This window comes from Kribbella sp. NPDC051620, assembly GCF_044453825.1.
Lineage (GTDB): Bacteria > Actinomycetota > Actinomycetes > Propionibacteriales > Kribbellaceae > Kribbella.
In genome coordinates, this window is sequence record NZ_JBITDB010000002.1 from 1 (window position 1) to 57,671 (window position 57,671).

Here is a 57,671-nt window from a genome sequence, read left to right on the forward strand (position 1 = left end):
CCCCCCCCCCCCCCCCCCCCCCCCCCCCCCCCCCCCCCCCCCCCCCCCCCCCCCCCCCCCCCCCCCCCCCCCCCCCCCCCCCCCCCCCCCCCCCCACGACCAGGGAAGGACGCAGCTGTCCCGGAGCCGCTGGGAAGTACGGCAACGATCGACAGGTTCACCGCCAACGCCTGGCGCTCTCGCATGGCGGGAGTCGCCGGACTCGTCTTGGGGGGCCGGCGGAACCCGACTTGCGGGAGCCGGCGGATCCGACTTGCCGGAGCCTGCGCCAGGGCGGACCGTCTGGCGGTCCGGAGGACGACCCCAAATGCATCGCCCGGACCGCCCTGCACGCACAACCCCCGCGAACCACCCCGACACGCCGCAGGTAACCGCATACCCGGCAAGTTAGGCATGCACCGACGACCACCCGCACCCCCGCTCGCCTCCTCGACACCGGACGACAAGACCGCGACCATCCTTCCGGTCCACGCGACAGCACCATCTCCCGCCCGGGCACCTGTCGCACAGCGACCAACAGCCCCTGCCGGGTCGCTACCACACACCAACCCCTCCAAACCACCCCGACACACCGAGGCAAACGCTCCCCCACCGGGTCGGCGTGCGGCAGCCAACCCGAACCGGACCGCCAGCCCATCAATCACCCCCACCCACCCGCCCCCGGCAGCCTCGGCAACCGGTGCGCCGAGGGCGATTGATGTACTGGAGGTCCGGACCAGTTGCCTAGGGCACCTTGTGCTCCACCTGAGCATTCCCCGGCCGGTGAATTCAACTGGTGAGTGCAATGCCGGTTGTATCGGTCGGGTTTGAGAGTAGTTGGTCGAGGCGTTCGGCGGGGGTTTGGTATTCGTGGCGTTTGCGGGGGCGGTTGTTGAGTTGGGCTGCGACGTAGTCGAGGTAGTCGGGGTGGTAGCCGGACAGGTCGGTGGCTTTGGGGAAGTACTGGCGCAGGAGCCCGTTGGTGTTTTCGTTGGTACCGCGTTGCCAGGGTGAGTGGGGATCGCAGAAGTAGATGTCCAGGCCGGTCGCGGCGGCGATCTGGGCGTGGTTGGCCATCTCGATGCCGCGGTCCCAGGTCAGGGTCCGCAGCAAGATCTCCGGCAGCTGCGCCATCTTGTGGATCATCGCTTCCTGCACCGCGATAGCGCCGTGATCGTGGGGCAGGTGCAAGAGGATGACGAATCCGGTGGTGCGCTCGACGAGGGTCCCGATCGCGGACTTGTTCTGGGTGCCACAGATCAGGTCGCCTTCCCAGTGGCCGGGCACGGCCCGGTCCTCGACGTCGGCGGGCCGCTCGCTGATCGACACGATCCCGGTGATCCGGGTCTGGGCCCGGCGCTCGTCAGCGCGCCGGTGGGGTTTGCGGATCGCCCGGCCGGTCCGCAGGCACATGGTCAGTTCACGTTTCAGCGCACCGCGGCCCTGCACATACAGCGATTGGTAGATCGTCTCGTGGCTCACACGCATCTCCGGATCGTCAGGAAAGTCCAGCACCAGCCGGCCGGCGATCTGCTGCGGACTGTCCTTGAGTTTCAGCCGCGCCTGGACCTCGTCACGCAGCAGCTGGTTCGCAGCCAGTTTCGCGGTCTTCGGGCGTCGCGCCAGCCTCTCAGCGCGCCGAATCGCCGCACTGGGCGAGTACTTCGTCTCGCCCGGCCGCCCGATCCAGACATGTCCGGGCCGAAACGCAGCCCGGTACCGAGCGTTGTGCCGGCTGCCCTTGTTGCGGTCCAGTTCCCGTTTCACACTCGATGCCGCGAACCCGATCCGCCGACCGATCTCATTGATCGAGACCTTCTCCGCCACACCCCGCGCGATCTCTTCACGATCCTCGATCGTCAACCGGCGCCCGGTCGAACGCGCCGGCACAACCGGCGGACACAACACCACACCAGGAGACACCCCACCAGTCTCAGCCATCCACCGCCGCCCGGTACTCCCCGCCACCCCCACAGCCACCCCAGCACGAGCAGGCGGCCAGCCAGCCCGGACCAAAACCCAGAACTCCCGACGAACCACACCCAGACGCACCCACCAAAACCACCCCAAACTCCAAGGCATTGCACTCACCCCTTGAACCCAGGGCCACGGATCCACTCACGTCGAGCACAAAGTCGTCCAAGAGCCGGCCACCAGGGTCGTCGCAGCCCGCTGCGGCTCAGCTGAGGTTGGCGGAGGTTAGCGGGCACTGGCGGCGCCAGCGGGCGCTGGCGGGCGCTGGCGGGCGCTGGCGGGCGCTGGCGCGTTGAGTCTGGCCGTGGTGTCAACGCATCGCGTCAGCGGCACCAAAGGCAGTCACCGTCCGTCGCACCCGCACCCGTACCAGAGGCCCCGGCCGCGGCCGCGGGGTCGTCGGATGGGCCGGGCGGTGGATCAGGGTCGGTGGGGGCGGGGCGGATCAGCGGCACTACGAGCGGGATGGCCAGGGGGCGGCGCGGCGCGGTGGGTCAGCGGCACAACGAGCGGGAGGGCCAGGGCGGCCCGGGCGGAGTGGATCGGGGCGGTACGGGCGGGATGGTCAAGAGCGGTCGGGTGGGTTGGTCGAGCGGTGGATCAGGGGCGGTAAGGGCGGAAGGTGTTGCGGAGGTCGGTGGTCCATTGGGTGGGGAGTTCCCAGGGGATGAAGTGGCCGCCGGTGGGGTGGGCGGTGAGGTTGACGTGGTTGTACCAAGGGGCTCGGTCGCTGTCGAGGAAGTGCTGGACGCGGCGGTCGGTGGTGATGCCGGGTGGGTTCTCGTGGGCGACGAAGGTGATGCCGGTGGGGGCCTCGATCGCGGGGTGGCGGTCGTGGGAGGGCGTCCAGGGGTAGCGGTTGTTGTTGGAGTAGGTGCGGATCGACGTGCCGATCGCGTTGTTGACCCAGAAGATCATCGCGTGGGTGAGCAGGTCGTCCTTGGAGAAGACCGTCTCCAGGTCGCCGCCGTTGTCGCTCCAGCTCCGCCAGCGCTGGAGGATCCAGGCGAGCATGCCCGTGGGCGAGTCGGACAGGCCGTACGAGAGGGTGCTCGGGTCGAGGACGTGCACGGCGAGATGGGTGGCGAAGCGCTTCTCCAGCTCGACGATGCGTGCGTGGACGGCGGGCGGCAGGCCTTCGGGGATGGGGTGGCCGCCGCTCAGGTCCCAGCCGCGGTCGCCGCTGAACAGGTCGAGCTTCTGGCCTGAGCCGATGTGGATCGCGTAGAGCTCATCGGCGTACTTGTGACCGAGCTGCCCGGTCACCATCGCGCCGACATCGCAGCCGGCCGCGGCGTACTTCGCGTAGCCGAGCGTCTGAGTCATCAGCTCGTGCCAGAGGTCGGCGACCTTCCAGTAGTTCATGTCCGGGTTGTCCGGCAACGGCGTGGAGAACCCGAAGCCGGGGAACGACGGCACGATCACGTCGAACGCGTCGGCCGGATCGCCGCCGAACGACGCCGGGTCGGCCAGCGGGTCGATCACCTTCGACCAGTGCCAGAAGGTCCACGGCCAGCCGTGCGTGAGGATCAGCGGAACCGGATTCGGCCCCACGCCAGGTTTGCGCAGGAAGTGCACCGGTACGCCATCGACCTCGACGCGGTAGTGCTCGTACGCGTTGATCGCCGCTTCGGCCTTCCGCCAGTCGTACTCGGTGCGCCAGTACTCGACCAGCTCCTCCAAGTAGTCGCGCCGCACCCCGTAGTACCAGTCCTCGTTGCCGACATCCTGCGGCCACCGGGTCAGGGCCAGTCGCTGGCGAAGATCGTCCAGTACTTCGTCCGAGACGTGGATCTGCGTTGCTTCCAACGGAAAGTCGCTCATTCCTCACCCGATGCTCGATGGAGCTCGACCAGGCGCGTCAGCGCGGGCAGCGCGGCCTGGATCCTGGATCGTTCCGCGGGCGTGAGCCGCTCGGCGAGCTCGGTCAACCGCACCATCCGCTCCTCCTGCCGCCCGCGCACGACCGCCGCTCCCGCCGCGGTGAGGTGCACGAGCACCGCCCGCCCGTCCGACGGATCCGCACGCCGCTCGACCAGCCCTTCCCGCTCCAGCCTGGTGACGATCTGCGTAACCGCCGGCTGTGTGACCTGCTCACTGGCGGTCAACTCGCCCAGCCGCTGAGGCCCGACGGTCGCCAACGTGTGCAGCACGGACAGAGTGGTGAAGCTCAACCGCTGGGTGGCAGGCAACCGGATGTTCATCCGGGTGAACTCCCCCATCACCTCAACCAACTCACTGATGCTCAGCTCCCGGCTCACCCGGCCAACTATATAAGCAACTTAGATAAATAGCTCATCTAATTTCCCGCACCGCCCGTACTAAGCTTCGCTGGATGTTTCCAACGGGACTTTCGATGTTGTGGGAATCGGCCGAGCCGCGGGCGGCGCTGCGGGAGCGGTTCGGGCTGGCCGGCTTTGAGGATGCGGCGAGTTGGCTCTCCAAGGTGCTTGCCGAGAGTTGGGGGCTCGAGGTGGAGGCCTGCCAACGGATTCTGATCAGCGACCAGAACGCGATCGCCTGGGTCAGTACGGACCATGGTGCGTTGGTGGTGAAGTGGTCCCGGGCGCAGGAGCTGTTCGAGAAGTTCACCGCGATCGCGAACTTGCTGGACAAACTGCACCAGCAAGGCGTGCCTGTGGCGGCTCCGGTTGCGGGCATCGATCGGCGGTACCGAGTGATCGTTCACTCGGGATCGTTGCCGCTGTCGATGACGGTGCAACCGCAGGTCGTCGGTGACCTGCTGGAGATCAGCGACGAGCCCGCGGTCCGCAACGCCGGCGCTTGCCTGGCCGAACTGCACAGCGCCTTGGCCAAGTACGAGGACAGCTCGCTGCGCGCGAAGGCGCAGGACTTGGATCTGCACCGGCGCATCGAGAGCTGGCTGGAGCATCAGGACGGCGGGCTGGCGCCGGCCGCATCGGAGGAATTGCGCGCCCAGTTGGTGTCGCTGGCGCCGATCGACGCCGAGCCGCAGCTGATCCACAACGACTATCGGGCCGCCAACATCCTGATGGCCGAGTCGGAGGTTGTCGCGGTCATCGACTTCGACGAGGTCGCCTGGGACTACCGCGTCCGCGACCTGGCGAACTCGTTCGTGGTGCTCGGCACCCACTTCACCAAGTGGCAGCCGACGCCCGCGACGGTCCGCAAGGCCTTCCTCGACGGGTATGAATCGGTCCGGCCGCTCAGCGACCTCGAACACCAGTGGCTGAGAACTCTGACGTTGTGGCGCGCCATCACGGCCATCCCCGCCGGAGACGACCCGGCCAACTGGGCGGCTGCCCTCTAGGAAATTCCGGTGACGTCGCTGAGCGTGTCCACGAGAATGGCCAGCGTGAACGAGGTCGAGGTCGTCGTTGCCCACAGCGAGCGCGTGACGCTGCGGGTCGGAGACGTGTTCCTGAAGATCGACTCGAATCAGACGAACCTCGATGTCGAGGTCGAGGCGGTCACGCTGGCGCCGGTACCGACCCCGCAGATCCTCTGGCACAAGCCGCCCGTACTCGCGATCGCCGCCGTACCCGGGAAGGCGCTCGGCGTACTCGGTGAACCGTCGGCCGCCTCACCGGCAGCCTGGGCCGCAGCCGGCGCCGCCATCCGGCAGCTGCACGAAGCTCCGCTGCCGCCATGGCCGAGCAAGAAGAGCCCTGACGGGATCGCGGCAGACCTCGAGAAGGAGTGCGACTGGCTCATCACCAGCGGCGTCCTTCCCGCCGACCTGGTCATCCGCAACCGCGAGGTCGCCCAGGCCGTGTTCCGGCCGTGGACGCCGGCCTTCGTCCACGGCGACCTGCAGATCACCCATGTCTTCGTCGACGGCGACAAGGTCACCGGCATCATCGACTGGTCCGAGGCGAGCCAGGGCGACGCGATGTTCGACCTGGCCAGCTTGACGCTCGGTCACGAGGAGCGCCTCGACCAGGTACTCGCCGGCTACGGGACCGACGTCGACCTCGAGGCGATTCGGGCGTGGTGGTCGCTGCGAAGCCTGCTGGCTTCCCGCTGGCTGATCGAGCACGGCTTCGACCCGAACACACCGGGCTGCGAGTTCGACGTACTCAGAGCCCGGATGTAGCGCCGACCACTAGGCTCTACGATTCCACCCCATTCAACGACGGGAGGTCTTGTGAAGCTCCTGCTCACATCCGGCGGCATCACGAACGAGAGCATCCGCGCTGCGCTGGTCGAGCTGCTGGGCAAACCGATCTCCGAGTGCCGTGCGCTCTGCATCCCCACCGCGCAGTGGGGCCACCCGATGCTCGGACCCGCCTCGGTGCGCAACTTCGTCGCCGGCGTGCCTCCGTGGCACTCGATGACCAGCCTGGACTGGGCATCCTTGGGCGTCCTCGAACTCACCGCGCTGCCCAGCATCGGCGAGGAGCGGTGGGTGCCGTGGGTCCGGGAGGCCGACGTGCTGCTGGTGGACGGCGGCGAAGCGACGTACCTGTACCACTGGATGCGACAGTCAGGGCTGGCGGACGTCATCTCGTCGCTCCCCGAGACGGTCTGGGTGGGACTCAGCGCCGGCAGCATGGTGATGACACCGCGGATCGGGCCTGACTTCGTCAAGTGGCCGTCCGCGCCGGACGACCGCACGCTCGGGGTCGTCGATTTCGCGATCTACCCCCATCTTGACCACCCGGACATGCCGGGCAACACGATGGCTGACGCGGAGGACTGGGCCGCCGGCATCGCGGTCCCGGCCTACGCCATCGACGACCAGACCGCCATCAAGGTGACCGGCGGCACCGTCGAGGTCATCTCCGAGGGGCACTGGAAAGCCTTCCCCTGAAACGCCCCGAACACCTGTTCGAAAATGATGTAGAGTGGAGGCATGGCTGGGCGGAGTGAGGCGGGGCCCACCGCGTTGCGAATCATGCTGGGAGCGCATCTGCGGCGGTTGCGCGAGCGTGCCGGAGTGACGCGGCCGGAGGCCGGCTGGGCGATCCGGGCGTCGGAGTCGAAGATCAGCCGGATGGAGCTCGGGCGGGTCGGGTTCAAGGTGCGCGACATCGAGGATCTCCTCACCCTGTACTCCGTGAGCGAGCCCGGCGAGCGGGAGCGGCTGGTCCAGCTCGCCCGGGATGCGAACAACCGCGGCTGGTGGCAGCGGTACCACGATGTCACCCCGGACTGGTTCGACGCATACCTCGGGCTCGAGGCGGCCGCGGACCTCATCCGGACATACGAGGTGCAGTTCGTGCCGGGCCTGCTGCAGACCCCGGAGTACACGCGGGCTGTCGCGGCACTCACGTCCGGGACTGCGCGATCGATCGAGGAGCTCGACCGGGTCGTCGCCCTGCGCAAGACCCGCCAAGCGGTGCTCGACCGCGATCCCCCACTGCGTCTGTGGGCAGTGATCGAGGAGTCCGTACTACGACGCCCGATCGGCGGGCCGGCCGTCCTGCGGGAGCAACTGGCCGCGCTGATCGAGGCCATCCACCGGCCGAACGTTACCGTGCAGGTCATCCCACTCGGCAGCCCCGGGCACGCGGCGACCGCCGGTGCGTTCAGCGTGCTGCGCTTCCCCGAGGCGGACCTGCCCGACGTCGTCTACCTGGAGCATCTGACCAGCGCGCTCTATCTCGACAAACGCGACGACCTCGACGCCTACACCCAAGTCCTCGACAGCCTCACCGTCTCCGCTCCCCCACCTCAGGAGGCAGAGCAACAGATCGCGGCAATCCTCGCCGAACTCGGTTAGATTTCCAGGAAGCTGGATGTCCGTCTGCGCCGTTGCCGTTCGTCGGTCGGGTATGAGGAGGATCGTGTGAAGTACCTACTGATGATCTGCGGCGACGAAACTGCCGCCGAGCACGCCAACGACGGCTGTGGTGGCTGGTCCGAGGAGATGGAACGCCGAGGGGTCGTCCGCGGTGGCGCCGGGCTCGCCCCGGCCACCGACGCCACGACCGTGCGGGTGCGCAACGCCGAGGTGCTGCTCACCGACGGCCCGTTCGCCGAGACCAAGGAAGTGGTCGGCGGCTTCGTCCTGATCGAGTGCGCCGACCTCGACGAGGCCATCGAGATCGCCGCCCAGCACCCAGCGGCCGGCTACGGCACCATCGAGATCCGCCCGGTCCTGGACGGAACCACGCCCACCATCCAGTGACCCCACAACACCGCAAGCCGGTCGACCGAATGCCCGGGACCGGCGACCTGGTCGGCTGCAGCGACGAGCTGGTCGGCGGAGGTGGCGAGCCGGCCGATGGCGTCGAGGCGGTTGTTGCGCGGGTTTTTCGGGAGGAGTGGGGGCAGGTTGTTGCGACGTTGATTCGGGTTACCGGCGACTGGGAGCTTGCGGAGGAGTGTGCGCAGGAGGCATTCGCGGCGGCGCTGGAGCGATGGCCGCGGGATGGGGTTCCGCGGAAGCCGGGGGCCTGGCTGACTACGACGGCCCGTCATCGGGCTGTCGATCGGATCCGCCGGGAGGCGGTGGGGGCTGCCAAGTTGCGGGAGGTGGCCGTCATGGCCGAGGACGTGGTGCCGGCGCCTTTCGAGGAGCAGGACGATGTTGTGCCGGATGATCTGCTGCGGCTGATGTTCACCTGTTGCCATCCGGCGTTGGGGCTGGAGGCACGGGTGGCGCTGACGCTTCGGACGCTGGCGGGGCTCAGTACAGCCGAGATCGCGCGGGCGTTCCTCGTGCCTGAGCAGACCATGCAGAAGCGGATCGGGCGGGCCAAGCAGAAGATCAAGAACGCGGCGATCCCCTACCGCGTACCGCCGGCGCAGTTGCTCCCCGACCGCACGCCCGCAGTGCTCGCCGTGCTCTACCTACTCTTCAACGAGGGCTACACCGCCAGTACCGGCGCAGACCTCGTACGCCGAAATCTCACCGCCGAAGCAATCCGCCTGACCCAAGTGCTCGCCAGCCTGATGCCCGACGAACCCGAAGTCAGCGGGATGCTCGCGCTGATGCTCCTCCACGACGCCCGAAAGGCCGGCCGGCAAGACGGCTCCGGACAACTGATCCCCTTGGAAGAGCAGGACCGGGGCCGCTGGGACGCCGAGCTGATCTCCCTGGGCACCGAGATCCTGGAGCGGGCCCTCCGTCGACGCGAGCCAGGTCCGTACCAGATCCAGGCCGCCATCGCCGCCTGCCACGCGACCGCGCACACCGCGGACGACACCGACTGGCCGCAGATCGCCGGCCTGTATGCGCAGCTGGCCGGCTTCTCCCCCACGCCAGTGGCCAGACTCAACCAGGCGGTCGCGATCGGTATGGCCGAAGGCCCCGAAGCCGGGCTGCTCCTCGTCGACGAGTTGGTTGCCTCAGGCACCCTGTCGGACTACCACCTGCTCCAGGCCACCCGAGCGGATCTACTGCGCCGGGCCGGCCGTCTCGACGAGGCCGCCACCGCCTACCGCGAAGCCCTCACCAAGGCGACCACCGAAGCCGAGCGATCCTTCCTGCGCAGAAGAATCGAAGAGACAGCCCTCTGACCTGTCCGTCCGAGCCCGTCCCGTTCGTCGGTGAAGTGACCGACGGACGAGAGGACGCGACGAATGACCGACATCAGGCAACTCATCGCCGCAGAACGCCACGAGCTGGCCACCCTGCTCAAGGAACTGCCCACCGACCAATGGGACGCTCCCAGTCTCTGTGCAGGCTGGCGAACCCGCGAAGTCGTCGCCCACCTGACGATGCCCTACCGCTACTCGACGTCCCGCTTCCTGTTCGAGCTGGCCAAATCGGGCGGCAGGTTCAACCCGATGTCCGACCGCCTCGCCCGCCGCGACGCCGCCGAACTCAGCACGGCCGAACTCACCGACTGCCTGGCGGCCAACGTCGACCACCCCTGGAAGCCACCGGGCGGTGGGTTCGAGGGAGCGCTCTCTCACGACGTGATCCACGGCCTCGACATCACCGTTGCCCTAGGCATCGACCGTACGGTCCCACCCGAACGGATGCGCGTCGTCCTGGCCGGTCTGTCTCCCAAACACCTCAAGTACTTCGGCGTGGACCTCACCGGCATCCAACTCAAAGCCACCGACCTCGACTGGACCTACGGCACCGGCAAACCCTTCGAAGCCCCCGCCCAGCACCTCCTCCTCAAAATCTGCGGCCGAGAGCTCGAACCAAGCGGCTAGCCCGCTCAGGTGACGATCAGTCCCACTCCCAGTCGATCCCGACCACACCCCGATCAGCAGCCGGTACGACGACGTGCACCCGGCCGTCCGGGGCCATCATCAACTCCCGGCGGAGCACGTCGGGGCCACCCGAGTGATGGCGACGGAACTCGGTGACCCGCACCGGCATCGCCGACCGATGGAACTGGATCTCCAGCACGTGATGCGTACCGGCCCATTCGTGGAACCGGAAGTACTGCGTCGACGGGATCCCGTTCTGGTCCGCGATCTCGTAGTGCACGACAGCCGTGTCCCCCACGAGCAACGTCCGATCCAGCAGCAACTCACCAAGCACGGCGCCGTCCTCCGGATCGCGAGCCACTCGCCCGGTACGGCAGCCCGCCAGCCCGCGCGGCACGATCTCGCGCGCGTCGCAGCCCGGTTCGCCCTGGTGAACGACGATCAGCCGATCCACGTCCCTGACCGCGACCAGCGCCTGGATCACCCGCTTCGAGACCATGCTCCGGTCCGCGCCCATCTCGATCTCCTCGACGACAGTGAGGCTGCGCAGCCGGCCATGGGCATCGCGGCGTACTTCGTCCAGCAGCCGGATGAGCGTCGACCCGTTCGCCACCACGGCGTACGGGCGGCTGGGGGCCTCGATGGCGGGCACCCGGACGGCGAGCCAGCCGGCCGGCAGGTCGAGCAGCTCCTCGAGCGCCGTGACGACGGCGAGCGAACCGGACCGTGGATGGCGGCTGCCGCTCTGCCAGGTGCTGAGGGTGGCGACTCCGACGTGCAGTCCACGATCGGCGAGCCTGGCCTGGATCCGGTTCAGGGCCAGGCCACGGTTCGCGATCGCTGCCCGGAGCGCATCGGCGAACGGCGCCTCCGGGCCGACGTCGGGGATGTGGGTCCGCGCTTGCGTCATCGTCCACTCCCTTGCCGAGGCCGGGTCGGCGTCAGTGTAAACGTTCACAACCCTGCCGGGCAGTTACCGGTCCCCTGCCGTTCACCCGGTGTCTGCCGTTCACACCGCCGTGCGAGGCCCGCGTTGGCGCTTGTCCGGACGTGATCGGGTGATCACGATGAGTGCCCTCACCGCCCCAGTGAAGGAGGCCCCCTATGAGGAGGGTCAGCACACCCCGTCCGAGGTCGTGGCTCGCGGCAACGATCGTCGGCCTGGCGGCCCTGTTGCCGCTCGCCCCCGCCGCGTCCGCCGCCCCTGACACCGCCGCCCCCGACACCACCGCCTCTGGCACCGTCGCGCCGGTCGCCCCCGCCGCCTCGACGGTGCTGGCCAGCCGGTACCTGAACGTCACCGGCCAGGCCCAGCAGAAGTCCAACTGGTGCTGGGCCGCCACCGGCAACAGCATCGCGGCGTACTACGGCCGCAGCTACTCGCAGAACCAGTTCTGCAACATGGCCTTCGGCTACAACCAGAACGGCACCTGCCCGAACGACCAGGCCACCCTGGCCAACGACCAGCGCGCGTTCCGCACGATCGGGATCAGCCAGGGCAGCTACATCAGCGGCACCCTGAGCTTCGCCACCCTGCAGACCGAGATCAACGCCAACCGCCCGGTGATGACCCGGATCGGCTGGAAGACCGGCGGCGGTCACATGATGGACATCATCGGTTACGACTCCTCCGACTCCACGATCGAGTACTACAACCCGTGGGGCAGCGATCCCCGGTACAACTACTCCACCTACAACTGGTACCTGAACAACTCCCAGTTCCAGTGGACGCACTCGCTCTACCGGATCGGAGCCTGAGCCATGATGCCTGTGAAGAAGCTCGTACTACGGACAGCGGCCGGCCTCGTCGGCACCCTCCTCGCCTTCTCCTTCGCCACCACCGCCTCGGCCGGCGGTCCCGGCCCCGACCTCGCCGCGGCCGCCGCTGCCGCGCACTCGACGGAAGCCACCAAACTGCTGGGCAAAGCCGCCCAGCGACCCGGCTCCGCCGCTGCCAAGTCGACCGCGAAGCTGGCCATCCAGCAGGACGTCATCCCGGTCTACGCGTTGAGCGCCGACTTCGTCCGCACCGGCGCCGGTGACGTCGGCACGCTCTGGTACATCGCCACGCCGGCCACCAAGGGCACCGACAAGCTCACCGTCTTCACCGCCCCTGACCAGGCCGGCGCCTGGCACCCGGTGAACGTCGCCACCGGCAACACCGAGGCGACGATGGCCGCGGCCGCCCGAGGCGCCAAGCTACTCATCGAGCCGCAACTCGGCGCCTGGTACGCCGTCAACGGCACCACCCTGCGAGCCCTCAACCCCGAGGCCACCAAGGCGATTGGGAGCGCACCCATCGCGCTGTCGGCGTACCGGCAGCAGGTCAGCAACCGCTACCAGGACAAGCAAGCCGGCAGCACCTACGCCAAAAACGGCACCGCCGGTGGGTACGACGTAGCCGCACAGCAGACCCAGAAGGACACCCCCGGCGCCTGGCTGATCCTGGCCGCCGGTACCGCAGTGGCGCTCGCCCTCGGCGCGGTCACCCTGATCACCCGCCGCAGGCGCACCGCCTAAGCCCGACTCGCTTGTGTCCGGGACTCCTGCCCCCGGACACAAGCGAGTCGTTTGGGATCGCGAGGTTATGGTTAGTAGCATTAACCTGGTTAATGCTACTAACCTTGAGGAGCCCCACGATGACCGCCTTCCGGTTTCACCACATCAGCATTTCGGTTGCCGACCTGAGCAAGCAGGAGACCTGGTACCGCGACGCGCTCGGGCTCACGACAGTGGACGAGCGGCTGGAACTGCCGGAGGCGGGGGTGCGGACGGCGGTACTGAGTGATGGCGCCGGCCTCCGGGTGGAGTTCACCGAGCGGGCAGGGTCCGAGGCCGTCGTCCACGCCGATCCGTTCGCCGCGACAGCCAGCCAGACCTTCGCTCACCTCGCGCTGCAGGTGGCCGACCTCGACGCGGCCTTCGAGCGGTTGACCGGAGAACACGGCGCCGGCGCCGTCTCCTCTCCCGCGGCCGGGGTCACGGCCGGGATGAGGTACGCGTATGTGCACGATCCCGAGGGCAATCTGCTCGAATTGATCGAGACTTCTGCCTCCTGAAATATCCAGGCGACCTGTCTGCGGCTAAGCTTGGCTCAGCACCGAACGTCGGCGGCGCTTGTGGCGACGCCGATCATCTCGTGACAGCTGCGTTCGCTGACTGGGACCGACCATCGACGGCCGGTTCCACTCGGTGGCCAGCTCCGCCGGAATCCGACAGCTCGACCGCCCGACGACCGGGCGGTGGGGTGGGGAAGGTACTCAGCAGCGGCGCGCCCGGGCCGCCTCGGCGATCAGCCGGCCCGGAGCACTGGCTGCGACGTCGGCTCGGCCTGCGAGGGCGTGCGGTGCGACGTACCGCCACGGCGAACGCCGGGGCAGTTCAGAGGAGGAATCGTTTGGCCCGACGAGGCCAGCGCCAGCCCGGCGCTCGGCGTACTGCTGCTGCCCCCCGCCGACGGCGTCCCGCCCGCGACGCCGAGGGCCTGATCCCGGTGCTCGCCCGCGCCGTCCGTGAGATCGAGGCGGCCGTCGAGCGATCCAACGTCCAGCCGTCGGTCCGGACCAAGTTCCAGGTCGTGGCGCTGCTGGTGCGCGAGGAACGCGCCCGGGTGAACGGCGACGCGAAGGCGACCGAGGCCTACCGCGCCACCCAGTTGCGCCGCCTCGACGGTCTCGCGACGATCCTCGCCAAGAGCGCCGCGCTCGAGCCGTCGTTGCTCGCGCTGCTGGCCGAGGACGCGGTCATCTCCGAGGCCGCCGCCGCGCTCAAGCGCGAGATGATGCTCGCGGCCGGCGAGGAGCCACCGGAGCCGGTCGAGCCCACTGTCATCGAGCCGCAGGCAGCCGCTGCTCCCCCGCCACGTCAGGTGGTGCCGCAGTCGGTCGTCTCCCGCCAGCTCGCCAACCCCTTCCTCGCGCCCGACTTCAGTGCGGCCGCGGCCATCCCGAAGCCTCAGGCGCGACGCCTGTCGGGCTGGGAGCTGATCAACCCGCTCCTCAAGTCGTTCGAGTACGCCGCCGCCTCGGCGAGCAAGACATTGCCCGAGCCGGCCTCTCTGCACCTCCCGGGTGGCCAGGAGTTGATGCCTCACCAGGCACAACTGGTGGCCGCCGCGGCAGCGGGTCATCGCACCTTCCTGCTTGCCGACGAGCCCGGTCTGGGCAAGACGGCCCAGGCACTGCTGGCTGCTCAGGCGGCCAACGCCTACCCGTTGCTGGTCGTAGTACCGAGCGTCGTGAAGACGAACTGGGCGCGCGAGGCCGGGATCTGGACGCCGAAGCGGGTCGCCACCGTGATCCAGGGCGACGGTGACACGATCGACGGGTTCGCCGACATCGTGATCGTCAACTACGAGGTGCTCGACCGGCACGTCGGCTGGCTCGGCGATCTCGGCATGCGCGGCATGGTGGTCGACGAGGCGCACTTCATCAAGAACAAGAAGTCCCAGCGATCCCGCAACGTGCTGCAGCTGGCCGAGCGGATCCAGTCCCGGACCGTCCGCCCGCTGCTGATGGCCCTCACCGGTACGCCGCTGATCAACGACATCGACGACTTCCGGGCCATCTGGCAGTACCTGGGCTGGATCGACGACAAGGCGCCGAAGGCCGAGCTGATGGCCAAGCTCGACGACACCGATCTGACGCCGGCCGACCCCGGCTTCTACGCGGCGGCCCGGTCCTGCGTGATCGACATGGGCATCGTCCGTCGCCGCAAGGTCGACGTCGCGGCCGACATCCCGGCCCGCCGGATCGCCGACCTGCCGGTCGAGCTCGACGGCGCCGCCGGCCGCTCCATCCGGGCCGCCGAGCGCGAGCTCGCCGAGCGCCTGGTCGCACGGTACGAGACCGCCCTGCAGACCCGCACGTCCGGCGTCACCGTCGAGGGCATCGACCACGACCTGGTCCGCGCGGTGGCCGGCTGGGAACGAACCGAGCAGGCGAAGGCCAAGAACGGCGACAACATCTTCAGCCTGGTCCGCCGGATCGGCGAGGCGAAGGCCGGCCTGGCCGCCGACTACGCGGCCCAGCTCGCGCACAACGTCGGCAAGGTGGTGTTCTTCGCTCGGCACATCGAGGTGATGGACACCGCCGAGGCGCTGTTCGCCGAGCGTGGCATCCGGTACGCCTCGATCCGCGGCGACCAGACCCCGAAGAAGCGGCAGGCCAACATCGACGCCTTCGTGAACGACCCCGAGGTCGAGATCGCGGTCTGCTCGCTGCTGACCGCAGGCGTCGGCCTGAACCTCCAGGTCTCCTCCAACGTCGTCCTGGCCGAACTGTCCTGGACCAACGCCGAGCAGACCCAGGCGATCGACCGGGTCCACCGGATCGGCCAGGAAGAGCCCGTCACGGCCTGGCGGATCATCGCCGCCCAGACCATCGACACCCGGATCGCCGACCTGATCGACGCCAAGGCCGGCCTGGCCGCCCGAGCCCTCGACGGCTCCGACGAAGAGGTCACCTCGTCGGCCGACCTCCAACTCGAGGCCCTGGTCACCCTCCTGACCAACGCCCTGGAGTCCTGACCGACGGGGACCTCACTGGTGCTCTCAGGTGGTGCGAGGGGTTCGTAACAACTGGGGACCGTCGGCGTCACGGAGGTGTAACCGCGTCCACATAGCTTCGGCTGGGTGGGCGAACAGGTGCGTACCGTGTGCACGTACTGCGGCGTCGGCTGCGGTGTGCTGCTGGACATCGCGCCGGGCGTCGGCGGTGCCAGGCCCGTGGTCAAGGCGTCAGGTGACAAAGATCACCCGGCAAACGCAGGGCGATTGTGTACGAAGGGTGCCACCAGCGGCGAGCTGTTCTCCGCTCCGGGGCGGCTGGATCGGGCGCTCGTCCGCTCCGAGCGTGGCGCGGAGCCGGTTGCGCGGCCGGTCGACGAAGTGATCGCCGAGACCGGCCGGCGGTTGCGGGCGATCGTCGATGAGCACGGACCGGACGCGGTGGCTCTGTACGTCTCGGGCCAGATGACGCTCGAGGCGCAGTACCTGGCGAACAAGCTCGCCAAGGGGTTCATCCGGACCAACCAGATCGAGTCGAACTCGCGGCTCTGCATGGCCAGCGCGGGCACCGGCTACAAACTGTCGCTCGGCTCGGACGGCCCGCCCGGGTCGTACGAGGACTTCGACCACGCCGACGTGTTCTTCGTCAGCGGCGCCAACATGGCCGACTGCCACCCGATCCTGTACCTGCGGATGATGGACCGGGTCCGGGCCGGCGCGAAGCTGATCGTCGTCGATCCGCGGCGCACCACGACCGCCGACAAGGCCGATCTGTTCCTGCAGATCAAGCCCGGTACCGACCTTGCCCTGCTCAACGGCCTGCTGCATCTCCTGGTCGAGGGCGGCTACGTCGATGAGCAGTTCATCGCCGAGTCCACCGAGGGCTGGGAGGACATGCCGGCGTTCCTCGCCGACTACCCGCCGGCCGTCGTCGCTGGGATCACCGGTCTGCCGGAGGAGTCGTTGCGGCAGGCGGCCGAGTGGATCGGCGCATCGGGCAACTGGATGAGCTGCTGGACGATGGGCCTCAACCAGAGCACGCACGGCACCTGGAACACCAACGCACTCATCAACCTGCATCTCGCCACCGGCGCGATCTGCCGCCCGGGCAGCGGACCGTTCTCCCTGACCGGGCAGCCCAACGCGATGGGCGGGCGCGAGATGGGCTACATGGGCCCGGGCCTTCCCGGGCAGCGGTCGGTACTCGTGCCGGAGGACCGCGCGTTCATCGAGAACCTATGGCAACTGCCGCCGGACACGCTGCGCACCGAGGTCGGGCGCGGCACGGTCGAGATGTTCTCGCAGCTCGCCGAGGGCAAGATCAAGGCCTGCTGGATCATCTGCACGAATCCGGTCGCGTCGGTCTCCAACCGCAAGACCGTGCTGGCCGGGCTGGAGGCGGCCGAACTGGTGATCACCCAGGACGTCTTCACCGACACCGAGACGAACGCGTACGCCGATGTTGTGCTGCCCGCGACGATGTGGGCGGAGTCCGAAGGCATCATGATCAACTCCGAGCGGAACCTCACGCTGGTACCGGCCGCCGTACCGCCGCCGGGCGAGGCGATGCCGGACTGGCAGCTGATCGCGCGGATCGCTTGTGCGATGGGCTACTCGGAAGCCTTCACGTATGCCAGTGCCGAGGAGGTGTTCGAAGAGATCCGGCAGTGCTGGAACCCTCAGACCGGGTACGACCTGCGCGGTGTCAGCTACGCACGGTTGCGGTCGGAGCCGGTCCAATGGCCGGCGGCTCCGGACGGACCGTCCCGCAACCCGGTCCGCTATGTTGCCGACGGCAAGCTTCGGTTCGCGACTGCCAGCGGCCGCGCTGTCTTCTATCCGCGGCCGCATGTGCCGGCGGCCGAGATGCCGGATGACGACTATCCGTTCCTGCTGAACACCGGCCGGGTCCAGCACCAGTGGCACACGCTGACCAAGACCGGAACCGTGGCCAAGCTCAACAAGCTCGCGCCTGGTCCGTTCGTCGAGATCCATCCGGCCGACGCCGCCAGACTGATGGTTGCCGAAGGCGACGAACTGGAGGTCGCGTCACGTCGGGGACGGGCGGTGATGCCGGCGGTGATCACGGATCGGGTGCGGGAAGGAAACCTCTTCGCTCCGTTTCACTGGAACGACCTGTACGGCGAGTACCTGGCGATCAATGCGGTCACCAACGATGCTGTCGATCCGCTGTCGTTCCAGCCCGAGTTCAAGGTGTGCGCGGTCACGGTGACCGTGGTGAGCAAGCAGCCGGAACCCTCGGACGTCTTCGGGTTGCCTGCTACGCGACCCGAGCTGACCGATGACGAGAAGCGTTATCTTGCCGGGTTTCTCCAAGGGGTGGGAGCGCGCTCTCTCGACGGAGCGGTTCCAGTGCTGCCCGCAGGCGCGCCGTTCGCCGCGGATCGCGCGCTGTGGGTCAACGGCGTACTGGCGGGGATGTTCTCGCGTCTCCCGGCCGTTCCCGCTCCGGCTCCGACCGGCCGCCCGTTGTATGTCCTGTGGGCATCGCAGACCGGTACTGCGGAGGAGTTCGCCGTCGACACCACGACGCCGAGACTCGTCGCCGCCGGGCTTGCCCCGGTCGCGCACTGCATGGCTGATCTCTCCCTCGACGCGATCCCGCGCGAGGCCGACCTCGTCCTCATCACGAGCACCTTCGGCGACGGTGATGCGCCGGACAACGGCACGACGTTCTGGGATTCGTTGGAGAGCGCTCCCCCGGGCTCGCTCGCCGGCATCCGGTACGCCGTCCTCGCGTTCGGCGACTCGAGCTACGACAACTTCTGCGGCCACGGCCGGCGCCTCGACACGCGTCTTGCCGAGTTGGGCGCGGTACAGCTGCTGCCGAGGGTCGACTGCGAGGGTGACGACTCCGGCAGCGCCTGGCTCGAACAGCTTGTCGACGAGCTGAAGCCGGCCCCGGTCGCAAGTGCTGCATCACGCCGCAAGCCCGCGCAACTCGCCCGCTTGGTGGAGAACCGGTTGCTCAGCCGGCCGGGCGCTGGCAAGGAGGTCCGGCAGTTCACCTTCGACACGACAGGGACCGGCCTGACCTATCAGGTCGGCGATTCGCTCAGTGTCATGCCGCGCAACTGCCCCGACCTGGTCAAGGAATGGCTGACGACCACCGGGATCGACCCCGCGACGGAGGTGGAGCTCGGCGGTACCGCAGTACCGGTTGCGACCGCGCTGCGCGATCATCTCGACATCACCCGCATCACGCCGGACCTGCTGCGTTTCGTCGCTGACCAGACCGGCGATGTCGAGCTCAAGACGCTGCTCCGGGCCGACAACAAGGGCGAGCTCGCCAAGTGGTTGTGGGGTCAGCAGGCGGTCGATCTTGTCTCCTGCTACAGCATTGCGTTCACCGCACAGGGATTGGCCGACCTGCTGCCGAAGCTCAAGCCCCGGCAGTACTCGATCTCGTCCAGCCCGCTGACCAGCCCGGACCGCATCAGCCTGACCGTGTCCGTCATCCGGTACGCCGGTCCGCTGGGTGTCGGTCGCAAGGGCGTGTGCTCGACCTACCTCGCCGACGCCCCGCTGGACCACCCGGTCGCGGTGACCGTCCAGCCCGCGCCGCATTTCCAGCCGCCGGCCGATCCCGGCGTACCGATGGTGATGATCGGACCCGGAACCGGCGTCGCGCCGTTCCTCGGGTTCCTGGACGAGCGGCGCGCGCGTGGGGATCGTGCACCCAACTGGCTGTTCTTCGGTGAGCAGCACGAGGCCACCGACTTCTACTACCAGGAAGAGCTGACCGCGTTGCAGCGCGACGGTGTACTGACGTCGATCGATCTCGCGTTCTCACGTGATCAGCGCAACAAGATCTATGTCCAGGACCGGATGCGCGAGCACGGCGCCAAGCTCTGGGCCTGGCTCGAAGACGGCGCCCACGTCTACGTCTGCGGCGACGCGACCCGAATGGCCAAGGACGTCGACCAAAGCCTCCGCGACATCATCACCCACCACGGCCACCTCAGCCCCGACGAGGCCGACGCGTACGTGAAGAGCCTGGCCTCGACGAAACGCTACGTACGAGACATCTACTAGTACCTCAGCGCGTCGACCCGTACCGTCAGCACGTGCAGTTCGACCGCTACACCGTCATCCTGCTGACGTTGCGTCCCGCCGCCCCCGTGATGACGGACGAGGAAGCCACCGACCTCCAGAACCGGCACCTGGCCCACGGCGCCGGCCTCCGCGACCGCGGCCTGATCCTGGTCCGCGGCCCCTTGACCGACCAGGACGACGAGCGCTACCGCGGCTTCTCGATCTGGTCCGTCGACCAGGAAACTGCCCGCCACCACGCCGAAGCCGACCCCGCCGTCCAAGCCGGCCGCCTCGCCGTCGAGGTGATGACCTGGATGATGCCGGCCGGCAACCTCCTCTTCGCCGACGTGCCTTCGCCCAGGTCGATCACCGAGGCCGCAGCCGACTGACGCCCGTGCAACGCAGTGCGGTCAAGGGCGAAGCTGGCGGCGGGAGGTGATTCCCAGTTTTTGGAAGACCTTGCGGAGGTGCCAGTCGACGGTGTGTTGGCTGAGGAAGAGCTGGGCGCCGATCTCGGCGTTGGTGAGGCCGGTGCCGGCGAGTTCGGCGATGTGGGCTTCTTGGGGCGTGAGGGTGTCGGTGACGCGGCTGGTGCGGGTGCCGACTGTTTCGCCGGTGGCGGCGAGCTCGCGGCCGGCGCGGTCTGCGAAGGCGTCGGCTCCGGCGGTGGAGAACAGCTTGTACGCCGTCCGCAGTTCGACCCTCGCGTCTTGGCGCCGGCTCTGCCCGCCCAGCCACTCGCCGTAGAGGAGGTGTGCCCGGGCGAGGTCCATCCGCATCCGTGATCGCCCGAGACGCTCGATGGCTTCCTGGTACGCCGACTCCGCCGCCGCTCGCGCACTGGTCAACAGAGCCGCCGATCGCGCGAGCACGCCAAGACCCCAGTCGGTACCGCAGGCCTGCGTCATCTCCCTCAGCCGGTCGAAACCGTCGGCGGCCAGCTCCGGGCGGCCACTGCGCACCGCCGACTCGATCAGCTCCGGCAGCGCCCAGCTGAAGACGCCGAGCTCAGGCGGAAAACCGGTCGCCGCCTGAGCCGCCACCAGCGCTTCCTCATGCCTGGCAAGACCGTTCAGGAGTAGAGCGTTCGCGAAGTGAGCAGTCGTGATCCCGCCCCCTTCACCTCGCGCCGTCGCCTCTTCCCGGCAGGCGGCGATCACCGGCCCGGCCTCCTCCGGCCGCCCCCGCCACGCGGCCAGACAGAGCGCGCCGTACGACGTCAGTCCGACCCCGGTCGCGTCGTTGACCGTCTTGACCTCCGCAACCAGGGACTCGGCCGTCGAGATCTCCGCCGCGAACAGATTCAGCAACACCCGGTGGCTCAACACCAGCGGAAGTTGGTTGAGGTCCCCGAGCTCGCGGGCGATCCGCACATGCCGCGCCGTCAGCACCTGCCATCCGTCGTCGTCCCACAGATTGACGGCCAGCAGCGATGCCAGCCACAACCACCGCAGATCATCGTGGTCCGGCGCCCCGGCATCCACGGAGAACGCCTCGATCGCCTTCCGAGCCGGCGCGACCGCGGCCGGATACCCATCGGTGAACAGCGTCGCGGCGCCTTCCAGCACCAGATCCCGCTTGCGAGTCACCTCCGGCTTCGGAAGCGCCAGGGCCGCTCGCGCGGTCTCGGCCAGCCCGATCTCGCCGGCCAGCCGCCCGGCGAACTGCGCGGCCGTCATCGCGTCGAGGCAGGTGTCCCGGGCAAGGTCGAGATCGAGCGGTTCCAGCTGGTGAGCCACGTCGAGCAGCAGCGGCGCCGCCGTCAAGCCGTGCCCGGCCGCGAAGGCCAACTGCGCGCGCACCAGGCCGACCCGCGCCGAGTGCAGAGCGTTCAGCGGTACCTGACCAGCGATCGCCAGGAGCCGAGAAGCGTTCTCGAAAGCGCCCGCCCGCATCGTGACCATGGCCGCGCTCAGCGCCCGGACAGCGCGCTGGGCCGGGTCCGGAGTGAGCTCCGTCGCCCGCTGCAAGAATGCCGCCTCGGCCGCGACCCCACCACGCCGCTGCGCCCGGCTCGCCGAGCTCATCAGCTCGGCCGCGACAGCCTCATCCGGCCCGTCCGCCCCGCTCGCCTGATGCCACGCCCGGCGATCCGGATCGAGCTCGGGATCGATCACCCCCGCCAGCGCTTGATGAGCGCGCCGTCGATCCACCGGATCCGCCGACCGGTACGCCGCCGAGCGCACCAACGGATGCCGGAACCGGACCCGCGCCCCGAGCTCCACCAAGCCGGCCGCCTCGGCGGGCGCCGCCGCGCTGATCGGCACGTCCTGCGCCGCCAACGCGAGCATCAGCAGCGGTACGTCGCCAACCGGCTCGGCGGCAGCCGTCAACAGCAACTGCTGGGTGTCCGCCGGCAACGCCTGCACCCGGCGAGCGAAGTTCTGCTCGATCTGACTCGCCATCGGCCGCGCGTCCGGACGCTCGAACCCACCCGCCAGCTCCCCCGCCGTCAACCCTCGTGGCAGTTCGAGCAGCGCCAGCGGATTGCCCCTGGTCTCCGCCACGATCCGGTCCCGGACGCGTTCGTCCAGCCGGCCGGGGACGACCGCATCAAGCAGCGCCCCGGCATGCGCGTGGGCCAGGCCGCCGACCACCAACGAGTCGAACCCATGCCACTCCGGCGCGGTCACGGGTTCACGGACTGCGAACACCAGGCCGATGTGGTCAGCGAACAGCCGCCGTGCGACGAAGGTCAGCGTCTGGGCCGACGCCTGGTCCAGCCACTGCGCGTCGTCGATCACACACACCAACGGCCGTCCGTCGGCGGCCGCCGACAACAGACTCAGCGCCGCCGCGCCGATCAGGAACCGATCCGGCGGATCACCGAACTCCAGCCCGAAGGCGACCGCCAACGCGTCCCGCTGGGGAGGCGGCAGCCGATCGCCGAGACGCCACATGGGAGCGAACAGTTGGTGCAGGCCGGCGAACGGAAGTTCCATCTCTGACTCGACCCCGGCTGCCCGGGCGATCTGGCACTCGTCGCTCCGACCGACCAGGTACTCGAGCAGAGCCGACTTACCGATCCCCGCCTCGCCACGGACGATCAGCACCTGACCGTCCCCGGAGCGCACGCCGGACACCAACTGGTCCAGCCGAGCACACTCCGTACGCCGCCCGCGAAGGCCGGACCCACCAACCGCCATGGCTCCACCACCCCTCACCAGAGGCTAAATCGCCACGCCTGCTCCGCGATAGCGCTATCTCGCGCACGCGATGTCACAGCGCGGCGGCGTACCCGGTCATAGCCAGTGCCGACCCGGACCAGCCGGTCCTTCAGCCGCGGAGCGTGAGATGAACCCGACCATCGAGACCGAACGACTACTGCTCAGGCCTTGGCGGGACGCCGACGCCGACGATGCGCTGGTCATCTACGGCGACGAGGAGGTGACTCGTTGGCTCACTCCCGCGATGGCCTGGGTTCCGAATGTGCAGACGATGCGGGACGTACTGCGCCGCTGGCAGACCGAGGACGTCGTACCGGCCAGTCACTGGGCCGTCGAAAGGCGCGACACCGGGCAGCTCGTCGGCGGCGCGGCGCTCGTCCACCTGCCGCCGTGGAAGGACCTCGAGATCGCCTGGCACCTCGGCCGTCCGAATTGGGGACACGGCTACGCCGCCGAGGCCGGTAGCGCCCTGACCCGGTGGGCGATGCACCGCGGCGGTGTCGACGAGGTCTTCGCGCTGATCGGACCGGACAACACCCGTGCCGCCGCGACGGCGCAGCGGATCGGCATGGAGTGGCTGGGCGAGACGGACGACTACCACCACCAGCGGCTCGAGCTGTATCGCGTACGGCACCAAGACCTCACGTACTGCGACTACGACCACGAAGTATCGGCAACCGAACAGGAGCTTCGATGAGTACCGACGAACAGCAGATCGCCACCTCCGTCCTGGTGATCGGCACCGGGGGCGGCGGGCTACGGGCGGCGATCGAGCTGGCCGAACAAGGGGTCGAAGTACTTGCCCTGGGCAAGCGTCCACGGGCCGACGCGCACACCTCGCTCGCGGCCGGCGGGATCAACGCGGCGCTCGCCACGATGGACCCGGAGGACACCTGGCAGCAGCACGCCGCCGACACACTGCAGGAGAGCTACCTGCTGGCGAACCCGATCACGGTGCAGATCGTCACCGAGAACGCGGCCCGCGGGATCGCCGACCTGGAGAGCTACGGGATGCCGTTCGCCCGCGAGGCCGACGGGCGGATCTCGCAGCGGTTCTTCGGCGCGCACACGTACCGGCGGACCGCGTTCGCCGGCGACTACACCGGCCTGGAGATCCAGCGGACGCTGATCAACCGGGCCGTCCAGCTCGGCGTGCCGATCCTCGACACCGTGTACGTGACCCGCATCCTGGTCCGCGACAACGCCGTCTTCGGCGCGTACGGGTTCGACCTGACAACCGGCCGGCGCTATGTCATCCACGCCGACGCAGTGATCCTCGCCGCGGGCGGTCATACCCGGATCTGGCGCCGCACGTCGTCCCGCCGCGACGAGAACACCGGCGACTCCTTCCGCCTCGCGCTGCTCGCGGGCGGTCGGATCCGCGACCCCGAGCTGGTCCAGTTCCACCCGTCCGGCCTGATCGAGCCCGAGAACGCCGCCGGGACTCTCGTCTCCGAAGCAGCCCGCGGCGAGGGCGGGCAGCTGCGGAACGCGCTCGGTGAGCGGTTCATGACGCGGTACGACCCCGAGCGGATGGAGCTGTCCACCCGGGACAGGGTCGCGCTCGCGGCGTACACCGAGATCAAGGAAGGCCGCGGTACTCCGAACGGCGGCGTCTGGCTCGATGTGTCGCACCTGCCCCGCGAGACGATCATGCGCCGGCTCCCCCGCGTCTACCAGACACTGCTCGAACTCCAGATGCTCGACGTCACCAAGCAGCCGATCGAGATCGCACCGACCGCGCACTACTCGATGGGCGGCGTGTGGGTGCGGCCCGAAGACCACGGCACCGGCGTCGACGGCCTGTACGCGATCGGTGAGGCGGCCAGTGGCCTGCACGGCGCGAACCGGCTCGGCGGCAACTCCCTGATCGAGTTGCTGGTCTTCGGCCGGATCGTCGGCGAGGAGGCAGCGAAGTACTCGATCGACCGGCAGTCGCAGCAACGGTCCGCGGAGGTCGTCGCCGAGGCACGGGCCGAGGTCGACGCGCTGCTGGCAGGCAACGGCCAGGAGAACGTCCGGGCGCTGCAGCGGGCACTGCGCGACACGATGACGTCGCGCGCGGGCGTCGTACGAGACGAGGCCGGCCTGCAGGCGGGGTTGGCCGAGCTGACCGAGATCGAGGAGCGGATGACGCGACTCGGCGTCCATCCCGACATCGCCGGCTTCCAGGACCTCGCCCACGCCTTCGACCTCGAGGCCTCCGCCCTGGCCGCCCGGGCGACGCTCGACGCTGCCCTGGTACGCCGGGAAACCCGCGGCTGCCACAACCGCTCGGACTATCCGGAGCTGGACGAGTCCCTCCGGGTGAACCTCGTCTGGTCAGCCCCCGGCGAGGTCGAACGCGAGGAGATCCCCCCGATCCCCGAAGAGTTCAGCACCCTCATGCGGCACGTCTCCAGCGACGGCAAACTGGTCGAGTGAGCTGTCACAGCGCGGAATCCCGTCCGGACTAATGAGGGACACCCCACCCCGGATCCGGAAGGACGGAATCCCTCATGAACAGGCATTTTCTCGAGCCGGCCGCGCAGGAGTTCGCGGATGCGACGGCCAAGCCGCCGTTCCTGTACGAGCTCGGGCCGGACGGCGCGCGCAAGGTCCTCGACGACGTCCAGGCGGCGCCGATCGCCAAGCTCGACGTGGCCGAGAAATGGATCACCGTCCCGGCGGAGGCCGGCGACGTGCAGGTCCGCATCGTGAAGCCGGTGGACGCGGCCGGCACCCTGCCGGTCGTCTTGTACATGCATGGCGGCGGGTGGGTTCTGGGCAACGCCGGCACCCATGACCGGCTCGTTCGCGAACTGGCGGTCGGGACGAATGCCGCGATCGCTTTCGTCGAGTACGACCGCTCCCCCGAGGCCCAGTACCCGGTCGCGATCGAGCAGGGCTATGCGGCGGCGCAGTGGCTCACCCAGCACGGTTCGACCGAGAACCTCGACGCGACGCGGATGGCGGTGGCCGGTGATTCGGTCGGCGGCAACATGACCGCGGCGCTGGCGCTGCTCGCCGACGAGCGCGGGGACGTCACCTTCGTCCACCAGTCGATGTACTACCCGGTGACCGACGCCGGACAGGACACCGACAGCTACGGCGAGTTCGCCGACGGCCCCTTCCTCACGGCCAAGGGGATGGCCTGGTTCTGGGACTGCTACCTGCCCGACGTGACCAAGCGAGCCGAGATCACCGCCTCCCCGCTGCGCGCCAGCCTCGAGCGGCTCTCCGGGCTGCCGGAGGCGTTCCTGATCGTCGACGAGAACGACGTACTGCGTGACGAGGGCGAAGCGTACGCACGCAGGCTGACCGAGGCCGGCGTACGAACCACCTCGCTGCGGTACAACGGGATCATCCACGACTTCATGATGCTCAACCCGCTCCGTGAGACGGCCGCTACCACGGGCGCTGTCGAGCAGGCGATCCACGTACTCCGCAAGGCGCTCGGCACCGACTGAGCCGTCCCGGCCACGTGGTCCGGGCGGTACGTGGTGGACCGCAACCACGCGTTCACCACGTGCTTCCCGGGACGCGGCCCACGCGGTCGGCGTCGCACTGTGAAAGCAGAAGCACAGCCGATGCGACCAGGAGGCCGGGATCATGAACCTCGACGGGGCGGAACAGAGCTGGGACGACGAGGCCGTCGCGACCTTCGTCCGGGTCCGGCCCCGGCTGCTGGCGATCGCGCACCGCTACCTCTCCGGGACGAACGAGGCCGAGGACATCGTCCAGGAGACCTGGCTCCGCTGGCAGCACACGGACCGTACGGCGGTTCTCGACCCGCAGGCGCTGCTGGCGACGATGACCACCCGGCTCGCCATCAACGTCACCCAGTCGGCCCGGCGCCGCCGCGAGTGCCCGAGGCCCTCACTGGCGGCCGAGCAGACCGACCCGGGCGACGACCCGGCGACGAGCGCCGAACACCGCGATGCGCTCGAGCACGCCGTGCTGATAATCCTGCAGAGCCTGACGCCGCGGGAGCGCGCAGCCTTCGTCCTGCGGGAGGCATTCGACTACCAGTACCCGGAGCTGTCGGAGTTCCTCCACCTCGGCGCGGCCAACACCAGGCAGCTGGTCTGCCGGTCCCGTCAGCGAATCGGCGCCGACCGGCGGGCGGCCGTGAGCACGCCCGCCCTGGAGCGTTTCCTGCAAGGGTTCCTCAACGCGGCCCGGGCCGGCGACCTCGGCGATCTCGAAGAGTTGCTGGCCGCGGATCTTGCTGCTTGAGCCATTTCGTTGCCGCGGGCGCTGACCATGATTAGGCTCTTGGGTTGGACGGTGGGCGATGAAGATCCGGGACCAGGGCCTGCAACTGGAAGGCCGGCGGCGCGAGTGTGAGGCTCTCGATCGGCTGGTAGCCGATCTGGGGGCCGGGCGCAGCGCTGCCCTGGTACTCCGCGGCGAAGCCGGCATCGGGAAGACCGCCCTGCTGGACTACCTCGAGGCGAACGCGCCGTCCTGCCGGATCGCGCGCGCAGCGGGCGTCGAATCCGAGATGGAGTTGGTCTTCGGGGGCTTGCACCAACTGTGTGGGCGGCTGCGGGACCGGCTCTCCGATCCACGGCACGAGGCCTTGAGTACTGCGTTCGGCCTGACCGCCGGGACGCCACCGGACCGGTTCCAGGTCGGGCTGGCGATGCTCAATCTGCTCACCGAGGCCGCCGAGGACGCGCCGCTGATCTGCCTGATCGACGACGCCCAGTGGCTCGACCGGATGTCCGCCCAGACCCTCGCCTTCGTCGCCCGCCGGCTGCTGGCCGAGCGGGTCGCGCTCGTGTTCGCGATCCGTGAGCATGGTGACGCCAACGAGCTGACCGGTCTGCCTGAACTCGTCGTGACGGGGCTGAGTTATGACGATGCCCGCGCGTTGCTGGACACCACTGTCACAGGGGTCGTGGACGAACGCGTGCGGGACAGGTTCGTGGCGGAGACGCGCGGCAATCCGCTGGCGCTGATCGAGTTGCCCCGCAGCCTCTCGGCGGGACAGCTGGCGTCCGGCTTCGGCCCGGCGGACTCGGACCAGCTGGCGAGCAAGCTCGAGGAGGGCTTCCTCCGGCGCCTCCAGGCTCTGCCTGGTGAGACCCGGCTCCTCTTGCTGATGGCCGCGGCCGAGCCGGTCGGCGATCCTGTCCTGCTCTGGCGAGCCGCCGATCGGCTGGGGATCAGCTCCGGCGCCGCCGCCATTGCGGAGTCGGCCGGCCTGATCGACATCGGATCGAGAGTCCGGTTCCGCCATCCGCTCATCCGTTCGGCGGCGTACGGGTCGGGCTCACCAGCAGATCGGCGCGCTGTGCACCGTGCCCTGGCGGACGCCACCGACGCGGCCCTGGACCCTGACCGCCGGGCCTGGCATCGTGCCAATGCGACCATGGGCCTCGACGAGAAGGTGGCCGCCGAGCTGGAGGGTGCAGCGGCTCGGGCCCAAGCCCGTGGCGGTGTCGGGACGGCGGCAGCATTCCTCCAGCGATCCACTGAGCTGACTCCCGACCCCAGCCGTCGCGCCAAGCGAGCGCTCACCGCCGCCGGAGCCAAGTTCGGCGCCGGCGAACCGGACGCCGCGTACGACCTCCTCTCCGCCGCCGAGATCGGTCCGGTCGACGACCTTCACCGGGCGAACCTCGCCCGGCTGCGAGCCCAGATCAACTTCGCCCACCGACGCGGCAAGGAGGCCGGGACGTCGCTGCTCGACGCGGCCAACCGGCTCGAGGCCCTCCACGACCCGTCGGCGCGCGACGCGTACCTGGAAGCGCTCGGCGCCGCTGTGTTCGCGGGCCGGCTCGGCAGCCATCGAAATGTCGAGAAAGCAGCCGAGGCGGCTCGGGCGGCCCAGCCCCCGGCCAAGCACCCGGCCCAGGCAACCAGCGCGATGGATCTGCTCCTGGACGGGGTCGCGGCACGGTTCACGGACGGGTACCAGGTCGCCGTTCCCTCGCTGCGAAAAGCACTTCAGGCCTTCCGTCAGGCGGCAGCTCGCGGCGACGACAAGGTCGTGCAGTGGCTTTGGCGTGGCTGCCCGGTCGCACCTGAGCTCTGGGACGACGAGGCATGGCACGAGCTGACCGACCGCGGCGTCGAACTGGCCCGCGGACAGGGAGCACTCGGCGTGCTGCCCGGAGCACTCACCTATCGCGCTGTCGTCCACCTGCACGCAGGCGAATTCGCCACCGCGGCCATGCTGGTCACCGAATCGGACGCCATCGCTGCGGCCACCGGCACCACGCCACTGCGAGACGGTCGGCTGATGCTCGCCGCGTGGCGCGGTGAGGAGAGCCTGGCGGCCAACCTGATCGAGGCCGCCGTACAGGATGCGATCGCCCGCGGCGAGGGCCGGGCGCTTGGGTTGGCCATGCACGCGACCGCCGTTCTCTACAACGGACTCTGCCGCTATGACGTCGCACACGAAGCGGCCCGGAAGGCCTGTGAGCATGAGGATCTCGGCTTCTTCGCCTGGTCGCTCGTAGAGTCCATCGAAGCCGCCGCACACAGCAACGCCGCGGCAGCGGCAACCGATGCCTTGCGTCAACTCGAGGAGCGCGCCCGCGCGGCCGGTACCGACTGGGCGTTGGGTCTCTTGGCGCGGTCTGCCGCACTGGTTGCCGAGGGCAATGATGCCGATGCGCAGTACCAGGAGGCGGTCGAGCGACTCGGGCGCACCAGAATGGTCGTCCACCTCGCCCGCGCACGCCTGCTGTACGGCGAGTGGTTACGTCGCGAGAACCGCCGACACGACGCACGGCTCCAGCTTCGCCTGGCTCACGACAGCTTGAACGAGATGGGCGCCAAGGCCTTCGCCGCGAGGGCCCGCCAGGAGCTGGCGGCCACAGGCGCGGCGCCCCGGAGACAGGAGGACACCAACCGCGAGATCCTCACCGCGAGGGAAGCGCAGATCGCCCGCCTGGCTGCGGACGGGCTCACCAATCACGAGATCGGCAGCCAGCTGTTCCTCAGCCCGCATACCGTGGACTGGCACCTCCGCAAGGTGTTCAGCAAACTGGCCGTCACCTCGCGCCGGCAACTCGACCCGACCTTGATCGACGCCATCAGCCCGGTCACGGCCGGATGAGCCACTGTCCGCCAACAGTCCCAGGATTCCTACGAAACGCTCACCCGCAGGAGGAGCAGATCGCCACGCCGGCCGGTGACGGGCTGACGAACCCCGAGATCGGCTCCCGGTTGTTCATCAGCCCGCACACGGTCTAGTGGACCGATCGGGCGGCCTTCTCGATCACCTGCGTCGTGGTCTTGGAGTCCGAGATCAGGCCGAGGTGTCCCTCGTCGAACTCGGTCACGTTGGAACCGGCCCGCTTGGCCATCGTGCGCTGGACCGTCGGCGGGATGATCTTGTCACCGGTGCCGATCAGGTACCAGGACGGGATGGTGCGCCAGGCCGGGGTGGCGGACTGGTCGGCCAGACCTCCGAAGGCGCCGGGTCGCTGGGTCGCGTAGACCATCGCCTTCTCGTCGTTGTCCAGGCCGGTGGCGAAGGACGTGAAGACAGTCGACCTCTTGAGGAACAGGTCAGTGGCGGGCGTGGGCGGACCGGCCGGTACGAAATCGAACACCGTCGTCGGATCCGCCACCGAGAGCGCGGAGTCCGGCCCGGCCATCTGCAGCGCGGACTCGCCCTCGTCGAGCGCGAACGCGTCGACGTAGACGAGCGCCTTGACGTTCGGGAGCCCGGTGGCCGCATTGGTCACCACAGCCCCGCCGTACGAGTGCCCGACGAGGACGACCGGTCCCGGGATCGTCTGTACGAACGCCCGCACCGATGCGGCGTCGCCCGAGAGTGAGCGCAACGGGTTCGGGATGGCCCGCACCGTGTATCCGTCGTCCAGCAACTGTTCGATGACACGCTGCCAGCTCGACGCATCCGCCCACGCACCGTGCACCAGCACGATGGTCGGCTTCGGCGCGTGACTGCCCTGGGCATCGGCACTCAGCGACGGCGTCAAACTCGCGAAAGCAAGCGCGGCAACCAGCACGGCAGCCGTCGAAAGCCGCCTCCCGGCCCGGCCGGCTACCTGTTCGAGGGGACTGGTCATCATCTGTCCTATTCCGTGCGAAGGACGACTCCCCGGAGGAGCCGGAGCCGGCCACTTCCCGACCGACCCAGCTCTAAGTCCGAACACCATCCCCTGCTGTGACACCTAGGGCGATTGCTTCTTCGAGAGCTTTGACGATGTAAGTGGGGATCTGCAGGCCTTGGTGCCGGGCCCAGAGGAGTTCGCGTTCTACGAGGCTTGTCTGGCGGGCTACGCCGTACAGGTCGCGATCGAATTCCAGGGCTCGGGCGAAGTGGCCGGGAGTAGGCGATGACCGCCGACTTCTCGGTGGCCGCGCCTGTCAAGTAGTAGAGAAGCATGATCACCCCGAGCATGCCGGGCAGATGCGAGAGCGCTCCGATCAGCCGGATCCCGGGTCGTACGTTCGTCAGGTCAGCCGGTGCCGGCGCCATCCCGAACCATCGGCCACCGAGTCACCACCGTCACGACGTACCGGAGACAGACCCTCGCGAAATACGCGACCCGCATCTTCGACCAGGCCGCGCCAGGCCGCCTGGTGCTGATCACCTGCGAGGACTGGAACGGCAAGGTCTACCTCAGCAACGCAGTCGCCATCGCCCAGCGAATCACTCGACCCAACGGCCTGCTGCCTACTACCTCCGCACGAAGAGAGCAAGGGCTGGGCCGCACCATTCACAGCTCGAATTACTTGCCCTGGGCAACCTTCAAATAGGTGTGGCACAGGGGTAAGCGATTGCTGGACGTTTTCGAGACGAATAGGTCCGTTTGGCCAGTTTCGGCGGGTTGGGGTGGGGGTAGTCGTGAGAGGTCTAAGCATTCGCAGGACTCGGGGACAGGATTGGGAGGGAACCCTTGTCAGCACAGTCGGCACGCGCCACCGACGAACGGTTGTCGTACGGAATGCCCAGCGATGGGTGGTCCGGATCTCTCGAGGAGCTGCCTTTCCGAGCCGGATAACGAATCCCTGTGGACGCCTATGCCCTGCAACGCAGCTGGGACCTGGTCACCGAGCACGGCGAACAGGTGCCGCTGTACTTCTACTCGCACCTGTTCGTGGCTCATCCCGAGGTCAGGTCGATGTTCCCGCTCTCGATGGCGAACCAACGGGACAAGTTCGTCGGCGCGCTCGGCCGGATCGTCAGCCATGCCGACCAACTGGACAAGGATGCGAACTTCCTGCAGCACCTCGGCCGCGACCACCGCAAGTACGCCGTCGTCGCGGAGCACTACAACGCGGTCGGCGCCTCGCTGTGCGCGACCCTGATGCATTTCCTCGGCCCGGAATGGGACGAGGAGCTGGCCGCACACTGGACGGCCGCCTACCAGGTGGTCGCTCGGATCATGGTCGAGGCGGCGGAGACCTCCTCGGAAACCACGCCTGACTGGTGGGACGCCGACGTGATCTCGGCCGAGCGCCGCACCATGGACCTCACCTTGCTGACGGTCCGTCCCAGGCGTGCGTTCCAGTTCCTGCCCGGTCAGTCGGTGTCGATGGAGATCCCCCAGCGCCCCCGGCAGTGGCGATACTTCAGCCCGGCCAACGCCCCGCGCCCGGACGGCTCCATCGACCTGCAGGTACAGCAGATCGACGGCGGCCAGGTGAGTCCGACGGTCGTACGGTCCCTGAAAGCCGGCGACGTGGTGAAACTGGGTGCACCGATCGGTGAGCGGCTCACCCGGCGCGAAGGCGACCCTCGGGACTTGCTGCTGGTCGCCGGCGGGACCGGGTTGGCTCCTCTGCTGGCGGTGCTGGAGCAGATCGATCTCGAGTGGCAACGATTTCATATTGGACCAACTGTCCATCTGCTGCACGGCGTCCGGATGCCCTGGCATCTGTACGACCGTCCGCGACTCCGGGACCTGGCCGAGAACCGGCCGTGGTTCGAGTACACGGAGGTCGTCTCCGACGACCCGTCCTATCCCGGAACGCGCGGCAAGGTCGGCACGATCGCGGCGCGGCAGTCGCTGATCGGGCGGACGGCGATGGTGTGCGGTGGTCCGCAGATGGTCGCGCACACCTTGGAGCAGCTGGCCGCGGCCGGCCTGCGTCCCGAGCACATCAAGTACGAGCACTTCTACTACGCAGCCGCGGGCGAACACGCAGCCGGCCCGGCGCTATCAGGTCAGGAGACAGCAAGTGACGATCACCAACCGCCGACACCGCTCTCCACATCAGACACCGCGCTCCATCCGGGAAGAGACGTTCCAGCGGCGGATCCGCGGCCTCGACGCGGACAAGGTCTACGGCTACCTCGACCAGCTCGCTGACCAGGTACAGGCCACCGAACTCGAGCTGCGCGAGGCCAAGGCCAAGAACGAGCGCCTGCAGGCCGAGCTGCAGCGTGGAAAGGCGGAGCTGCAGCGGATGCGGGCCGAGCTGGACGAGCACGAGCAGGCGGGCGACCGGGTGAACGAGCAGGTGATCCAGATGTTCAGCCAAGCCCAGCTGGTGGTCGAGGAGATGGTCCAGGACGTCAGCCGGGACGCCCGCGAGCGGATCGGCCAGGCCCGCGCCGAGGAACGCAAGATCGTCGCGGCGGCGATGGACACGGCCGGCGAGCAGGTACGTTCGTACGCCCGGACGGCGCACGCGCACATGCAGGAGATCGTGGACTCCTTCGCCACCGAGGTCGACCAGATCCGCCCGGTGCCACCGGCCGCGGAACCAGGTCAGACGTTGGCCGATCGCACCAAGGGCTGGCCGCCCGAGTTCGGTAGCGGTCTGGGTCCGGCCTGACATGACGGCGTGGCGCAGAACCTCCCCGACCGGCCGGCGCGCGTCACCAGGGCCCGGGCGGGTTCGGGCACGGGTCGACCGCATGGTGGGCGGCGGGCCCGTGCACGAACGACGTACCGGCAATGCCGAGGCCGAGCTGCTTCGGGCCGCGGCCGAGGAGTTCCTCACGCTCTTCCACGCCGAGAATCCGCAGGCCGGCCCGATCGGGCCACGGCTCGCCGCGGTCGGACGCGAGATCGACCGTACCGGGACCTACTGGCACACCACCGAGGAGCTGACCTTCGGCGCGCGGGTCGCCTGGCGCAACAACGCGCGCTGCATCGGCCGGCTGTACTGGCACAGCCTGCAGGTACGCGATCTGCGGACCGTCACCAGCGCCGGCGAGGTCGCCGAGCACTGCTTCGACCATCTGCGAATAGCCCACAACGGCGGCAAGATCCGGCCGATGATCAGCGTGTTCGCCCCCGAGACGCCGACCAGGGCAGCCCCCAGGATCTGGAACGAGCAACTCATCAGGTACGCCGGATACGAGCAGCCGGACGGCCGACTCCTCGGCGATCCCCGCTACCGCGCTTTCACCAGCGAGCTCGTCCGGCGCGGGTGGCAGCCGCCCGAGCTTCCCGGAGCCTTCGACGTACTCCCCCTCGTGGTGGAGACCTTCGAGGAGGGCCCGCGGATGTTCGAGCTCCCCGACGAGGCGATCAACGAGGTACCGCTCGAACACCCCGAGCTCCCCTGGTTCGCCGACCTGGGCCTGCGCTGGCACGCCGTCCCGGTGATCAGCAACAACCGCCTCGACATCGGCGGCGTCTCCTATCCGGCCGCGCCCTTCAACGGTTGGTACATGGGCACGGAGATCGGCGCCCGCAACCTGGGCGACACCGATCGCTATGCCCTGGTACCCGAGGTCGCCGAGCGGATGGGCCTGGACACCACGTCAGAAGCAACCCTCTGGCGAGACCGCGCCCTGATCGAACTGAACCGCGCGGTCCTGCACTCCTTCACCACGAACGGCGTCAGCATCACCGACCACCACACCGAGTCCCGCAGATTCCTCCTCCACCTCGAACGCGAGGAACGAGCCGGCCGCCGCTGCCCCACCGACTGGACCTGGATCGTCCCGCCCCTGTCCGGCTCCCAAACCCCCGTCTTCCACCGCCACTACACCGCCGAAACCCAACTCCCCAACTTCTTCACCGACCCAGAAACCACCACCCGAGCCCTCCAAGGCACACCGCCGGCATTCCTCTGATTCCTGGCGTCAACCAAGGATCGGAGGGAGGATCTGAAACAGCTTGGGACGGAATGCTTCTGGGGGTGGCGCAGTGGCCGGTGGCGAGGCCGAGCCGCGCATGCACGTTGATGCCCGGAACGCGCAAGGCCTGTATGTCGGCGACCACGGACACCAGCATGTGCATCACCACTATGCGGCTCAGGAATCGCCGCCGTGGCCGGTGGTTGTTGGGCGCGCGCCGCTGCGGGCCGCTGCGTTTCAGAAGCGGGCTGATCGGTCCGACGGATCGGGCGTCACGATCCTCGCCGGGGACGGCGGGACCGGAAAGACCCAACTGGCTGTGGCGATGTTCGAGCGGGCGCTCCGCTCCAAGGTCGATCTCGCGTTGTGGGTGACCGCGACCTCGCGCCCGGCCGTCGTTGCCGCCTATGCGCAGGCATATCGACAGGTACGACCACGCGGACCCGGCAATGAGGCCGAGCGCGACGCGGAGGCGTTCCTGAACTGGCTGGCCGGCACGGATCGTTCCTGGATCATCGTCCTGGACGACCTCGCTGATCCTGCGGATCTGACCCGGCTCTGGCCCGCAGGACCGGCCGGCCAGGTCATCGCGACGACTCGGAGGCGGGATGCGGCGATCAGCGCACGAGGCCCACTCGTCGACGTCGGGGTCTTCACACCTGACCAGTCGCTCAGCTATCTGACGGCCAAGCTGGTACCTGAGCGAGGTGGCTCAGAGAAGGCCCTGCACGGAGCCGCCTCTCTGGCCGCGGCGCTCGGGTATCTGCCGCTCGCACTCGCTCAGTCCGCCGCCGTGATCATCGACGACGGGATCACCTGCGCGCAGTACCTCGAACTGCTCGGCGATCGGTCACGTCGGCTGACCGACCTCTTCCCCAGTGATCCACAGGCATCCGGAGACGATTACGAGCGAACCCTCGCCGGTACCTGGTCGCTCGCCGCCGACCGGGCCGACGCGATGCCACCCCATCGGTTGGCCCGGTCGCTGCTGCGCCTCGCGGCAGTACTGGATCCGAACGGAATCCCTGAAGCCGTGCTGACCGCGCCGTCGGCTCTGCGCTACCTGGCCACGGAGGCGTCGGCCTCCGACTCGCGAAGAGCGCTGCGAAATCTGCACAAGCTCAGCCTGATCGCCCATGACACCGATGACACGGTCCGATCCGTCCGCATGCACGCGCTCGCCCAGCGCTCCACGCTCGACGAACTCCGTCCTGATGATCTCGTAAGCGTGATCAACACAGCCGCAGAGGCGCTCCTCGGCGCTTGGCCGGCGATCGAACGTGACCCGGGCCTCGGAGCCGCCTTGCGCGCCAACGCTTCTGCCGTGGAGCAAGCGGCCGCCTCGCATTCGATGCCGGTACCGCGCGGACTGCAGTTCAGGGTCGGCACCAGCCTTCTCGATGCCGGTCTGGCCTTCACGGCCGTCAACCATTTCGAAACCATGCTCCGTGGCGAACCGGCTGAGTCAATCGACGGTCTTCGCATCCGGCAGGAGCTTGCCGTGTCCCGAGGTGATTCCGGCGACCCTGTTGGCGCCCTGGCCGGTCTCCGGGCGGTATTGGCCGACCGTCTTCGGCTGGACGGCCCCGACCATCCGGACCTGCTGGCCGTTCGGATCTCGCTGGCCAATTGGCAGGGCGAGTCCGGCGACTTCGCCGGAGCCGCGCGTGCGCTCGAACCGCTGGTCGCTGACCTCACGCGTCTGCTCGGAGCCGGACATCCAGTGACCATCGGGGCTCGAGCCAGCCAGGCGTTCTGGGTTGGTAACGCCGGCGATCCGTCCAGCGCCGCAGCAGCTACCGAGGCGTTGCTGGAGGACTACTCACTGACGCTTCCCCAAGACCATCCCAAGATATTGAGCTCCAGACACAACCTCGCCCACTGGCGCGGCTCGGCAGGCAACCCTGCCGCGGCCGTCGCAGCGTACGAAGAACTGCTGGACGACTGCTTGCGCGCACTCGGGCCTGCGCATCCCCAAACGCTCGACACCAGACGCAATCTGGCCCACTGGCGCGGGCAGTGGGGCGATCCGGCCGGCGCGACCGTCGCGCTCGAAACCGTGTCCCGCGACTACGGACTCGTCCTTGGTCGCGACCACCCGGACAGCATGCATGCGCGCGAAGACCTCGCCTACTGGCGCGGTGAAGCGGGAGACGCGGCCGGCAGCGTTACGGCGTACGAGGAGCTGCTGGCCGACCGGCAACGCGTTCTGGGTCCGGACCACCCGCACACGTTCGAGTCCCGCTACCACCTCGCCGACCGTCGCGGCCATGCAGGCGACCTCGATGGCGCGGTCGCCGAGCTCGAACAACTGGCCGGCGACCGATCCCGGGTGCTTGGTGCTGATCACCCGCACACACTTCGGACCCAGTTCAAGCTCGCCGACTGGCGTGGCCAGAATGGGGACGCAGCGGGAGCGCACGAACTGCTCAAACAGGTGCTGGCCGATCAGGTCCGGCTCTTCGGTGCGAAACACCCCGACAGCCTCACGACCCGGCACGAACTCGCGTTCTGGACCGGCGAAACCGGCGCGGCCAGTAGCGCACTCGCTGCATTCACCGACCTGTACGCCGACCAACTGGAGGTACTCGGCCCTGGTCACCCGGACACGCTGGCGACCCGCAACGAGCTGCTCTCCTGGCTTGGGCTGACCGGGGATCCGGCCGGCGCCGTCGACGGGTACCAGGAACTGCTGGCGCTGTGCCTCGACGGTCTCGGACCCGATCATCTCGAGACGCTCGACGTCCGCCGCAACCTCGCTGTCTGGCGGGCCCGGTCAGGCGACCCGGCAGCCGGTGCGGACGAGCTCCGCGTCCTCGTCGCCGATGCGCTCCGGATCATGGGTCCACATCATCCACGCGTCCTCGAATACCGTGCGACCCTCGACCGCTGGGACGAACACCGCTGACGATCTGGAGGACGACTGATGGAACCCGTGACACTGATCCTCACGGCACTGGCCGCTGGAGCCGCCAAGGGCGCCGGAGAGTCCGCGTCCGCTGCCGTCAAGGACGCCTATAACGGCCTGAAACGCCTCGTCAGCAGCCGATTCGCCGGCAAACCCTCGGCCGAGATCGCCCTGGTGGAACACGAGAACGACCCGGAAACCTGGGAGGCTCCGCTGGCCAAGGAACTCCGGACAAGCCACGCAGACACCGACAACCGCGTGATCATCGCTGCCCAGCAACTCCTCAAGCTCCTGGACGAAGCCGGTACCCAGGCCGGCAAGTACACAGTCGACGTCCGCGGCGCCCAGGGCATCCAAATCGGCGACCACGGCACCCAAACCGTTCACTTCAACACTCCCGCCCCCGACCCCACCAACCGGGACGGGTGACGGGCCGATCGGCTCGGCGGCAGAGGTCGCCCAACCCAACCGCCCGCATCCGGGCGAGGAGCAGGTCGCCGAGGGCTAGGGCCTTCTGTGGATCAGCAGGGGGAGGACTGCGGCCGCGCCGGCTTCGCGGAGTTTGGCGGCGGCTACGGTGATTGGCCATTGGGAGGAGGAGGCGTCTACCACGAGGAGCACTGAGCGGTTGGTGATTGATTGGGTGGTGGTGGGGTCGACCGAGAGGCCGTCTCGCCAGACTTTTGCTTCTTCGGCGGAGGAGAGGTCGTCGGTGAAGGCGGAGTTGTCTACCGTCAGTTCGGCGCGTTCGAGGCGGCCGATCTCGGCCAGGTGGTCGGCGACCTCGGTGACCAGTTGGCGATGGCCTGCGGCGGGCAGTGTCACTACGACCTCCGGCCTTCGCGACCAGGCGTCGCGCCAGCGCGAGAGCGCGGCCACGCAGCCTGCTTTCAGGGCGTCCAGGGAGGCTGGATCCGGCGTCGGGCTGAAGACCGAGCGGATTACCTCGCGCCACTCGGGGGCGTCTGCGTAGACGATGCTGCGGCCGGGCTCGGCGGACAGGCCGGGTGGGATCTTGCCCTTCGCCCCGAACGCGCCACCCGGCCACATCTTGCGTGGCTCGAGCACGTGCGTCTCGCCGCGCAACATCCGCGTGATCGCCTCCACCGTCTCTGGGTGGGGCTCTGCGCTCAACGGATCGGGGAGCAGGCCGAGGCATACCGAACAACGTCCGCAGCGCTCGGCGGACGGGTCGTCCAGCGATTCCTGCAGTAGTTGCATGAGGCAACGTTCGCCGCGGGTGTAGGCGCGCATGATGTCGGCCTCACGCCGGCGGACCGAGACGATGCCGTCGTAGTGCGCCGCGTCGAAGGTCCAGTCGGTGGCCGTCCGCACCCAACCGCGCTCCACCCGCTCGACCGCGCCGTCAACCGCCAACTGCTTCAGCATCAGCTCGACGCGCCCTCGCCGCAGACCGGTCTCCGCCTCCAGCGAAGGCACTGTCGCCGGTTGATCCGGCGCATACGCCTCCAGCCCGCGCAGCAACCGGTTGACCTGCTCCGGCACTGGGATCGTCGCCGTCGCGAAGTAGTCCCACACCCCCGCATCAGCATCGGACGGCAGCAACGCGACGACCGCATGGTCGATCCCACGCCCAGCACGCCCGACCTGCTGGTAGTACGAAACCGGCGACGGCGGCGACCCCACATGCACCACGAACCCGAGGTCAGGCTTGTCATAGCCCATCCCGAGCGCCGAGGTCGCGACCAGCGCCTTCAACTCGTTGCCCCGCAAGGCATCCTCGAGCCGCTCGCGCTCCCCCGCCTCCAACTGCCCGGTGTACGCCGCAACGGGAACAGCGGCCCCATGGATCTCCTGGATCGCCGCCGCCAACCGTTGCGCGTCCGCGACCGTCAACGTATAGACGATGCCCGACCCCGGCAGCTTCGGCAGATGATCGACCACCCAGGCGAACCGGTCCAGCGGCGACAACGCATCCACGACGGACAACTGCAGACTCGACCGAGCCAGCGGACCACGGAGTACCAGCGTCGACGCACCCAGCTGGTGCGCCACGTCGTCGGTCACCCGAGCGTTCGCCGTCGCTGTCGTCGCCAGCACCGGCGTCGTCGGGTTCAGCTTCTGCAGCACGTCGGACACCCGGCGGTAGTCAGGGCGGAAGTCGTGCCCCCAGTCCGAGACGGCATGGGCCTCGTCGATCACCAGCAGACCGATCTGCCCAGCCAACGCATCCAGCACCCGCCGGCCGAAACCCGGGTTGGCCAGCCGCTCCGGCGATACCAGCAGTACGTCGATAGCACCCGACCGCAGCTCGCTCTCGATCCCCGACCAGTCGTCCACGTTCGACGAGTTCAGCGTCGCCGCCCGCAAACCGGCCCGGCCGGCCGCGCCCACCTGGTCGCGCATCAACGACAGCAAGGGTGAGACCACCAAGGTCGGCCCCGCACCTTCCGACCGGCGGATCGCCGTCGCCGCCCAATAGACGGCCGACTTGCCCCAGCCGGTCGCCTGGACGACGAGCACCCGTGCATTCGGCTCGCACAACGCCGCGACCGCGGTCTCCTGGTCAGCCCGAAGACTCGCGCCGTCACCGGCGATCGCGCGGATCAGTCCCGCGGCGGTCGCCGCCCGATCATCCGACAGCTTGATGTCACCCATGGCGACGACCCTAGACGCCGCCACCCCCACTCCGCTCGCCCCCACCAACAACCTGTGGACAACTCACCCTCCGAACTCCCTCAGCCCTCAGATTCCGCTGGGCGGTGGGGTCGTGTGGGGCGTGGTCGTCAGCGGCAGTTGGCTGGGTGGCAAGGGGTTCCGGAGGGGGCGACGAGGCGTTGGGGGCCTGGGCCGTTCTTGGCCAGGACGTCGTAGGGGTTGGCCAAGGTGCAGCGGTCGAGGGAGAGGCAGCCGCAGCCGACGCAGTCCTTGAAGTCGTCGCGGAGTTGTTCCAGGTGGACGATCCGGCGGTCGAGTTCGGCCTGCCAGCACTCGGAGATGTGTTCCCAGTCCTGCCGGGTCGGCGTCCGGTTGTCCGGCAGCAGGGCGAGGATCGCGGCCACCTCGGCGAGCGGGATGCCGACCCGCTGGGCGATCCGGATCATCGCCACCCGGCGCAGGGTGTCGCGCTTGTACCGGCGCTGGTTGCCGCTCGTCCGGCGGCTGATGATCAGGTTCTGCCGCTCGTAGAAGTGCAGCGCGGAGATCGCCACCCCGCTGCGCTCCGCCAACTGCCCGACCGTCAGCTCGCCCGGTTCGATGTCCACGTCGTCGCCCCTCAGCCGCGCGGTCAACCTCAACTAATGTCGAGGCTAGCCGAGCAACTCAGGCCACGGCGATCCGGCGCCCGATACTCGCCGACATCAACGCTGCCGCCGCGCACAGTCCGCCGGCCAGGTACCAGGCGAGGTTGTAGCTCCCCTGCGCATCCCGGATCGCGCCGGCGCCGGTGGCCGCGATCGCCGCACCGATCTGGTGCGAGGCGAAGACCCAGCCGAACACGATCGGCCCGTCCACCCCGAACCACTCCCGGCACAGCGCGACCGTCGGCGGCACGGTCGCCACCCAGTCCAGCCCGTAGAAGATGATGAACACCCAAACGCTCGGCTGAGCCGTCGGACCGAGCAGGGACGGCAGTACCAGCAGCGAGAGCCCACGCAGCGAGTAGTACGCGATCAGCAAGTACCGCGGGTCCCACCGGTCCGTCAGCCAGCCCGACACGATCGTGCCGCCCACATCGAAGATCCCGACCAGGGCGAGCAGCGACGCGGCAGTGGTCGGCGGCATCCCGTGGTCGTGCGCAGCGGTCACGAAGTGTGTCCCGACCAGACCGTTCGTCGACGCCCCACAGATCGCGAAGCCACCGGCCAGCATCCAGAAGGCAGGTCGATGCATAGCCGTCCACAGCGCAGTCAACGCCCGTACTCCGCTATTGCCGGTCGCCTGGACCCGCTGCCCCGCAGTACTCCCCTCCGGAGCCCCATACGCCCGCAGCCCGACATCACTCGGGTAGTCACGCAGGAACAGCAACACCAGCGGTACTACGGCAAGCGCCGCGCCGGCCGCGACCAACGCGGGCACCCGCCATCCGTAGGCCCCGGCCAGGTGAGCGATCAGGGGAAGAAAGACCAACTGCCCGGTCGCGCCGGCCGCAGTCAGGATGCCGGTCACCAGTCCACGGCGCTCCACGAACCAGCGCCCGGTGATCGTCGCGACGAACGTCATCGACATCGACCCGGTACCGATTCCGACCAGCAGCCCCCAGCAGAGCAGCAACTGCCACGACGAGTTCATGAAGATCGTCAGCCCGCTGCCGAGCGCGATCAGCACCAGCGCGCCGCTGACCACCTTGCGCAGACCGAGCCGATCCATCAGCGCCGCGGCGAACGGCGAGATCAGGCCGTACAGCAGCAGGTTGATCGACACCGCCGCCGAGATGGTCGCATGCGACCAGCCGAACTCCTCGTGCAACGGGTCGAGCAGCACGCTCGGTACGGACCGGAAACCGGCCGCGCCGATCAAGGTGATGAAGCCGACCGCGGCGACGGGCCAGGCGCGATGCAACCGCCGCCGGACCGCCTTCTTCTCCAGAATCTCTGTCACCAGGCGAGTCTGAGGGACAAATGTTCAGCGAACCAGTGGCCAGACCGCCACCATGTGTCAAGATGTGGCCATGGCTACTCAGCTCACGCCACACCGGGTCGCAGTCCTGGCCCTGGAGCCGGTCGTCGGCTTCGACCTCACCATCCCGCCGACCGTGCTCGGCGAGGCCACCACCGCCGACGGCACCCACCTGTACGACGTGAAGATCTGCGGGCTGGAGGCGGGCAAGCCGGTTCGGGCCGCGCTCGGGTTCACCATCCTCCCCGACTACGGCGCCGAGATCCTCGCCGAGGCCGACACGGTGATCATCGCTGGGACGTACATCCCGCAACCGCGGCACGAGGGCACCTTGCCCGACGACCTCGCCGCGGCGCTCGCCACGGTCCGTCCAGGCGCCAGGATCGCGTCGATCTGCACCGGCGCCTTCGTGCTCGCGGCAGCCGGCCTGCTCGACGGCCGGCCCGCGACGACGCACTGGCAGCGCGCCGACATGTTCCGCAACCTCTACCCGAAGGTGCTGCTCGACGAGGATCTGCTCTTCATCGACGACGGCGACATCATCACGTCGGCCGGGCTCGCGGCGGGCGTCGACCTGTGCCTGCACCTGATCCGCCGCGACTTCGGCAGCGAGGTCGCCAACCGGGCGGCCCGGCACTGCGTCGTCGCGCCCTGGCGCGACGGCGGCCAATCACAGTTCATCGAGCGCGTCGTCCCGGACGAAGGCACCGACGGTACTGCGCCCACGCGCGCGTGGGTGCTCGAGCGACTCGCCGACGAGATCACCCTCGGCGCGATGGCCGATCACGCCCGGATGAGCGTCCGCACCTTCAGCCGCCGGTTCAAGGCCGAGACCGGCCAGTCCCCCGGCAACTGGCTGCTCCAGCAACGCGTCCGGCACGCCTGCCACCTCCTGGAGACGACCGGCCTTCCCGTCGAACGCGTCGCCGAAGCAGCTGGTCTGGGCACGGCTGCCTCCCTGCGTCACCACCTCCGCAACGAAGTAGGCATCCCACCCCTCGCCTACCGCAAAACCTTCCGCGCCAGCTAAACAACCATCAACTGGTGCGGGCGTTGGTTGACCGACTCCACGCCGTCCTCCGTGACGATCACGATGTCCTCGATCCGCGCGCCCCAGCGACCCAGCTGATAGATCCCCGGCTCGACGCTGAACGCCATCCCCGGTTCGAGAATCAGCTCGTTCCCACCGACAATGTACGGCTCTTCGTGCACGTCGAGCCCGATCCCATGACCCGTCCTGTGGATAAAGAACTCACCAAAGCCCGCGGCCTCGATCACCTCCCGCGCGGCCGCGTCGATCGACTCCGCACTCACCCCCGGCCGCACCGCGTCGACAGCCGCTTGCTGAGCCAGCCGCAACACCTCGTACGTCGCGACGACATCAGCCTCGCGCGGCTCCCCCACCGAGTACGTCCGGGTCGAGTCCGAGTTGTACCCCTCCGGAATCGGCCCACCGATGTCGACCACCACCACATCACCCGGCTCGATCACCCGATCCGACAGCGAGTGATGCGGGCTGGCGCCGTTCGGACCGCTTCCGACGATCACGAAGTCGGCCGCGGCGTGCCCTTCCTCGACGATGGCCGCCTCGATGTCCGCACCGACCTCGGCCTCGGTACGACCCGCCCGCAGCCATTCCCCGACCCGAGCGTGCACGCGATCGATCGCGGCTCCCGCCTTGCGCAGCGCGTCGATCTCGGCCGCATCCTTGCGCATCCGCAGCTCGCGCAGGATCGGTCCGGCGAGCACCTGTTCGACGCCGGGCAGCGCGGCCCGCATCGCGAGCACATGCAGCGCCGGAGTGAAGTCGCTGACGGCCACGCGAGCGGGCTTGCCGAGTCGCTCGACGGCAACGGCGTACGGGTCGTCGCCGTCGACCCAGGTGATGATGTCGATGCCGAGTTCGGCGGTCGGCACGTCGTCGTACCCGGGTGCTTCCATCTTCGGTACGACGAGAGCCGGCGGCCCGTCGGCGGGGATGACGAGCGTGGTGAGGCGTTCGAACGAGCTGCCCTCACGGCCGAGGAGGTACCGCAGGTCGGAGCCCGGCGCGATCAGCAGCCCGGTGCCGGCGGCTGCCTCCCTCGCGCGTTCCAGCCGGGAACGCAGTACGGCGGAATCTGTCTGAGGCGAGTGCGAAGATCTGCGAGACATGATCAGACGGTACTGCGGGAGGGCACGGCGATGGCACTGCACCACGTCTCCTACGGCGAGGGCACTCCAGTGCTCGCGCTGCACGGCTGGACCCCTGACCACCGGCTGATGACCGGTTGTCTCGAGCCGATCTTCGCGAACCGGCCCGGCTATCGGCGGCTCTATCCGGACCTGCCCGGGATGGGCAAGAGCTCCGGCGACGGGATCGACAGCTCGGACGGCATCATGGCGGCGCTCCGGGAGTTCATCGACACCGAGATCGGCGCCGAGCCGTTCGTGCTGATCGGCGAGTCGTACGGTGGCTATCTGGCTCGCGGCCTGGTGGCGGAGCGGCCGGACCAGATCCTCGGCCTCGGCCTGATCTGCCCGATCGGGGTCGCGCTGGAGCATGCCGAGCGGACGGTGCCCGAGCACGTCGTACTTGAGTCCGATCCGGCGGCGCTGGCGTCGCTGACCCCGGCGCAGCTCGAGGACTTCACCGGGATTTCTGTACTTCAGACAGCGGACGTGTTGCGGCAATACCAGGCGGACGTCGAGCCGGGGCTGGACGTGGCCGACCTCCGGGCGATGGCGCGAATCCGGCGCAATTGGGCGCTGTCGATCGCCCCGGAGAGCGGCCCGATCTATACGCGGCCGTCGCTGATCCTCTGCGGCCGGCAAGACTCCATCACCGGCTATGCCGACCAGTACCCGCTGCTCGACCACTACCCCCGCGCCTCGTACGCCGTACTCGACCGGGCCGGCCACAATCTGCAGATCGAGCAACCCGCGCTGCTCGGGATACTCGTCGACGACTGGCTGGAGAGGATCGCCAGCGAGGCTACCAGTGGGTAATGTCGGGGTATGGAGACTGGGAAGCGTCCGTTCGGGTGGCCTCTGCTTGTCGCGTTGACCAACGGGCGGACCAGGATTCCCGACGACCGGCTCGAATTCGCCATGCGCGGCAAGATCGTGCTGGTGACGGGCTCGTCGTACGGGATCGGCGAGGCGACGGCCAAGCGGCTGGCCCGCGCCGGGGCGACGGTGCTGCTGCTGGCGCGAACGGCGGCGCAGCTCGAGGTCGTGGCCGAGGAGATCCGGGCCGACGGGGGTAAAGCCTTCGTCTATCCGGCGAACCTGGCCGACCCGGCTGCGGTCGAGGAGGTGGTCGCGACGGTGCTGGCCGAGCACGGGCATGTCGACGTGCTGGTGAGCAACGCGGGCAAGTCGATCCGGCGGTCGATCGCCGATTCGTACGAGCGGTTCCACGACATCGAGCGGACCAACGCGGTCAACTACCTAGGGCCGGCCAAGCTCGTACTCGAGTTGCTGCCGTCGATGCGGGAACGCGGCTCCGGGCACATCGTCAACGTGTCGACTGCCGGGGTACGGACTCCGCCGATGGCGCGATGGTCGGCGTATTTGGCGTCGAAGAGCGCGTTCGACATGTGGTTGCGGTGTGTGTCGCAGGAGGTGCGCGACGATGGGGTGACGACGTCGACTGTCTACATGGGGCTGGTGCACACGCGGATGAGTTCACCGACTGCGCTGCTGAACAGCATGCCCGGCTTGAGTCCGGAGCAGGCCGCCGATCAGGTCTGCGCGGCGGTGGCTGACAAGCCACACAACATCACCCCGCCGCTGGTCCGCCCGGCCGATGCCTTGGGCAACCTCTTCCGCGTGCCGACGGACCGGTTGTTCGAGCAGTACTACCGCCTGTCGAACCGGCCCCGCAAGGAAAACCGATGACGCCGCGGCGGCTGGGGCCACGACCGATCGGGCCGATGCGGCCGCCCGATTGGCTGGTGCACGCCGCGGGCGAGCTGAGCGGGGTGTCCGTCGCGCTGGTCAGGTCCGGAGTCTGGCGGTCCGCCCGGCCGACGCAATTGGTCGCAATCGAGCGTGCGCTGCGGCAATGGGGTCAGTCGATGGCTGCACTCGGAGCGATCGCCGCCATCCGCTTCCCGGACCAGCCGGCGGTGATCGACGAGCAGGGCACGATCACCTACCGCGAACTGGATCGACGCTGCTCACGACAGGCGGCGGCGCTGCGAGCGCAGTACGGAATAGTTGCCGGCAGCAAGGTCGCCGTCCTCTGCCGCAACCACCGCGGCTTCCTGGAAGCAACCCTCGCAGCCTCCCGCCTCGGCGCCGACGTCCTCTTCGTCAACACCGAATTCGCTCCCCCACAACTCAAGTCGCTCCTCGAACACCACCACCCCACCCTCCTCATCCACGACGAAGAATTCACCGAGGTCACCGGCAACCTCCCCACCGTCATCGCCTGGCACGATGGTGACGACACCATGTCTGCGACTCTCGATGGACTTGCTGTAAGTGAAGCGCCGGAGGCGCCGGCGCCGGACAAACCCGGGCACATCACGATCCTCACGTCCGGCACAACCGGTGCGCCTAAGGCGGCGCCTCGGGCGCCTACTGCTTGGGGGTTGGCGGGGCTGACTGCGAGTGCGCTCAATCGGATCGGGTTGCGGGCGGGTGAGCCGATGGTGATCTGTCCGCCGTTGTTCCATGGGCTGGGGCTGCTCAACTCGATGCTGGCGCTGTTCCTCGGCTCGCCGCTCATCCTCGCCCGCCGGTACGACGCAGCGGCGGTGCTTGCGTCGGTCGACCGGAACCGGGCCGGCAGCATCGTCGCGGTGCCGGTGATGTTGCAGCGGATGCTCGACCTCGGTCCGGCCGCCATCGCTGAGCATGATCTGCGATCGTTGCGGGCCGTGATCTCGGGCGCGTCCGCGTTGAGCCCGGCGCTGGCCGAGCGGTTCATCGCGCAGTTCGGGCCGGTGCTTTGTGATGCTTACGGATCCAGCGAGATCGGCATCGCGACCATCGCCACCTCGGCCGACCTGAGAGCGGCACCAGGCACGGTCGGCCGGCCATGCCTCGGCAGCTCGGTCCGGATTCTCGACGATCACGACCAGCCGGCCAGGACCGGCGTCACCGGCCGGATCTTCGCCGGTGGCGGGCTGGTGTTCGGTGGGTACGAGGACGGCAGCAGCAAGACGGTCGTCGACGGCCGGATGAGCACCGGCGATCTCGGCCATCTCGACAGCGCTGGGCGGTTGTTCGTCGACGGCCGCGAGGACGACATGATCGTGTCGGGTGGCGAGAACGTGTACCCGGTCGAGGTCGAGGACTGCCTGATGAGTCATCCCGCTGTGGTCGAGGCGGTGGTGGTCGGCGTACCGGACGACGAGTTCGGTCAACGCTTGGTCGCTTACGTAGTACCGGCCGGCGAGGTCACCGAGGACGAGCTGATCCAGCATGTACGAGCCAACCTCGCCCGCTACAAGACACCCCGCAACGTCGTGCTCGTGGAGGACCTCCCCCGCAACGCGACGGGAAAGATCCTCCGCGACAAACTCACCGATCGATAGATGCCATGACTGCCTCCTCGTGCCGCTCACCGGCGGCCGGCGTGAGGTTGTTGAGCCTGTCGACCTGTTCGGCGCTGAGTTGGACCGCGTCGGCGGCAGTGTTCTCCTCGACCCGGGAGACCCGCTTGGTACCGGGGATCGGCGCGATGTCATTGCCCTGGGCAAGCAACCACGCCAGCGCGACCTGCGCCGGAGTCGCCTCCGCCTCGGCGGCGACGGCCCGGACCTCGTCGACGACGAGCAGATTGCGCTGGAAGTTCTCGCCGGTGAACCGTGGGTTGGTCTTGCGCCAGTCATCGTCGGCGATGTCGTCGGCGGAGCGGATCTGGCCGGTCAGGAACCCGTGGCCGAGCGGCGAATAGGGGACGAAGCCGATGCCCAGCTCGCGCAGCAGCGGCAGGATGTCAGCCTCTACGTCGCGGGTCCACAGGGAGTACTCGGTCTGCAGGGCGGTGACGGGATAGACGGCGTGGGCCCAGCGGATCGTGGCAGAGCCGGCCTCGGACAGACCGAGATGACCGATCTTGCCCTCGGCAATCAGTTCGGCCACGGCGCCGACGGTCTCCTCGATCGGGATGTTCGGGTCGACCCGGTGCTGGTAGTACAGGTCGATGTGATCGGTGCCGAGGCGCTTGAGCGAGCCCTCGACCGCTGTGCGGATGTTCGCCGGGCTGCTGTCCAGGTGACCCGCGCCGCCGCCGGTGTGGGAGACCAGGCCGAACTTCGTCGCCAGTACCACCTGATCACGGCGACCCTTCAGGGCCTGGCCGACCAGTTCCTCGTTGGCGAAGGGCCCGTAGATCTCCGCGGTGTCGAGGAACGTGACGCCCAGGTCGATCGCCCGGTGGATGGTGCGGAGCGACTCGGCATCGCTCCCCTCGCCGACGTTGTAGTAGCCGGACATCGACATGGCGCCGAGGCCGATCCGGGAGACGTCCAGTCCGCCCAAAGAGACGTGCTTCATCATCAACTCCGTTTTCGCGATTCCAGTTGATTCACGTAACCACGGTCGGGTCACCCCTCGTTCCCGCCAAAGAGGCACTGCTCTTCCGGGGGTCTGTCAGTACCTCCTTCGAGGACGCCTGCCAGGGAGGTTCCGTCGTACGGTGGACCCATGGATCGCCGCGCCGAGATCCGGGAGTTCCTTCGCACGCGCAGGGCCCGGATCACCCCTGAGCAAGCCGGTATGACTCCACCTGCCGGTGCCCGCCGGGTGCCGGGGCTGCGACGCGAGGAGGTGGCACAGCTCGCCGGGGTCAGCGTCGACTACTACATCCGCCTGGAGCGAGGCCACAGCAAAGGCATCTCCGAAACCGTCCTCGATGCCGTCGCCCGTGCGCTGCGGCTGGACGACATCGAGCGCTCGCACCTCTTCGATCTCGCTCAACCCAGCCCGGCCCGAACCAGCCGGCGCCGACCACTCAGTCCGCAGAAGGTCAGCCCGGTCCTCTACCGGGCTCTGGATGCTCTCAGCGTCCCCGCTCTGATCCAGGGACGCCGGATGGACGTTCTGGCCGCCAACCGGCTCGGTTATGCCCTCTTCACCGACTTCCAGGCGCTACCCCACCGCGAGCGCAACTTCGCCCGTTTCGTCTTCCTCGACGAGGCGGCGAGCAGCCTGTACGCCGACTGGCACCGGGCCGCCTGCGATTGCGTGGCCAATCTGCGCCCCTGACCGTCGCGGACGATCCCGAGCAGGCCCTCGTCATCCTGACTCCCGAACCCGCGTCGCCCTCTGCCGAGGCGATCGACATCCTCGCCAGTTGGACTCACAGCTCTGCCGAGGTTCCGCCCGCTTCCGATCAAGCGCCGGCTGACGGGCTGGCCTGAGCCGCGGCGCTGATCTCCGCCCACGGGGTTTTGTCGGCGACATGTTGGCGGAGCAACCGGGCTTGGCGGGGAAGGTTCCAGGCGAGGGCTCCGGTCACACGGTGGCCGTCGCCGTACAGGGCGGCGAAGCGGCCGTCCGCTGGGTCGCCGGCGACGATCTGGAAGTCGAGGTCGTCGCCGGATCGGCCGTAGACCTGGATCTTCACGTCGTACTGGTCGGTCCAGAAGTAGGAGACCGGGTCGAACGGAATCGCCTGTCCCAGCAGGTTCTTCGCAGCCGCGGTGGCCTGCTCGGTCGCGTTCATCCGATGCTCGAGCCGGCGCCGGCCGATACCCGGGTGATCCCAGGACGCAACATCACCAGCAGCAACCACACCGGGCGCGGCGAAGCAGTACTGGTCACACTCGACACCATCCCCAACGACGAGCCCGCTCCCCGCAAGCCACCCGGTGGCCGGCGTCGCCCCGACCGCCACGAGTACGAGGTCGGCCGGAACATGCGAGCCGTCAGACAACTCGACCCCGGCAACGCATCCCACCTTCCCACCCTCACCACCACCACCCGCTGCTGGGATCAGCGCGGTGACAGTCGTGCTGCAGCGGACGTCTACTCCGTGCGATGCGTGGAGCTGCGTCAGGAGGCTTCCCAGCTCGGTGCCGAGCTGGCGGGTCATCGGCGCCGGCAAGGGATCGATCATCGTCACCGTCAGCCCGAGCTCCTGGGCGACTGCGGCCACCTCCGCACCGAGGAAGCCCGCGCCAACGATCGCGACAGACCGCGCACCACGCAGTCCCTCCCGCAGCGCCAGGGTGTCGTCGAGGGTGCGGAGTACGTGGACGCCGGCCAGGTCATGCCCGAACGGCAACCTCCGTGGCGTTGCGCCGGTGGCGACCCCAGGCCGTCGTAGCCGAGGATCTGCCCGTCCGCGAGCGTGACTTTTCGTGCCGACGAGTCCAGCCCGACAGCCGCAGTACCGAGGATCCAGGTGGCGTCGAGGTCGGCGAGCAGTTCGTCGGAGCGCAGTACGATCCGCTCCTCGTCCCAAGCGCCGCGGAGGATCTGCTTCGACAGCGGCGGCCGATCGTACGGCGAACGCGCCTCCTCGCCGACGATGGTCAGCTCACCCGCATACCCCTCGCGCCGCAACGCCTCCGCCGCGGTCAACCCAGCGGCGGACGCACCGACGACGACTATGTGTGACAGCACGCGCGACTACTCCGCCACCGTGATCGCGAGCGCTGGGCAGATCCGCGCCGCCTCCCGCGTACTTTCCTCGGCCTCAGCGTCCGGCTGCTCCAGCAGTACGGCGATCCCGTCGTCATCGCGCTGGTCGAACACCTCCGGCGCCGACAGCACACACTGCCCGGAGCCGATGCATTTGTCCTGATCGAGAAAGACCTTCATCGCAGTACCCCTCTCACCAGGTGACCGGAAGCGCGTGGACGCCGTAGATGGCCATGTCGTGCTTGAACGGCAGCTCGTCCAGCGGCACGGCCAGCGCCAAACTCGGGATCCGCTTGTACAGCGTGCTGTAGACGACCTGCAGCTCCACCCGCGCAAGTGGTTGCCCAAGGCACTGATGTACGCCGTACCCGAAGGCGACGTGATGCCGGGCCGCGCGGTGGATGTCGAGCTTGTCCGGGTCGGGGAAGGCCTCCTCGTCGCGGTTCGCGATCTCGGTCGCGACGATCACGCCCTCACCCTTGCGGATCAACTGACCGCCGACCTCGAGGTCCTCCAGCGCCACCCGCCGACGGCCGTTGTGGACGATGGTCAGGTAACGCAGCAGCTCCTCCACGGCGTTGGCGACCACCTTCGGGTCGTCGGTGTCGCGGAGGTCCTTGAGCTGGTCGGGGTGTTCGAGCAGCGCGACGGTACCGAGGGCGATCATGTTCGCCGTCGTCTCGTGCCCGGCGATCAGCAGCAACAGGCCCATGTCGACGACGTCCTCGACACTCATCTCGCCGCTGCGCAACTGCTCGACGATCAGCCGGCTCAGCAGGTCGTCGGCAGGGCCCGCGTTCTTCCGGTTCACCAGGTCCCGGAGGTACGCCCGCAGTTCGTCGTTCGCAGCCTTCGACTCCGCGGCGGTGTTCTCGCGCCGGAGCAACGTCTTGCCCAGCCGGTGGAAGAGAGCGCGATCCTCGTACGGGACACCAAGCAACTCGCAGATCACCAGCGACGGCAGCGGCAGGGCCAGCGCCTCGACCAGGTCGACCGGCTTCGGGCCGGCCAGGATGTCGTCGATCAGGCCGTCGGTGATGGCCTGGATCCGCGGCCGCATCGCCTCCACCCGCTTGATCATGAAGTCCGCGGTGACCAGCCGGCGCTTGGCGGCGTGCTCGGGGTCGTCGCGGACGATGAACGCCTTGAACTGGCCGCGGTTGACCGCCTGCGCCTCGGTGCTGAACGGGAACCCGTCGTTGCGCGGATCGGAGCTGATCCGCGGGTCGGCCAGCACCTGCCGGCTGTGGTCGTACCGGGTCACCATCCACGGCGTACTGCCGTCCCACAGCCTCACCCGGGAGAGCGGTTCCTCCGCCTGCAACCGATCCAGCTCCGGCGGCGGATCGAACGGGCACTTGCCACGCGCCATCGGATAGGTCGGCCGTTCTGCTCCGACCTCAGCCTCCGCGATCTCGGACATCGTCGACTCCCCAGAGTTACCGAACGATTGTTTTCTTACTGAACAAACGTTAGGTAACTCAGCGCCACGATGCCAGACAGTGAGAGTCAGATCACAGTTCGTGAGGACGTCAGGCGAAGATGAGCGAGACCAGATCGTCGAGGAAGTCCTCGTCGTGGCTGAGCTGAATGCCGTCCAGCAGCGCGGCCCGTCCGTAGACGCTGACGAACACCAAGGACGCCGCGCGGCCGCTCGGTACCCGGAGCGGATGGCCGGCCTCGGCGCAGCGGTCGAAGGCAGCAATGAATCTGGTGAACACTTCGTGCAGCGGCCCGCTGACCGGGCGCTCGCCGCTGACCGCCCGGCGGGTGGCCTTGCCGAACAGCAGCCGGTAGTGACCCGGCTTCGCATCGGCGAAATCGCGATGGGCGTGCACCTGGGCAAGGACGCGGCCCATCACGTCGCCGGGATCGAGGCTCTCGTCGGCCGCGGCCATCGCCTTGATCAGCAGGCCGAACTCGTAGTCCACCAGACCGTCGATCAGCGCGGCCCGATCGGCGAAGTGCTGATAGATGCTGGCCGGCGCGATCCCGACCGCTCGCGCGACCCCGCGGATGGTCAGGCCGTCCTCGCCACCCAGCTCGGACAGCAGCCGGCCGGCGCCTTCCAGGATCTCGATCCGGAGCCGGTCACCCTCGCCCCAGCGGTTGCGTACCCGCTGTTCGGTGATGGTCTCGTCGTCCGGCATCTGGTCATTGTCCCTCAGCGATGGTCCTGATCCGGTCAACCCGAAGGCAACATCCGCGGTGGCGCGCCGGCACCCGCGCTGAGGATGACTGATGTCGGCGGCAACCAGTGGTGATGAGAGAGTGGGCTCGTGAAGATTCTGGTGGGCTACGTACCGACGCCCGAAGGCGAGGCCGCGCTCGAGGCCGCCGCCGCCGAAGCCGAGCTGCGCGGAGCCTCCGTCCTGCTGCTCAACACGAGCCGTGGCGACACCTACATCGAGTCCCGCTACGCGAACCCGGCCGAGCTGGACGCGGCCGAGGCCCGCCTGCGTGAGCGCGGCGTGGAGGTGACGATCCAGCAAGCCGTCGGCACCGGCGACGTCGCCCACGAACTGATCCGCGCGGCGGAGCAGAACGACGTCACGCTGATCGTCCTCGGCCTCCGCCGCCGCAGCCCGGTCGGCAAACTCATCCTCGGCAGCACCGCCCAGCGAGTCCTGCTCGAATCCCCCGTCCCCGTCCTGGCCGTCAAGGTCCCCACCTCCCGCGACGACTGACCGGCGTCGCCGTCGAGGTAAACCACGTGAGTGGTTGGGGCGAGCCGCCTAAACTGGTTGGTGACATGCCTGATGCCCGGACCGAATCGCAGAGTCCTACCCCAGCTACCGGTCCCGTCCAGGATCCCGGTCGCCGCCCACGTCCACGCCGCCGTCGCAAAAAGCCGAGCGGCAGTGCCGACGTAGCCGGTACCACCGGAGCCGCGCGCCCGGCCGACGCCGGTACTACGGGATCCGCACGCCCGGCTGGTGCCGCGGCCGGTGGGGCCACGACAAGTGGTGGCGCGGCCGGTGGCGCTCCGGCCAGCGGGATCGTGGAGTTGGCGGCGCGGCTCGACGGGCTGTCGGTCTTCGATCGGGAGCAGCTTGGGCGGCGGCTCGAGCGGTTGCGGGGGCTGCGGGAGGAGGGCAAACGCGAGAACGCGCTCTCTGACATCAGCGCGCGGATCGAGCAGGCCGAGCAGCGCGTCGAGCAGCGGCGGCTCGCGGTACCGGAGATCAGCTATCCCGAAGAGTTGCCGGTCAGTCAGCTCAAGGACGAGATCGCGACGGCCATCAAGGACCACCAGGTGGTCGTGATCGCCGGAGAGACCGGATCCGGCAAGACGACCCAGATCCCGAAGATCTGCCTGGAACTCGGCCGCGGCATCCGCGGGATGATCGGGCACACCCAACCCCGCCGGCTGGCCGCGCGGACGGTGGCCGAGCGGATCGCCGAGGAGCTCGACACCGAGCTCGGCGACACGATCGGGTACGCCGTCCGGTTCACCGACAAAGTCAGTGAGCGCTCTCTGGTCAAGCTGATGACGGACGGCATCCTGCTCGCCGAGCTGCAACGCGACCGCGAGCTGAGCCGGTACGACACGCTCATCATCGACGAGGCGCACGAGCGCAGCCTGAACATCGACTTCATCCTCGGGTACCTCCGCCAGCTGCTCCCCCGCCGCCCCGACCTCAAGGTGATCATCACCTCCGCGACCATCGACCCAGAACGGTTCGCCGAGCACTTCGCCGACGCCAACGGCGAGCCCGCGCCGATCGTCGAGGTCTCCGGCCGGACCTACCCGGTCGAGACCCGGTACCGCCCGATCAACGACCGGGACGACCCCAGCACGCTCGACCGGGACCAGACCCAGGCGATCCTGGATGCGGTCGACGAACTCGAACACGAGGCCTCCGGCGACATCCTGGTCTTCCTCAGCGGCGAACGGGAGATCCGCGATACCGCCGACGCGTTGAACGAGAAGTACGCCGCGCAGCGCGGCCGGCCCGGTGGTGGAGTCGAGGTCCTCCCCCTCTACGCACGTCTCTCGAACGCTGAGCAGCACCGCGTCTTCTCGTCGCACGGCTCGAGCCGCCGGATCGTGCTCGCCACCAACGTCGCCGAGACGTCGCTGACCGTCCCGGGCATCAAGTACGTGATCGACCCCGGTACCGCCCGGATCAGCCGCTATTCGCACCGTACGAAGGTGCAGCACCTCCCGATCGAGCCCGTCTCCCAGGCCAGCGCCAACCAGCGCAAGGGCCGCTGCGGCCGGACCAGCGACGGCATCTGCATCCGCCTGTACTCCGAAGAGCATTTCGAGGCCCGTCCCGAGTTCACCGACCCGGAGATCCTCCGCACCAACCTCGCCTCCGTCATCCTCCAGATGACCTCGATCGGCCTCGGCGACATCGCCGCGTTCCCCTTCATCGACGAACCGGACAAGCGCAGCATCACCGACGGCCTCCAGCTCCTCACCGAGCTGGGCGCGATCGACTCGGCCAAGGCCTCCGACCGCACTCGCCGGCTGACCCCGGTCGGGCGGCAACTGGCGCAGATCCCGCTCGACCCGCGGCTGGCCCGGATGATCGTCGAGGCCGACAAGCACGGTTGCGTCCGCGAGGTGATGGTGATCGCCTCCGCGCTCTCGATCCAGGACCCGCGCGAGCGGCCGACCGACGCCGAAGCGCAGGCGACCCAGGCACACGCGCGCTTCCGCGACCCCACCTCCGATTTCCTCGGCTTCCTGAACCTCTGGAACTACCTCAAGAAGCAGCAGAAGGACCTGTCCGGCAACCAGTTCCGCCGGATGTGCCGCAGCGAGTACCTCAACTATCTGCGGGTCCGTGAGTGGCAGGACATCTTCGCCCAGCTCCGCCAGGTCGCCGCGCAGATCGGTGTCACGCTCAACTCGGGCGAGGCCGCCGACCCGCAGGCCGTGCACATCTCGCTGATGTCCGGCCTGCTCTCCCACCTCGGCCTGAAGGACCCGGCCAACCAGCACCAGTACATCGGCGCCCGCGGCACCAAGTTCGCGATCTTCCCGGGCTCCGGGCTGTTCAAGAAGCCGCCGCAGTTCGTGATGGCCGCCGAGCTGGTCGAGACGTCGCGGCTGTGGGCCCGGGTCAACGCGAAAATCGAGCCCGAGTGGGCCGAAGACCTCGCCCAGCACCTGGTCAAACGCTCGTACTCCGAACCGCACTGGGAACGCAAAGCCGGCGCCGTGATGGCGTACGAGAAGGTCACCCTGTACGGCGTACCGATCGTTGCCCACCGCAAGATCAACTACGGCGCGGTCGACCGGGAGGTGTCGCGCGAGCTGTTCATCCGGCATGCGCTGGTCGAGGGCGACTGGGACACCCATCACAAGTTCTTCCACGAGAACCGCAAGCTGATCGAGGAAGTCGAGGAGCTGGAGGAGCGCACCCGGCGGCGCGACCTGCTGGTCGACGACGAGACGCTGTTCGCCTTCTACGACGAGCGGATCGGCGCGGACGTCGTCACCGGACGGCACTTCGACACCTGGTGGAAGACGGCCCGGCAGCGCGACCACGACCTGCTCGACTTCGAGCGCTCGCTGGTGGTTCGCGAAGGCGCGGAGGTCAAGGAGGAGGAGTTCCCGCTCACCTGGACGCAGAACGGGATGACCTTCGACCTCACCTACGCGTTCGAACCCGGTACGGACGCCGATGGCGTCACCGTGCACCTGCCGTTGCTCGTCCTCAACCAAGTCACGGCAGACGGCTTCGAGTGGAGTGTGCCGGGTTTCCGCGAGGAGCTGGTCACCACCCTGATCAAGTCGTTGCCGAAGGCGATCCGGCGCAACATCGTGCCGGCGCCGGACCACGCCCGCCAGATCCTCCCGATGCTCGATCCCGCGTCGGGGCCGCTGGTGGACGCGATGGCGCGCGAACTGCGGTCGTTGCGCGACGTACAGATCGAGACCGAGGACTGGGACTGGTCGCGGGTGCCCGAGCATCTGCGGATGACGTTCCGGGTGGTCGACGACAAGGGCAAGACAGTGGCCGAGGGCAAGGATCTCGCGGCGCTGAAGGAGCGCTTGAAGCCGAAGACGAAGGCCGCGATCTCACAGGTCGCGTCCAAGGCCGTCAGCGGGCTGGAGAAGTCCGGGCTGACCGACTGGACGTTCGGCGATCTGCCCCGCAGCTTCTCCGAGCACCGCAACGGGCTGACCGTGGCCGGCTATCCCGCCCTGGTCGACGAAGGCAAGAGCGTCGCCATCCGGCTGCAGGAGACCGAGCGCGACCAGGCCGCCGCGATGTGGAACGGCACCCGCCGGTTGCTGCTGCTCACGATGCCGTCGGTGATCGACGTGGTCCAGCGGAACCTGACCAACCAGCAGAAGATGACACTGATGGCCGGCCCGCACCGCAACGTCGGCGACCTGCTCGACGACGCGATCTCGGCGGCCGTCGATCAGCTGATGGCGGCGGCCGGCGGTCCTGTCTGGAACCTCACGGCGTTCTCGTTCTTGCGCGATGCTGTCCGGTCGGATCTCGCCGACACCGTCCTGACGATCCTGCAACAGGTCGAGCAGGTGCTCAGCCATGCCCGGACGGTCGACAAGCAGATCTCCCGGTCGTCGTCACCGGCCTTGCTGGCCGCGCTGTCCGACGTACGAGGTCAGCTGGAAGGCCTGATCCATCGCGGTTTCATCACCGAGGCCGGCGCCAAACGGCTGCCCGACCTGGCCCGCTACCTACGCGGGATCGAACAGCGGCTCGACAAGATCGGCGCCAACGCGATGCGCGACCGGTCCGGGATGGCCGTCGTACAGACCCTCACCGACGAGTACCAGAAACGCCTCAAGGCGATCCCGACCGGCAAGTACCCGAGTCCGGA

At 68.6% G+C, this 57,671-nt stretch carries 46 protein-coding genes and 1 pseudogene (1 of these 47 running past the window's edge); 31 read left to right on the plus strand and 16 right to left on the minus strand.

What is annotated here, in order from left to right:
- Nucleotides 1-768: 768 nt before the first annotated feature.
- The 3 genes from ACIA12_RS07290 to ACIA12_RS07300 form a co-directional block, all read right to left on the minus strand.
- Nucleotides 769-1,920, minus strand: coding sequence for an IS30 family transposase (locus ACIA12_RS07290; protein WP_396366039.1), 1,152 nt, complete (start codon nucleotides 1,918-1,920; stop codon nucleotides 769-771).
- Nucleotides 1,921-2,553: 633 nt separating this feature from the next.
- Nucleotides 2,554-3,777 (minus strand): epoxide hydrolase family protein, encoded by a 1,224-nt coding sequence (locus tag ACIA12_RS07295; protein WP_396366040.1) that lies wholly within the window; start codon nucleotides 3,775-3,777, stop codon nucleotides 2,554-2,556.
- Complete coding sequence (locus tag ACIA12_RS07300; RefSeq protein ID WP_396366041.1) at nucleotides 3,774-4,214, minus strand: MarR family transcriptional regulator; 441 nt, start codon at nucleotides 4,212-4,214, stop codon at nucleotides 3,774-3,776. The genes ACIA12_RS07295 and ACIA12_RS07300 overlap by 4 nt, the downstream gene beginning before the upstream one ends.
- A gap of 95 nt (nucleotides 4,215-4,309) precedes the next feature.
- Between ACIA12_RS07300 and ACIA12_RS07305 the strand changes: the two genes are divergently transcribed.
- From ACIA12_RS07305 to ACIA12_RS07335, 7 genes are all read left to right on the plus strand, one after another.
- The gene (locus ACIA12_RS07305) at nucleotides 4,310-5,245 is read left to right on the plus strand and encodes a phosphotransferase (RefSeq protein ID WP_396366042.1); all 936 of its coding nucleotides are present in this window, start codon (nucleotides 4,310-4,312) and stop codon (nucleotides 5,243-5,245) included.
- A 45-nt stretch (nucleotides 5,246-5,290) separates the two neighbouring features.
- A complete protein-coding gene (locus ACIA12_RS07310; protein ID WP_396366043.1) occupies nucleotides 5,291-6,031 on the plus strand; it encodes a phosphotransferase family protein in 741 nt (246 codons plus the stop codon).
- Nucleotides 6,032-6,082: 51 nt separating this feature from the next.
- Nucleotides 6,083-6,748 (plus strand): Type 1 glutamine amidotransferase-like domain-containing protein, encoded by a 666-nt coding sequence (locus ACIA12_RS07315; protein WP_396366044.1) that lies wholly within the window; start codon nucleotides 6,083-6,085, stop codon nucleotides 6,746-6,748.
- 42 nt (nucleotides 6,749-6,790) lie between these two features.
- Nucleotides 6,791-7,660 (plus strand): helix-turn-helix domain-containing protein, encoded by an 870-nt coding sequence (locus ACIA12_RS07320; protein WP_396366045.1) that lies wholly within the window; start codon nucleotides 6,791-6,793, stop codon nucleotides 7,658-7,660.
- A gap of 66 nt (nucleotides 7,661-7,726) precedes the next feature.
- Nucleotides 7,727-8,068: a YciI family protein gene (locus tag ACIA12_RS07325; RefSeq protein ID WP_396366046.1), complete on the plus strand. Its 342-nt coding sequence runs from the start codon at nucleotides 7,727-7,729 to the stop codon at nucleotides 8,066-8,068.
- A gap of 29 nt (nucleotides 8,069-8,097) precedes the next feature.
- Complete coding sequence (locus ACIA12_RS07330; protein WP_396366047.1) at nucleotides 8,098-9,402, plus strand: RNA polymerase sigma factor; 1,305 nt, start codon at nucleotides 8,098-8,100, stop codon at nucleotides 9,400-9,402.
- Between the two features lie 63 nt (nucleotides 9,403-9,465).
- On the plus strand, nucleotides 9,466-10,050 hold the full coding sequence (locus tag ACIA12_RS07335) for a maleylpyruvate isomerase family mycothiol-dependent enzyme (protein WP_396366048.1): 585 nt from the start codon (nucleotides 9,466-9,468) through the stop codon (nucleotides 10,048-10,050).
- 16 nt (nucleotides 10,051-10,066) lie between these two features.
- Here the strand turns inward: ACIA12_RS07335 and ACIA12_RS07340 are convergent, their stop codons facing one another.
- Complete coding sequence (locus tag ACIA12_RS07340; RefSeq protein ID WP_396366049.1) at nucleotides 10,067-10,960, minus strand: hypothetical protein; 894 nt, start codon at nucleotides 10,958-10,960, stop codon at nucleotides 10,067-10,069.
- Nucleotides 10,961-11,154: 194 nt separating this feature from the next.
- Between ACIA12_RS07340 and ACIA12_RS07345 the strand changes: the two genes are divergently transcribed.
- From ACIA12_RS07345 to ACIA12_RS07370, 6 genes are all read left to right on the plus strand, one after another.
- Nucleotides 11,155-11,808: a papain-like cysteine protease family protein gene (locus ACIA12_RS07345; RefSeq protein WP_396366050.1), complete on the plus strand. Its 654-nt coding sequence runs from the start codon at nucleotides 11,155-11,157 to the stop codon at nucleotides 11,806-11,808.
- 3 nt (nucleotides 11,809-11,811) lie between these two features.
- Entirely contained in the window at nucleotides 11,812-12,570 is a 759-nt protein-coding gene (locus ACIA12_RS07350) for a hypothetical protein (RefSeq protein WP_396366051.1), read from the plus strand.
- Between the two features lie 119 nt (nucleotides 12,571-12,689).
- On the plus strand, nucleotides 12,690-13,109 hold the full coding sequence (locus ACIA12_RS07355; protein ID WP_396366052.1) for a VOC family protein: 420 nt from the start codon (nucleotides 12,690-12,692) through the stop codon (nucleotides 13,107-13,109).
- Nucleotides 13,110-13,447: 338 nt separating this feature from the next.
- Nucleotides 13,448-15,577, plus strand: a complete 2,130-nt coding sequence (locus tag ACIA12_RS07360; RefSeq protein WP_396366053.1) for a DEAD/DEAH box helicase — start codon at nucleotides 13,448-13,450, stop codon at nucleotides 15,575-15,577.
- Nucleotides 15,578-15,682: 105 nt separating this feature from the next.
- Complete coding sequence (locus ACIA12_RS07365; RefSeq protein WP_396366054.1) at nucleotides 15,683-19,612, plus strand: molybdopterin-dependent oxidoreductase; 3,930 nt, start codon at nucleotides 15,683-15,685, stop codon at nucleotides 19,610-19,612.
- Between the two features lie 32 nt (nucleotides 19,613-19,644).
- Nucleotides 19,645-20,001, plus strand: a complete 357-nt coding sequence (locus ACIA12_RS07370) for a YciI family protein (protein WP_396366055.1) — start codon at nucleotides 19,645-19,647, stop codon at nucleotides 19,999-20,001.
- Nucleotides 20,002-20,022: 21 nt separating this feature from the next.
- On the opposite strand, the gene ACIA12_RS07375 is transcribed toward ACIA12_RS07370, so the two are convergent.
- On the minus strand, nucleotides 20,023-22,758 hold the full coding sequence (locus ACIA12_RS07375) for an ATP-binding protein (protein ID WP_396366056.1): 2,736 nt from the start codon (nucleotides 22,756-22,758) through the stop codon (nucleotides 20,023-20,025).
- A gap of 148 nt (nucleotides 22,759-22,906) precedes the next feature.
- Here ACIA12_RS07375 and ACIA12_RS07380 point away from each other — a divergent pair, with 148 nt between their 5' ends.
- The 5 genes from ACIA12_RS07380 (at nucleotide 22,907) to ACIA12_RS07400 (ending at nucleotide 29,833) form a co-directional block, all read left to right on the plus strand.
- Nucleotides 22,907-23,476: a GNAT family N-acetyltransferase gene (locus ACIA12_RS07380; RefSeq protein ID WP_396366057.1), complete on the plus strand. Its 570-nt coding sequence runs from the start codon at nucleotides 22,907-22,909 to the stop codon at nucleotides 23,474-23,476.
- Nucleotides 23,473-25,203: an FAD-dependent oxidoreductase gene (locus tag ACIA12_RS07385; protein ID WP_396366058.1), complete on the plus strand. Its 1,731-nt coding sequence runs from the start codon at nucleotides 23,473-23,475 to the stop codon at nucleotides 25,201-25,203. Before ACIA12_RS07380 ends, ACIA12_RS07385 begins: the two co-directional genes overlap by 4 nt.
- Nucleotides 25,204-25,277: 74 nt before the next feature.
- Complete coding sequence (locus ACIA12_RS07390) at nucleotides 25,278-26,228, plus strand: alpha/beta hydrolase (RefSeq protein WP_396366059.1); 951 nt, start codon at nucleotides 25,278-25,280, stop codon at nucleotides 26,226-26,228.
- A gap of 142 nt (nucleotides 26,229-26,370) precedes the next feature.
- Nucleotides 26,371-26,997, plus strand: a complete 627-nt coding sequence (locus ACIA12_RS07395) for a sigma factor (protein WP_396366060.1) — start codon at nucleotides 26,371-26,373, stop codon at nucleotides 26,995-26,997.
- Nucleotides 26,998-27,055: 58 nt separating this feature from the next.
- Nucleotides 27,056-29,833 (plus strand): AAA family ATPase, encoded by a 2,778-nt coding sequence (locus tag ACIA12_RS07400; protein ID WP_396366061.1) that lies wholly within the window; start codon nucleotides 27,056-27,058, stop codon nucleotides 29,831-29,833.
- A gap of 133 nt (nucleotides 29,834-29,966) precedes the next feature.
- Here the strand turns inward: ACIA12_RS07400 and ACIA12_RS07405 are convergent, their stop codons facing one another.
- Nucleotides 29,967-30,815 (minus strand): alpha/beta hydrolase, encoded by an 849-nt coding sequence (locus tag ACIA12_RS07405; protein ID WP_396366062.1) that lies wholly within the window; start codon nucleotides 30,813-30,815, stop codon nucleotides 29,967-29,969.
- A 397-nt stretch (nucleotides 30,816-31,212) separates the two neighbouring features.
- On the opposite strand from ACIA12_RS07405, the gene ACIA12_RS07410 reads away from it, so the two are divergent.
- The 6 genes from ACIA12_RS07410 (at nucleotide 31,213) to ACIA12_RS07435 (ending at nucleotide 38,123) form a co-directional block, all read left to right on the plus strand.
- Entirely contained in the window at nucleotides 31,213-31,506 is a 294-nt protein-coding gene (locus ACIA12_RS07410) for a hypothetical protein (RefSeq protein WP_396366063.1), read from the plus strand.
- 254 nt (nucleotides 31,507-31,760) lie between these two features.
- Nucleotides 31,761-33,062 (plus strand): globin domain-containing protein, encoded by a 1,302-nt coding sequence (locus ACIA12_RS07415; RefSeq protein WP_396366064.1) that lies wholly within the window; start codon nucleotides 31,761-31,763, stop codon nucleotides 33,060-33,062.
- Entirely contained in the window at nucleotides 33,010-33,531 is a 522-nt protein-coding gene (locus tag ACIA12_RS07420; protein ID WP_396367141.1) for a hypothetical protein, read from the plus strand. Before ACIA12_RS07415 ends, ACIA12_RS07420 begins: the two co-directional genes overlap by 53 nt.
- 100 nt (nucleotides 33,532-33,631) lie before the next feature.
- Complete coding sequence (locus tag ACIA12_RS07425; protein WP_396366065.1) at nucleotides 33,632-34,783, plus strand: nitric oxide synthase oxygenase; 1,152 nt, start codon at nucleotides 33,632-33,634, stop codon at nucleotides 34,781-34,783.
- 73 nt (nucleotides 34,784-34,856) lie between these two features.
- A complete protein-coding gene (locus ACIA12_RS07430) occupies nucleotides 34,857-37,694 on the plus strand; it encodes a tetratricopeptide repeat protein (protein ID WP_396366066.1) in 2,838 nt (945 codons plus the stop codon).
- A gap of 18 nt (nucleotides 37,695-37,712) precedes the next feature.
- A complete protein-coding gene (locus ACIA12_RS07435) occupies nucleotides 37,713-38,123 on the plus strand; it encodes a hypothetical protein (RefSeq protein ID WP_396366067.1) in 411 nt (136 codons plus the stop codon).
- A gap of 75 nt (nucleotides 38,124-38,198) precedes the next feature.
- Here ACIA12_RS07435 and ACIA12_RS07440 read toward each other — a convergent pair whose 3' ends face one another.
- The 3 genes from ACIA12_RS07440 to ACIA12_RS07450 all read right to left on the minus strand — a co-directional run bounded on the left by ACIA12_RS07440 (nucleotide 38,199) and on the right by ACIA12_RS07450 (nucleotide 42,257).
- Nucleotides 38,199-40,313, minus strand: a complete 2,115-nt coding sequence (locus ACIA12_RS07440) for a RecQ family ATP-dependent DNA helicase (protein WP_396366068.1) — start codon at nucleotides 40,311-40,313, stop codon at nucleotides 38,199-38,201.
- 128 nt (nucleotides 40,314-40,441) lie between these two features.
- On the minus strand, nucleotides 40,442-40,921 hold the full coding sequence (gene soxR / locus ACIA12_RS07445; RefSeq protein ID WP_396366069.1) for a redox-sensitive transcriptional activator SoxR: 480 nt from the start codon (nucleotides 40,919-40,921) through the stop codon (nucleotides 40,442-40,444).
- Nucleotides 40,922-40,979: 58 nt separating this feature from the next.
- Nucleotides 40,980-42,257 carry an MFS transporter gene (locus ACIA12_RS07450; RefSeq protein WP_396366070.1) on the minus strand — a complete coding sequence of 426 codons (1,278 nt, stop codon included), beginning with the start codon at nucleotides 42,255-42,257 and terminating at the stop codon, nucleotides 40,980-40,982.
- Nucleotides 42,258-42,327: 70 nt separating this feature from the next.
- On the opposite strand from ACIA12_RS07450, the gene ACIA12_RS07455 reads away from it, so the two are divergent.
- On the plus strand, nucleotides 42,328-43,305 hold the full coding sequence (locus ACIA12_RS07455; RefSeq protein WP_396366071.1) for a GlxA family transcriptional regulator: 978 nt from the start codon (nucleotides 42,328-42,330) through the stop codon (nucleotides 43,303-43,305).
- On the opposite strand, the gene ACIA12_RS07460 is transcribed toward ACIA12_RS07455, so the two are convergent.
- Nucleotides 43,302-44,429 carry a M24 family metallopeptidase gene (locus ACIA12_RS07460; protein ID WP_396366072.1) on the minus strand — a complete coding sequence of 376 codons (1,128 nt, stop codon included), beginning with the start codon at nucleotides 44,427-44,429 and terminating at the stop codon, nucleotides 43,302-43,304. The two genes, ACIA12_RS07455 and ACIA12_RS07460, sit on opposite strands and share 4 nt — an antisense overlap.
- Nucleotides 44,430-44,459: 30 nt before the next feature.
- Between ACIA12_RS07460 and ACIA12_RS07465 the strand changes: the two genes are divergently transcribed.
- Genes ACIA12_RS07465 through ACIA12_RS07475 form a run of 3 tightly spaced genes read left to right on the plus strand, consistent with a single transcriptional unit; the run spans nucleotide 44,460 to nucleotide 47,803 of the window.
- Entirely contained in the window at nucleotides 44,460-45,263 is an 804-nt protein-coding gene (locus tag ACIA12_RS07465) for an alpha/beta fold hydrolase (protein WP_396366073.1), read from the plus strand.
- Nucleotides 45,264-45,272: 9 nt separating this feature from the next.
- Nucleotides 45,273-46,157 (plus strand): SDR family NAD(P)-dependent oxidoreductase, encoded by an 885-nt coding sequence (locus tag ACIA12_RS07470; RefSeq protein WP_396366074.1) that lies wholly within the window; start codon nucleotides 45,273-45,275, stop codon nucleotides 46,155-46,157.
- Nucleotides 46,154-47,803 carry an AMP-binding protein gene (locus ACIA12_RS07475; RefSeq protein ID WP_396366075.1) on the plus strand — a complete coding sequence of 550 codons (1,650 nt, stop codon included), beginning with the start codon at nucleotides 46,154-46,156 and terminating at the stop codon, nucleotides 47,801-47,803. Before ACIA12_RS07470 ends, ACIA12_RS07475 begins: the two co-directional genes overlap by 4 nt.
- Here the strand turns inward: ACIA12_RS07475 and ACIA12_RS07480 are convergent.
- Entirely contained in the window at nucleotides 47,790-48,767 is a 978-nt protein-coding gene (locus ACIA12_RS07480; RefSeq protein WP_396366076.1) for an aldo/keto reductase, read from the minus strand. The two genes, ACIA12_RS07475 and ACIA12_RS07480, sit on opposite strands and share 14 nt — an antisense overlap.
- 150 nt (nucleotides 48,768-48,917) lie before the next feature.
- On the opposite strand from ACIA12_RS07480, the gene ACIA12_RS07485 reads away from it, so the two are divergent.
- Nucleotides 48,918-49,478, plus strand: a complete 561-nt coding sequence (locus ACIA12_RS07485) for a helix-turn-helix domain-containing protein (RefSeq protein ID WP_396366077.1) — start codon at nucleotides 48,918-48,920, stop codon at nucleotides 49,476-49,478.
- Nucleotides 49,479-49,605: 127 nt separating this feature from the next.
- On the opposite strand, the gene ACIA12_RS07490 is transcribed toward ACIA12_RS07485, so the two are convergent.
- The 5 genes and pseudogenes from ACIA12_RS07490 to ACIA12_RS07510 form a co-directional block, all read right to left on the minus strand.
- Nucleotides 49,606-50,499, minus strand: coding sequence for an NAD(P)/FAD-dependent oxidoreductase (locus ACIA12_RS07490; protein WP_396366078.1), 894 nt, complete (start codon nucleotides 50,497-50,499; stop codon nucleotides 49,606-49,608).
- Between the two features lie 47 nt (nucleotides 50,500-50,546).
- Nucleotides 50,547-50,840: pseudogene (locus tag ACIA12_RS07495) on the minus strand (FAD-dependent oxidoreductase); the annotation flags it as partial.
- Nucleotides 50,841-50,846: 6 nt separating this feature from the next.
- A complete protein-coding gene (locus tag ACIA12_RS07500; protein WP_396366079.1) occupies nucleotides 50,847-51,038 on the minus strand; it encodes a ferredoxin in 192 nt (63 codons plus the stop codon).
- A gap of 13 nt (nucleotides 51,039-51,051) precedes the next feature.
- A complete protein-coding gene (locus ACIA12_RS07505; RefSeq protein WP_396366080.1) occupies nucleotides 51,052-52,281 on the minus strand; it encodes a cytochrome P450 in 1,230 nt (409 codons plus the stop codon).
- Nucleotides 52,282-52,390: 109 nt separating this feature from the next.
- Nucleotides 52,391-53,008, minus strand: a complete 618-nt coding sequence (locus ACIA12_RS07510) for a TetR/AcrR family transcriptional regulator (protein ID WP_396366081.1) — start codon at nucleotides 53,006-53,008, stop codon at nucleotides 52,391-52,393.
- 129 nt (nucleotides 53,009-53,137) lie between these two features.
- Here ACIA12_RS07510 and ACIA12_RS07515 point away from each other — a divergent pair, with 129 nt between their 5' ends.
- Both ACIA12_RS07515 and hrpA read left to right on the plus strand, forming a co-directional pair.
- A complete protein-coding gene (locus ACIA12_RS07515; RefSeq protein WP_396366082.1) occupies nucleotides 53,138-53,545 on the plus strand; it encodes a universal stress protein in 408 nt (135 codons plus the stop codon).
- Nucleotides 53,546-53,610: 65 nt separating this feature from the next.
- A protein-coding gene (gene hrpA / locus ACIA12_RS07520; RefSeq protein ID WP_396366083.1) for an ATP-dependent RNA helicase HrpA crosses the window boundary here: on the plus strand, nucleotides 53,611-57,671 show its 5' portion. It continues 118 nt past the right edge of the window; 4,061 of the gene's 4,179 nt are visible here — the first part of the coding sequence; the start codon lies at nucleotides 53,611-53,613; the stop codon falls past the right edge of the window.

What these genes read in the sequence shown, in the direction of transcription:
- ACIA12_RS07295 (WP_396366040.1), bottom strand. Translation starts at nt 3,777, where the DNA reads ATGAGCGACTTTCCGTTGGAAGCAACGCAGATCCACGTCTCGGACGAA.
- ACIA12_RS07400 (WP_396366061.1), top strand. Translation starts at nt 27,056, where the DNA reads ATGAAGATCCGGGACCAGGGCCTGCAACTGGAAGGCCGGCGGCGCGAG.
- ACIA12_RS07390 (WP_396366059.1), top strand. Translation starts at nt 25,278, where the DNA reads ATGAACAGGCATTTTCTCGAGCCGGCCGCGCAGGAGTTCGCGGATGCG.
- ACIA12_RS07405 (WP_396366062.1), bottom strand. Translation starts at nt 30,815, where the DNA reads ATGATGACCAGTCCCCTCGAACAGGTAGCCGGCCGGGCCGGGAGGCGG.
- ACIA12_RS07320 (WP_396366045.1), top strand. Translation starts at nt 6,791, where the DNA reads ATGGCTGGGCGGAGTGAGGCGGGGCCCACCGCGTTGCGAATCATGCTG.
- ACIA12_RS07385 (WP_396366058.1), top strand. Translation starts at nt 23,473, where the DNA reads ATGAGTACCGACGAACAGCAGATCGCCACCTCCGTCCTGGTGATCGGC.
- ACIA12_RS07355 (WP_396366052.1), top strand. Translation starts at nt 12,690, where the DNA reads ATGACCGCCTTCCGGTTTCACCACATCAGCATTTCGGTTGCCGACCTG.
- ACIA12_RS07440 (WP_396366068.1), bottom strand. Translation starts at nt 40,313, where the DNA reads ATGGGTGACATCAAGCTGTCGGATGATCGGGCGGCGACCGCCGCGGGA.
- ACIA12_RS07475 (WP_396366075.1), top strand. Translation starts at nt 46,154, where the DNA reads ATGACGCCGCGGCGGCTGGGGCCACGACCGATCGGGCCGATGCGGCCG.
- ACIA12_RS07380 (WP_396366057.1), top strand. Translation starts at nt 22,907, where the DNA reads ATGAACCCGACCATCGAGACCGAACGACTACTGCTCAGGCCTTGGCGG.
- ACIA12_RS07505 (WP_396366080.1), bottom strand. Translation starts at nt 52,281, where the DNA reads ATGTCCGAGATCGCGGAGGCTGAGGTCGGAGCAGAACGGCCGACCTAT.
- ACIA12_RS07460 (WP_396366072.1), bottom strand. Translation starts at nt 44,429, where the DNA reads ATGTCTCGCAGATCTTCGCACTCGCCTCAGACAGATTCCGCCGTACTG.
- ACIA12_RS07465 (WP_396366073.1), top strand. Translation starts at nt 44,460, where the DNA reads ATGGCACTGCACCACGTCTCCTACGGCGAGGGCACTCCAGTGCTCGCG.
- ACIA12_RS07470 (WP_396366074.1), top strand. Translation starts at nt 45,273, where the DNA reads ATGGAGACTGGGAAGCGTCCGTTCGGGTGGCCTCTGCTTGTCGCGTTG.
- ACIA12_RS07290 (WP_396366039.1), bottom strand. Translation starts at nt 1,920, where the DNA reads ATGGCTGAGACTGGTGGGGTGTCTCCTGGTGTGGTGTTGTGTCCGCCG.
- ACIA12_RS07455 (WP_396366071.1), top strand. Translation starts at nt 42,328, where the DNA reads ATGGCTACTCAGCTCACGCCACACCGGGTCGCAGTCCTGGCCCTGGAG.
- ACIA12_RS07340 (WP_396366049.1), bottom strand. Translation starts at nt 10,960, where the DNA reads ATGACGCAAGCGCGGACCCACATCCCCGACGTCGGCCCGGAGGCGCCG.
- ACIA12_RS07480 (WP_396366076.1), bottom strand. Translation starts at nt 48,767, where the DNA reads ATGAAGCACGTCTCTTTGGGCGGACTGGACGTCTCCCGGATCGGCCTC.
- ACIA12_RS07510 (WP_396366081.1), bottom strand. Translation starts at nt 53,008, where the DNA reads ATGCCGGACGACGAGACCATCACCGAACAGCGGGTACGCAACCGCTGG.
- ACIA12_RS07350 (WP_396366051.1), top strand. Translation starts at nt 11,812, where the DNA reads ATGATGCCTGTGAAGAAGCTCGTACTACGGACAGCGGCCGGCCTCGTC.
- ACIA12_RS07330 (WP_396366047.1), top strand. Translation starts at nt 8,098, where the DNA reads ATGCCCGGGACCGGCGACCTGGTCGGCTGCAGCGACGAGCTGGTCGGC.
- ACIA12_RS07395 (WP_396366060.1), top strand. Translation starts at nt 26,371, where the DNA reads ATGAACCTCGACGGGGCGGAACAGAGCTGGGACGACGAGGCCGTCGCG.
- ACIA12_RS07485 (WP_396366077.1), top strand. Translation starts at nt 48,918, where the DNA reads ATGGATCGCCGCGCCGAGATCCGGGAGTTCCTTCGCACGCGCAGGGCC.
- ACIA12_RS07375 (WP_396366056.1), bottom strand. Translation starts at nt 22,758, where the DNA reads ATGGCGGTTGGTGGGTCCGGCCTTCGCGGGCGGCGTACGGAGTGTGCT.
- ACIA12_RS07500 (WP_396366079.1), bottom strand. Translation starts at nt 51,038, where the DNA reads ATGAAGGTCTTTCTCGATCAGGACAAATGCATCGGCTCCGGGCAGTGT.
- ACIA12_RS07435 (WP_396366067.1), top strand. Translation starts at nt 37,713, where the DNA reads ATGGAACCCGTGACACTGATCCTCACGGCACTGGCCGCTGGAGCCGCC.
- ACIA12_RS07305 (WP_396366042.1), top strand. Translation starts at nt 4,310, where the DNA reads ATGTTGTGGGAATCGGCCGAGCCGCGGGCGGCGCTGCGGGAGCGGTTC.
- ACIA12_RS07335 (WP_396366048.1), top strand. Translation starts at nt 9,466, where the DNA reads ATGACCGACATCAGGCAACTCATCGCCGCAGAACGCCACGAGCTGGCC.
- ACIA12_RS07345 (WP_396366050.1), top strand. Translation starts at nt 11,155, where the DNA reads ATGAGGAGGGTCAGCACACCCCGTCCGAGGTCGTGGCTCGCGGCAACG.